Below are 57,552 nucleotides of genomic sequence, written 5' to 3'. Positions count from 1 at the left end.
CGTCAAGGTTGCGGTCTTCGCGCGCGGCGACAAGGCCGAAGCGGCGCTGGCCGCCGGGGCCGACAAGGTTGGCGCCGAAGACCTGCTGGAAGACATGCAGGCCGGTAACCTCGACTACGGCCGCGTGATCGCCACGCCCGACATGATGGGCGTCGTCGGTCGCCTCGGCAAGGTGCTGGGTCCCAAGGGCCTGATGCCGAACCCGAAGCTGGGCACCGTTACCCCGAACGTCGCCGAAGCGGTCAAGGCTGCCAAGAGCGGCCAGATCGAATTCCGCGTCGAAAAGGCCGGGATCATCCACGGCGGGATCGGCAAGATGTCGTTCTCGAACGAAGCGCTGAAGGCCAACTTCGAAGCCTTCGTCGATGCGGTGGTCAAGGCCAAGCCGGCTGGCGCCAAGGGCAAGTACGTCCGCAAGGTCGGCCTGTCCTCGTCGATGGGCCCGGGCCTCAAGATCGACCTCGCCGAAGTGCAGGGCGCCTGAGCGCTTCGCCTGGACGAACAAAAAGGCCGGGAAGGGAAACCTTCCCGGCCTTTTTTGTTGCGGTGATGCCGTGCCTCAGCCGGTCCGGTCGAACAGTTCGATTGCCTGCGGCGGCAGGCTGATCCCGGCGTTGGGGCCGTTCATCCACACCAGCTGTCCGGTCATTTCGGGAAAGCCCTCGAATTCGACCCGCACCGGATCGCCAATCTCGCGCGCACGCAGATCGGCATGAACCCGCAGTCCGCTTGACGACACATTGACCACCTTGGCCAGTTCACCCTCGACCGCCAGCTGGGTGCCCTCGGGCACGGCATCGCTGTAGCGGCGCTCGCCCCGGTGATTGACCTTGCGGCTGACCCGGCGGTCGATCCGGCCCGTCAGGCCAAGCCCGGTGGGCTTCTTGCTGCGCTGCAACGGCGACATGTCGCTGCCGGCGATCCCGGCCATGATCTGTTCGCGCCGGGTCAGCAGCGGGTCATAGCCATCGGCGGGGGTGCTGATCGTTCGCGCGGCAATGCTGCCCTGGGCCGGCAGGAAGCGCGCGGCCACCGCCGGGTGCAGCTGGGCATCGAATTCCAGCCCCGCGCGGCCGCCTTCCAGCCAGGCCAGCCGGGCCGGCTGGCTGTCGAGCCCGGGCAGCTTGACGAACAGCTGCGCATCGCGGCTGATCACCACCAGGCCATCGACGCGGCACCCCAGTGCGCTGAAATCGACCAGCCGCACCTCCATCGCCGACCGGCTGCGTTCGCGCACGGCCACGGCAATCCCCAGCTGTGCGCGGCCATGGCGGCGGCGTTCGGTGAAATTCGATTGGGGTTGAAAGCTGATAGCCACGTCACATTCTCCAACAACACTTATGCCAGACAGCGCGACCTGCTTGTGGCCCGGTCATGTCGGTGCTGTTCAGACGCGGCAAGCGTGGGCCGGGCGTTGTCCCGCGCTGGGATTAACAGGCGTGGTAAAGTTAAAGTTACTGCACCGGATTCAGCCATTTGCGGGGATTCTATTTCGAGCGATATTTCAACGCCTTGGTCAGAATGTTGTCAGAAAAGTCGCGACGGGTCCGGCGCAGGAAGCCCGGAAAACCGCTAAAAACCAGATCTGCGGCAAGTCTGTCCAGCCCCGCCGCGGGGCATTTCTGACCGGCGAATCGAATCGTGGCGATCCATCCGCCAGGCGGTAGACTGCAGCCCATGCGCAGCCTGATCCCGTTCGCCATAACCGCCGCAATCGCCGCCACAGCTGGTGCGGCGCCGCCCGCCGCCAGCGTGCAGACCCATGCCGAAATAGATGTGCCGCGCGCCAAACCGCAGCGGGTGATCGTCCAGAGCCGCGATTTCGCACCGGGGGCGCAAAGCGGCTGGCATGTCCATCCGGGGACCGAAATTGCCTATGTCACCTCGGGCGAACTGGAACTGCTGGTCAAGGGCAAGGTCACCGTGATCCGCGCGGGCGATAGCTTCACCGTGCCGCGCGGGGTGCCGCACAACGGCGTGAACCGCAGCGGCGGCTTGGCCACGGCCGTGATCACGCTGGTGGTCGATAAGGGGGCCCAGCCGCGCCAGCCGGTGCCTGAACCCAAATAGCGTCAGGCGCCGAGGTTCGCTTCGGTATAGCATTCCACCACCAGCGCCAGCGGCTGCCCGTCCGGCAGGCGCAGCAGCGCGCGGTGGGTAGAGATCGCGCCCGCCGGGCAGCCGGGATCGCCGCGCCGGGTTGAGGCGAGCGGCTCGCGCGCGAAGTTCAGCGCGGCGGCGACCCGGCCGAACGGCACGCGGCTCTCGGCCAGCTGACGGTTCATCTCGGGCGTCAGCCGTGCGGGCACGTACCAGTTGTGCGCATCCGACAGCACATGCGTGCCGCACAGCAGGCGGACGTGGCGATAGCCCAGCGGCGCCTGGGGATCGACGCCCAGCAGCACGCGCACATCGGCAGGCGGCGCTTCGTCGGCGCCGCTGACGAATTCGACCTCGATTGCCTGGCCCGGCGCCAGCCCGCGCTGGTCGCACCACAGTTGCAGCGCGGCGGTGGCGCTGGCGTGGGCCGACAGGTTCGCTTCGAAGGCGGCAATGGTCTGGTCGGTTCCGGAATGGGCGCAACCTGCCTGTGACAGCGATGCGGCGACGAGCGTCATGAAGAACTTTCCGGAACTACCTGAACGCCGCCCGGCCGGCGGCTGCTTGCCGCGCCCCATTAGCCGCCAATTGCCCGCCGCGCCAGTGCTGCTTTTGTGCACCCGCGTTCAGATCCCGCCGGGCACAGCCTCGCGGCCCAGTGCGTTGAGGCCGATGGTCAGCGCTTCGCAGACCGTTTCCAGCACCGCCGGATCGGTGGAGCGGACCACGAAATTGGCGCCCACCCGGCCTTCACGGAAGAACGGATAGCTGCCGATCGCACAGCTTTCGTTGGCGCGTTCGGTTTCGCGCAGCAGATCGGCCACCTCGCTTTCGACCGCCCAGGAACCGATCGTTGCGCTCAGCACCGGCAGCCCGCCTTCCAGCGTTCCGGTCAGCGCATCGAGCATCCCCGCAGTGATCGAGGGAACCCCGGCCATCAGGAAGACATTGCCGATCTTGATCCCGGGCGCGCCCGACATGCGGTTGGCGATCAGTTCGGCCCCGTCGGGCACGCGGGCCATGCGCAGGCGGGCTTCGTTGAGGCCGCCGCGGCTTTCGTAATAGCGTTCCAGGATCGCGCGGGCTTCGGGATGGATCACCACCCCCACGCCCAGCGCCTCGGCCACGGCATCGACGGTGATGTCATCGTGCGTCGGGCCGATCCCGCCGGTGGTGAACAGATAGTCGTTGCGGGCGCGCAGCGCGTTCACTGCCTCGACAATCGCCGCGGTATTATCGGCCACCACCCGCACCTCGGCCAGGCGGATCCCCTGGACGTTGAGCCAGGCCGCCACCTGGGCGACATTCTTGTCCTGCGTGCGGCCTGAAAGGATCTCGTCTCCGATGACGAGCAGGGCGGCTTTCCAGATGCGGGATTCGGTCATCCTGACTGCCTAGGGCAATTGTCAGCCTTCGACCAGTTCCCGCGCCCGGGTGAATTGCATCACGCCATCGTCAATCGGGGCCTGGCGCATGTCGATGCGGTCCTTGCGGTAATCCTGGTTGAGCCGCCAGGGCAGCGCCGGGGCATTGCGGGGCATCAGGTCCTTGCCGCGCGCCAGATAGCCCGATGAGAAGTCGGCGAAGATATCCTCCTGCTCAAGCTCGGCATCGGCGGGCAGCGCCGGGGTTGCGGCGACCGCGCCGATCGCGTCCATCTGCTTGATCAGCCGGGTCAGGTATTCGCCGATGATATCGACGCGCAGCGTCCAGCTGGCGTTGATATAGCCGAATACGCCGGCGAGGTTCGGCACGTTCGAGAACATGCAGTTGCGGTAATAGAACCGCTTGCCGAAATCGACCGGCTCACCATCGACCGCAATCGCGATCTTGCCGGCCACCGCCAGCTTGAGGCCGGTGGCGGTGACGATCACATCGGCATCAAGGTGCTTGCCTGACTTGAGCTTGATGCCGGTTGCATCGAAGCTGTCGATATGGTCGGTCACCACGCTGGCCTTGCCCTGCTTGATCGCATCGAAGAAATCGGCGTCGGGCACCAGGCACAGGCGCTGGTCCCACGGGTTGTAGGGTGGGACGAAATCGGTTTCGTTGAAATCCTTGCCCAGGATGTCGCGCACCCCGTTGACCAGGAATTCCTTGGACTTTTCGGGGTTCTTGCGCACGCGCTTGAACATCAGGTCCTGCAGGGTGATGTTCTTGAAGCGGGTGATCGCATAGGCCAGCTTTTCCGGCAGCACCTTGCGCAGGCCATTGGCAATCGCATCGCGGGCCGGGCGACTGACCATGTAGGTCGGGGTGCGCTGCAGCTGGGTAACGTGGGCCGCGCCCGAATGGGCCATGGCCGGAACGATCGTCACCGCGGTTGCGCCCGATCCGATCACCACCACCTGCTTGCCGGTATGATCGAAATCGCTGGGCCAGAACTGCGGGTGGATGATCGTGCCCTTGAACTTGCTGCGACCCTTGAATTCGGCGTCATAGGGATCGTCGTAATCGTAATAGCCCGAACCCAAGAACAGGAACCGGCCCAGCACGCGGCCCCGGCTGCCGTCGGCGCTTTCGGTCACCACGGTCCAGCGTGCGGTCTTGCTGTCCCAATCGGCGGACACGACCTTCTGGCCGAACCGCATCTTGTCGCGCAGGCCATATTCGTCGGTGATCGCATCGAGGTATTCAAGGATCGCCGGGCCATCGGCGATCGACTTCTCATGCTTCCACGGCGCGAACGAGAAGCCCAGCGTGTGCATGTCGCTGTCGCTGCGGATCCCGGGATAGCGGAACAGGTCCCAGGTGCCGCCCACCTGGTCACGCCGGTCGAGGATCGCGAAGCTCTTGCCCGGGCAGTCGCGGGTCATGTGCACCGCCATGCCGATCCCGGAAATCCCCGCACCGACAATGATCATGTCGAGGCATTCCTCGATTCCCGTCATCGCGTTCATCGCCGCATTCTCCCGTTGTACTGACATTGGTGTCAATTTAGCTGATCGCTTAACATCATGCGGCAGGGATTGCCAGCGTCAAGCACCTTTGCCATGCCCTGTGCATGGCGATCATTGCTGCACGCCGCTATTCGGGCGGGAAACCTTCGGAACACGCATTGGCCGTGGACGGCCAGGAAGATCCCACGCCTGGATCGGGGGAGTTCGACTGGGTTGGCCTGGCGAACCCCTCGGCCGAAGAGATGGAGCTGGTGCGGACCCAGTTCGGCCTGCACCCGCTGGCGGTCGAAGATGCGCTCAACCCCAACCAGATGCCCAAGATCGAGCTCTACGGGCAGCAGCTGTTCATCATCGCGCGCACCGCCGCGATCGAGGAGGGCGAGAATATCGCCTATGGCCAGACCGCGATCTTCCTGGGGCGCGGGTTCATCGTCACCGTAAGGATGGGGTCAACCCGCGCGCATACCCAGCTGCGCCGCCGGCTGGAAAACGACGCCGAACGCCTGTCGGAAGGTCCCGACTATGTCGCCCACGCGATTCTCGACTTCGTGGTCGATGGCTTCCAGCCGATCCTCGAGCGCTACGAGGAGAGCGTCCAGATCATGGAAGAAAGCGCGATCGACAGCTTTCCCGAACCTTCGACGATCCGCCGGATCTTCCGCCTGCGCCGCCAGTTCCGCCGCTTCATGCGGATCGTCGGGCCGATGGAGGAAGTCTGCGAGCGCCTGGCCGTTACCGATTTGCCGGTGATCGATCCGGGCGCGCGGATCTGGTTCCGCGACGTGCTCGACCATGTCCGGCGGACACTCGCGCGGATGAACGGATTGCGCGATACACTGGCCAGCATCGTCGAAACCGCCAGCCTGCTCGAACAGCACCGCCAGGGCGATATGACCCGCCAGTTGGCCTCCTGGGCCGCGATCCTGGCCGTGCCCACCGCGATAGCGGGGGTCTATGGGATGAATTTCGATTACATGCCCGAACTGCGCGAAAAGTGGGGCTATCCCGCCGTGCTGGGGCTGATCGCCGCGATCTGCGGCGGACTGTGGGTCCGCTTCAGGCGGATCGGCTGGCTGTAATCCTCCCCGGCACGGGGAGGTATCAGGGCGTGACGATGAACTGTTCCCAGCGGCCCTGGGCGCCCGGTTCGGCATAGGTGATCAGCGTCAGTTCCTTCTTGGCGAACTTCAATTTGTACACCCGATTGACGAAACCGCCCCGCAGCCGCGGCGGGCGCAGGATCTCGATCGCGGTCAGGGTGCCCAGCGGGGCGAGGCTCTGGCTGTAATCGCCCAGCGTCTCGGCGCTGAAGTAATAGCGTGCGTTGTCGGTGAATTTGGCCGGGTCGAGCTTGCCCGCGCGCAAGGCTGCCAAAGTTGCGCGGGCATCGGCCTCGCGGCCGGTCTCGCCAATGTCGGCCTGCTGGGCCTTGGGCAGCACGATTGCGGCGATCTTGTCGGTCAGGTCTTCCTGCACCCCGGCAAAGTCGCCGTTGGTCAGCACCACCACCGCCACGCGGTCATCCACCCAGACCGTGTTCTGCGACAGGAAGCCGACCGATTCCCCGCCGTGGTTGACTGCCCTGCGCCCGTTCACCGTGCGGGTGTAGACCCCCAATCCATAGCCGTTGCTGGTGCCATCGGCCAGCCGCACCGGGCGCTCCATCTCTTCCCAGTCTTCCTTGGGCAGCAGGGTCCGGTTGATCCGGGCGATGTCCCATTCGGCCAGCTCCTCGGCGGTCATCGACAGTTCGCCCGCCGCCCACAGCCAGCCGTGCGCCGCCGGCTTGGCCGGGCGCACCGGGCCCAGCGCGTTGCGGTGATAGCCCTGCGGAAAGGCCGCGCCGTTGGTATCGTCGATCGCATAGGGGCGGATCCCCAGCGGGTTGAATATCCGTTCCTCGAACTGCTTCCACAGCGGCGCGCCCCCGGCGCGTTCGGCAATGATCCCGGCGACGACGTAACCGGTGTTCGAATATTGCCAGCGGGTGCCCGGTTCATAGTCCAGCGGCTTGAAGCCCCAGCGCCGGACGATGTCCATCGGTTCAACCGGCTGTTCCATCGCCTGAAACGAATAGTCCTGCGGCCAGAAATCCTGCAGCCCAGAGGTGTGCGACAGCAACTGGCGCACCGCGATCCGTTCCCCGCCGGGCAGTTCGGGCAGCCATTTGGACACCTTGTCATCAAGGTCCAGCTTGCCGTCGTTCTCCAGCATCAGCAGCAGCGCGGCCAGGAACTGCTTCGAATTGGAGGCGATCTGATAGGGCAGTGCCGGGGTGGCTTCGGGAATTGTTTCCGAGGCCTTGCCCCAGGCCTTGGTGTAAACCAGTTCGCCATCGCGGACCACGGCGACCTGGACCGAGGGGATGCCCGTGGTCTCCAGCGCCTCGCGCGCAGCGGTGTCGATCCGCACGACCTGCTCGGTCGCCAGCGGCTGGGCCAGCGCCGCAGCGGGTTGCAGGACAAGGGCGAGGGCGGCCAGCGCCAGACTATTCCTTCTCATGGGATCGCGAGGCTAGCCGGATTGGCGCGCCGATCAACCCGTGGTTGCGGCGGGGCAGTTGTGGACAGCTTGGCGCGACCGGCGGTTTGCCATGGCGAATCCATCATCATGCTGTCATAGGGCGGTCACATTTTCCTGAGGGGGATATTGCAATGTTTGGCTGGTTTCAGCGCCTGCTGCCGCATTCGGGCGATTTCTTCGTCCTGTTCGAACGCCACGCCGTAGCGATGACCGGGGCGGCCGATGCCCTGGCCCAGTTGACCGCCGGTGAAGGGGATCGGCCCGCGCACCTGCGCACGATCCGCGACCGCGAGCATGATGCCGACGAAGTGATTCGCGAAACGCTGCACGAAGTGCGGCAGACCTTCCTGACCCCGTTCGATCGCGGCGCGATCACCTCGCTGATCGGTTCGATGGACGATACCATCGACGAAATGAACCGCACCGCCAGCGTGATCGAGCTGCTCGAAGTCGAAAAGTTCGATCCGCAGATGAAGCAGATCGGCGTGCTGATCCAGGATGCTTGCCGGCTGATTTCCGAAGCCATGCCACTGCTGCGCGATGTTGAGCGCAATGGCCGCCGCCTGCACGAGCTGACCGCCAAGATGGTCAAGCTGGAAGGCGAAGTTGATATCCTGCACGACACCGGGATGAAGACCGCGTTCCAGGCCCAGAAGGTCAAGGCCGATCCGCTGGCCTTCATCGTCAAGCGCGAGATCTACAAGCATCTTGAGCGTGTTGCCGATGCCTTCGAGGATGTCGCCAACGAGATCGACAGTCTGGTCATCGACCACGGCTGAGGCCGCTTGCATTGAAGGAGCACGGCGATGCATGAGCTTGCCTTTCCCCTGCTGGTCGGCCTGATCATCGTCGCGCTGGCTTTCGACTTTCTCAACGGGCTGCACGATGCGGCCAATTCGATCGCCACGGTGGTTTCCACCCGGCTGCTGTCACCGGTCTGGGCCGTGGCCTTTGCCGCGGTTGGCAATTTCGCTGCCTACTGGCTGGTGCCGCTGCATGTGGCCGACACCATCGGCAAGGGCATCATCAACAAGGACATGGTCACCCCCGGCGTCGTCTTCGGCGCGCTGATCGGGGCGATGTTCTGGAACGTGGTGACCTGGCTGAAGGGCATCCCTTCCAGTTCCAGTCACGCGCTGCTGGGCGGGCTGCTGGGCGCCGGGATCGCCCACGCCGGGCTGGACGCGGTTGAAAGCAAGAAGACCGTCGAAACGATCATCGCGATCTTCCTGTCGCCGATCATCGGCTTCGCGCTCGCCATGCTGATGGTGCTGATCACCTCGTGGCTGTTCAAGGGTTTCCAGCCGCGCCGGGCCGAAGGCGTGTTCAAAAGCCTGCACCTGGTTTCCAGCGCGGCCTATTCGATCAGCCATGGCGGCAACGATGCCCAGAAGACCATGGGGATCATCACCGTGCTGCTCTATTCGACCGGCAACCTTGGCGGTGAATACCATATCCCGACCTGGGTGGTGATCAGCTGCTATCTGGCGATTTCGCTGGGCACCCTTTCGGGCGGGTGGAAGATCATCAAGACCATGGGCACCAAGATCACCAAGCTCAACCACCACACCGGGTTCTGCGCCAGCACGGCAGGCTCGATCGTGGTGTTCAGCGCCAGCGCAATGGGCATTCCGGTTTCGACCACCCATGCGATCACCGGATCGGTGATCGGCACCGGCGCCGCACGCAAGGCCAGCGCGGTGCGCTGGGGCGTGGCCGGGCGGGTGATCACCGCCTGGTTCATCACCATCCCGATGAGCGCGGCGGTGGGGGCGATCTTCTATACCCTGACGCAGATGTTCTGAGGATTGTAAGTCAGCCAAGCAGGGCCGGCTGCTGAGCGGCGCCCCCTATCCGGGGCCTTGTTGACGCCATCCTGGCGGTTCGGACCGGTTGATGCGCATCTAAAGTGTACTGGGTCATCGCTGCGATCTCGGCCTGAAGTCCGGGACGCACTAGGTTCATTCCCTGGCAGTATGGGCAAGGCGGCTCAGACATGCTGCAGGGAAAGCCAAATGATTGATGTGATTGCATTCCGGACTGCACTGGCCACACTCGCTGCGGTCAGTCTGGCATCGCTGGCTGGCTGGGTGCCCTCGGCCAGGGCGCAGCAACAGGTGATCTATATCCCTCCGCCGTTCCAGTGTCCGCCGGGCGATGTGCAAATCGGACCTGCGCAATGCATCACTCCGACCCCGCCAGCCTATTCGGCCGTGGCGTTCCACCGCGATGCCAGTGATGTCTGGATAGCCGCCATGTACCCCGATGCCTATTCTGCAAAGGTGGCCGCCAAGGCCCGCTGCGACAGGGAAATGGGCGGCGGCTGTAATACAGGCTGGCAGGGAAAGGGCTATATCGGCGTGGCCAGAGGCGCGGACGGGACTGTGTTCTATGCGATCGATCGCGAAAAGGCGGCGGTCAACAAGACGCTCGCCGAACAATGCAAGATCCATGAATTGGGCTGTACGCCGATCGGCATGTTCAAATCACACGATGAGTTCCGCAAACGGCCCTACCGCGGTGACAATATTCGCGGACCGAAGGACCTGGCCTCGCTGCACAAGAAGTATGTGGCAGCAGCCTGGGTATCGGACAGTGGCTATGATGGCATGGTCTGGGTCGCTAGCGGTTATGACAGCAGCGATCAGGCCCAAAGCGTTGCGATGAATCTGTGCAGGATCAAGCGCAATGGAAACCCCGCTTGCAAGGTGGGTGCGGTCAGCGGGAACGGGTTCATTCTGTTCTACACCGATGGTGTCGAGGATGGATTTGTCATCGAACAGACCGAGGCCAGGGTGAAGCAGGCACTTGCCCAGCGCTGCAAACGCGCCAAGCGCAGCTGCACTGTCAGGGCAATGCACAATGCGCGCGAATCCGGCGCGTTCGAAGTCGGTGGCAAGTAGCGTCAAGAAGGCTCAAGCGCAGGCACTAGGCACTGATCGGCAGCGTCGGCCACAGTTCGGCGATTCCGTGCCCGTCATAGACCGCGATCTCGCCGAATTGCAGGAACAATGCTTCGCTCTGGTCCGGGCGCAGGAAGACGTGATCGTCGGGCCTCAGCTGGACCAGTTTCGATCCGGTCAGCAGTTCCTGGTTCGATGATCGTCCGAACAGCTTCGAATATTGCAGCCCCGGCGGCGAAACCGGCTTGGCCAGCCAGTGTCCGCCGTGGATGAAGAAGCCGCGCTGGGTGTTGCGGTCCCACCAATGCATCGCGCCCGACAGTGCTTCGACCCCGGGCAAGGCCTGGTCGGCGCTGGCCTTGATCACCGGGGTGGCGATGAACGATGCGGGCAGCAGGTCGGCCAGGTCGTCCAGATCGAAATCGCCCGGCTTGACGAAGGCTGATCCGACCGAAACCTCGTTGGCGGCGGTGCCCTGGCAATGGCGCCGAAAGGTCGGGCTGCCGGCAGAATTGAGCGTCAGGGTGGCGGGATCGAGCCCTGCGCCCTTCAGCACTTCGATCGCAGCGGTGTAAGCCGCCTGGGCGGCGGCGTGGGCCTTGTCGGGGCTTGGCATCTTGGGGACGTGCGGTTCATAGCCCATCAGCCCGGCCACTTCGACCTTGGCCGCCTGCGCCTGCCGCACCGTGGCGGCCAGCGCCTGCGGATCGGCAAAGCCGCCGCGATGCAGGCCAACGTCGATCTCGAAATTGACCCTCAGCGCGATCCCCCGCGCCTGCGCCGCCGCGGCATATTGGGCCAGCCGCTCGGGCGTATCGATCAGCCACTGCACCCGCGCCGCGGCCGGGCCGTCCAGTTCGGCGACGCGGACGAATTCGCTGACCGGCAAGGGCTTGCCCATCAGGTAGTCCGCTTCGGGATGCAGCGCGAACAGCTGCAGCAGCATGTCGGCGCTGAACACCATCAGCCGCTGGCTGCCCATGCCTGTCATGATCGCATCGAGCAGCCGGGGCAAGGGCAGCGACTTGGCCACAACCCGCAGCGGCAGTTTCGCTCCGTCCACCGATTTGCGCACCGCTGCCACGTTGGCCGCCAGCCGCCCGCGATCGATCACCAGCGTGGGGCGCATCAGCCCGGCCCGCTTCAGCGCCGCCGACAGGCCGGCAAAATAGGCTTCGTGCATCCCGCCCCTTTCCGCCGGCCGTGCCAGCATGGTGCCGATCCCGGCCAGCGCCAGCGCCCCGCCGCCCGCGATCATCGTACGGCGCTTCATCCGAACAGCTTCCGCACGAAGGGGTTCATCATCCGCCCTGCCGGGTCAACGCTTTTGCGCATGGCCTGGGCCTCGCTGAACATCGGGTAGAGCGCACCAAGTTCAGCCGCGCCCAGCGAATGGAGCTTGCCCCAGTGCGGCCGTCCGCCGGCTTCGCGGAATACCGGTTCGATCAGGCGGAACATCCAGTCATGCGCCTCGCGGTACCAGGCATGAACCGCGATCGAGCCGCTTTCGCGGTTGTAGAACGGGGAAAGCCAGGCATCGTCAGGGGCGATGATCCGCGCCTCGATCGGGAAGAACACGTCCTTCGCGTCGGTCTCGATCCGGCGGATCACTTCGCGCAGCACTTCGACCTGGCGCTCGATCGGCAGGTGGTATTCCATTTCCTTGAACCGGTCGGGACGCTCGTTGGAGAGCAGCTTCCAGCCTTCATCGACTGCCACTTCCGCGGGAAGGCCGTGCATCGCCTGCTGCGCGGCGCGGCGGCGCAGATCGGGGGTGAATTCGAACAGGTCGCGCAGCCGCTTGAGGTCCATCAGCGTGCTGCTGTCGGCATCGGGCCCGCGCGGTTTGACCGGATCGAAAGTCGGGTCATGGGTGATCAGCGCCGATTTGCCGGTGAACGGCAGGACCAGGAATTCGGCGTTGCGGTGCTGTTCGGCCAGCGCTGGCCATTCGCGCAGGATCCAGTCGGTATCGACCAGCTTCACCACCTTGCGCACGCGCACCAGCGGCTGGTTCTGCAGGGTAACCGCGCTCAGCACGCCAAAAGCACCCAGGCCGACGCGCGCGGCGTGGAACAGCTCGGGGCGTTGATCGCGGCTGCATTCGGCAATTTTGCCATCGGGCAGGACCAGCCGCAGCGCGGTAACCTCGCCGTGCAGCGCCTTGATCCCCTTGCCGGTGCCATGGGTGCCGGTGGACAGCGCCCCGGCCAGCGTCTGCTTGTTGATATCGGGCAGGTTGGGCATTTCCTGCCCCACCCCGGCCAGCAGTTCGCCCAGCGCGGAAAGGCGCGTGCCCGCGCGCACTGTGGCGGTATTCGCCCGGGCGTCATGGCTGACCAGCCCGGCGATCCGATCGAGCGAGAGCAGGGTGCCATCGGTCGGCACCAGCGCGGTGAACGAATGGCCCGAACCGACCGGGCGGACCGGGGCAGGGGCCTGGGGCAGCGCGGCTGCAAGCTCGGCCTCGCTGGCGGGGGCCAGCCGCCGGGCCGGGTAGGCATGCTCCAGCCCCGACCAGTTGACCCACAGCGCCCGCCCCTGCGGATCGACCGGCGGGGGCGCGGCGGGTTCGCGGCTCAGCCACCAGCGGCGCGTGCTGCACGAACCCACCCCCAGCGCCAGCGCGCCAGCGCCGCCCAGCAGCAGCTTGCGCCGTGCGATCATTGTTCGCGCCCCGCCATGAAGCGGATCAGCCGCTTGAGATCATCCGGGGTGCATTCGAAACACTGTCCGCCAGCCGGCATTTTGCCCATCCCTTGCAGCGCGCTGGCCAGCAGCGCCGCTTCGCCCTTGGTCCAGCGCGGGTCCCATTTGGTGCGGTCACCGGTCAGCGGCGCCTGCGAATCCGCGACGGTATGGCAGGCCTTGCACGAACCGGCATAGAGCTGCGCCAACTGCGGGTCGCTGGGCGCCAAGGCCGCGCTTTCGGCCGGGGTCAGCGGCTTGGGCGGCGCTTCGCCAGGCCCGCAGGCGGCCAGCAGCAGAGTGGCGATGGGCAGCAGGCGGCGCATGATTCTCCCTTCCCTCGGGGTGAAATCTAGTTATAACTATATTTCTGTCAACCGGAGATCACGCGTGGCCAGAAGGCCCACCCAGAACCGCGCCCTGGCCACCTATGAACGCCTGCTCGATACGGCGGGTGAACTGCTGGCCGAAGTGGGGGTGGAACGGATCTCGACCAATCTGGTGGCGGCGCGCGCCGGGGTCAGCCCGCCGACGCTCTATCACTACTTCGAGGACAAGTATGACCTGCTCGCCGCGCTGGGTGAGCGGTTGATGGCGGCGCAGAACGCGCTGGTCGCGCTCGATCCGGGGCAGGACGAGGCAAGCATCGCGCAGATCCTGGTCGCGCACGTCGAACTGACCCGGACCAGCCCGGGCGGGGCCTGGATCATGCGGATGCTGCGCGCGGTGCCGCAGCTGGCCGAAGTGCGGCTGGCATCGCACCGCCAGCTGGCTGCCGCGCTGGTTCGTCAGGCCTGGGTCGCCGATCCCTGGCAAGACAAAGCCGCGCTCGATCGCCGGGCGCGGCTCTGTGTTGATCTGGGCTATGCCGCGATCGAACTGGTGCTCGATGAGCCGGAGCTCGATGTCGAGGCGGTGATGGCCGATGCCGCCCGGGCGATCCGGGCGGTGCTCAACTAACCCCAGTTACGCTGGCCGCCGTTGGGCTTCTTGGCCGGCTTGCGGCGCTGCTGGCCGTTCTGCTGACCCTGACCTTCGGGACGCTTCTGGCCGGCCGGGCGGACGCCGTCGCGGTGCAGCTTGGCCGGGCGTTCGCCGCTTCCGCTGCGTTCGCGCTGGTCGCGGCGGAATTCGCCGCGCGGTTCGTTGCGGGCGGGGCGCTCGTCGCGGCGCTGGCGGTTCTCGGCCGAGTACTGGCGGGCTTCACGATCCTCACCGGCCAGCGGATCGAACTGCGGACCGCGCTGGGCGTGGGCGGCGCGCGATTGGGTGCGGTCGTCGGCAATCCGCTCGTTGCGGATGTACTGATCGCGTGACTGGCCGTCGCGGCCCTGGCCGCCGGGTACGCGCCCGCCGGTGGTGCGGGCCACCTTGGGCTTGCGACCATCGCGGCGCGCTGCGGGGCCGCCGCGACCACGCGCGTCGCGTTCGTCACGGCGCGCATCCTGTTCCATTTCGGCCGGACTGCGCCGCGCCGGGGCGGGCAGGCGGGCGGCTTCCTGGGTGAAGTTGTCGGGCAGCGGCACGGTGCCCAGCTTCACGCCGGTCAGCCGCTCGATATCGCGCAGGTAGGTCTTTTCATCGGGCGCACAGAAGCTCAGCGCCACGCCATCGGCGCCGGCGCGCGCGGTGCGGCCGATCCGGTGGACGTACTGTTCGGGCACGTTGGGCAGTTCGAAGTTGAACACGTGGCTGACGCCGGTCACGTCGATCCCGCGCGCGGCAATGTCGGTCGCCACCAGCACCGGCATGGTGCCGCGGCGGAACGCGCCCAGCGCGGCGGTGCGCTGGGCCTGGCTCTTGTTGCCGTGGATCGCGGCGGCCTGGACCCCGGCGGCGGTCAGGTGGCGCACCACCCGGTCGGCCCCGTGCTTGGTCCGGGTAAAGACCAGTGCCGAAGCGATCTCACCGCTTTCCAGCCCCTTGCGCAGGCTGATCGAAAGCAGAGCCTGCTTTTCGGACTGGTTGATGAAGCAGACATACTGTTCCACCCGCTCGGCAGTGCTTGCCTGCGGGGTCACTTCGACGCGTACCGGGTTCTTGATGAACTGCTTGCCCAGTTCGGCGATCGCCTTGGGCATGGTCGCGCTGAAGAACAGGCTCTGGCGCTTTTCGGGCAGCATGTTGGCCACCCGCTTCAGCGGAACGATGAAGCCCAGGTCCATCATCTGGTCGGCTTCGTCGAGCACGAAGATCTCGACATTGCGCAGCGTCAGCGCGCGCTGGTCGATCAGGTCGAGCAGGCGGCCAGGCGTGGCGACCAGCACGTCGCAGCCGGGCACCAGCGCGCGGGACTGCTTGCCCACGGGCACGCCGCCGAACACGCACTGGACCGACAGGTTCAGGAACTTGGCATAGCCGCGCATGTTGTCGGCAATCTGCGCCGCCAGTTCGCGGGTCGGCGAAAGCACCAGCATTCGGCAGCTGGCATTGCGGCGCGGCTGCGGATCGGCAGCAAGCCGGTGCAGCGAGGGGAGCGAGAAGGCCGCGGTCTTGCCGGTGCCGGTCTGGGCGATGCCCAGCAGGTCGCGCCCTTCCAGCAGCGCCGGAATCGCCTGGCGCTGGATCGGGGTGGGATCGGCATAGCCCTTGGCGCCCAATGCGCGCAGGATCGGCTCGGCCAGACCAAGGTCGGTGAAATAGGACATTGCAATTTCTTTCATAAAAGCCGCGCCCGCGCCGCATGAGGGCACGGGAGGGCAGGGGCATTCACGATGCAACCCTGCGTGAAAAAGGCGGCGTCAAGTCGGTCAACCGGGCGTTCGGGGCGGCCTTGCCTTGATGGCGGGCCTCACGCTGCGCCGAACTGCGTACCCGCTTCATAACGGGCAAGTCCGGTTGGATGTGGATGGTCCTATATGCTGCATTGCGGCAAAAAGCAATGAAATTGCGCATCCGGAATTTCCCGCAGATGGCCGCCGGATTTGATCTCCGCCGATTGCATTCGCCGGGTGGGTCAGTATGAGGCGTGGCGTGGGGACCTTGCGACGCATCCTTTTGGCCCATCGTGCGCTGGCAGTCGTGCTGCTGGCGATGACGCTGTGCCTCAAGCTGGTGGTCCCTGCCGGCTACATGCTGCAGGCCGAAGGCCGGGTCCTGTCAGTGACGATCTGCAGCGACGGCATGGACCGGCAAGCGACGATCGCCTTGCCGGGATCCGGCGGCGATCACCGCGAGGACAGCCAGGCCGGCAAAGCGAACGGCAGTTGCCCCTTCGCCGGGCACGGTTCGCCGCTGCTGGCCGGTGCCGATCCGGCACTGCTGGTCCTGGCGCTGGCTTTCATCCTGGCGCTGGGCTTTGCCGACCAGGCAATTCCCCGCCTGCGCAGGCTGACCCATCTGCGCCCGCCGCTGCGCGGGCCGCCGGCCGCAACCTGACTGAATAAGCCGCAGCCGCGCCAATCCGTGCGGTTGCCCTGTCAGGATGCGAACAGGCCCAATGCGGCTGGTTCGCGCGCAGTTACCGGAATCCCATTTTATGAAAACCTCGCTTACCGCCGTGGCGGTCGCCCTGCTTTGCAGTTCCCCGGCCTGGGCCGAAGCGGCTGACGCCGACGCCGCGAATACCGAATCCGGGACGGCCCAGACAATCATTGTCGTTGGCCAGAAGGACCAGCCAATCACCGTCGTACCGCGCGGGCTGGCCATTTCGCTGGATCGGGAAAACTTCGAAGCGATCAACGCGATCAATGTCGAAGACCTGATGAAATACACCCCCAACTTCTTCGTGCGCAAACGCTTTGCCGGCGATGACAACGCGGTGGTTGCCATGCGCGGCGCAAACACCGTGCAAAGCGCGCGGACCATCGTCATGGTTGACGGGTTCGTGGTCTCGAACTTCCTGGGTAACCGCTATGACTTTCCGCCCAAGTGGAACGTGGTCGGCCCGCTGGAGGTTCGCCAGTTTGATATCGTCTATGGCCCCTATTCGGCGCGCTATGGCGGCAATTCGATGGGCGGGGTGATCTCGGTCACTACGCGCGATCCCAAGGATGGCCTGTCTGCTTCCGGCACCGTGCAGACCATGGTGATGCCCTTCAGCGAATACGGGTTCGACGAAACCTTCACGGGCTACAGCATCGAAGGCGCGCTGGGTTACAAGCAGACGGACGGGCCGCTGAGCATCCGGGCGAGCTTTCGCCACTTCAGCAACACCGGCCAATCGATGAGCTATAACCTGTTGCAGAAGGCAACCGGCGCTTCGACCGCGACGGTCACCGGGGCCTTTGTCGATCCGCGCCTGATCCGGCCGGGAGGGCTTGCGGCCACGGCCGAAACGGCGGTCTTCGGTGCGGCGTCGCCGGTTGACGTGCTGCAGGACCAAGCCCGGTTGCGGATCGGCTATGATCTGGGATCTGGGTGGAAGTTCGATGCGCTGGGCGTGCTGTGGAAGACCCGGCAGGACCTGACCAACCCGCGCAGCTGGCTGGTCAACACCGCCACCGGCGCGCCAGTTTATCAGGGCAACGTCAGCTTTGGCGGGATCGTTTACAACGCCTCGGGGCTGACCATGTCGCGCACCGAACGGACCGAATACCTGGTCGGCGGCAAGCTTTCGGGGGCCTTGGGGCGCTTCGACCTGTCGCTCAACCTTTCGCGCTTCTGGATCGACCGGCAGGATGCACGCGCCTCGAATGACTATGCCACCGGTGCAGCGGCGGGGGCGGGCAAGCAGACCCTCTCGCGCCATCCCGGCTGGTACACCGCCGCGCTGGTGCTTGAAGCCCAGCTGGGCGGCCACAAGCTGGCATTGGGCGCGGATGGCAATCGCTACGAAACCGCCACCGACACCTACCGGGTCACCAACTGGAAAACCGCGGCCAATCCCACGTTCAGCAATGCCAGCTATGGCAAGACTAGCCTGTGGGGCCTGTGGATTGAAGACGCAGTGGAACTGGGCGGCAACCTGGTGCTGACCGGGGGGCTGCGCTATGACCGCTGGCACGCCTTCGAAGGTGGGCTCGCCAGCCTGGTGGCGGGCCAGCGCCGGGATGCGCCGTTTGCCAGCCGCACGGCGGCTTCGCTCAGCCCCAAGCTGAGCCTGCAGGGCAAGCTGCCGGCCGGAGTTGATTTCCAGATCAGCCTCGGCCTGGCCACGCGCTTTCCCACGGTTGGCGAACTGTTCCAGGGCAGCCAGGACACGGCCGGCAACCTGATTGCCAGCAGCTTCAATCCGTTCCTGAAGCCCGAAAAATCTTATGATGCCAACCTGCTGCTGCGGCGACAATTCGGGCCGCTGCGGACCACAGCCAGCCTGTTCTTCCAGGATGTCGATGATGCGGTTTACAGCTTTCAGGGTGTGCTGCCCGACAACACGCTGTTCAGCGGCTATCAGAATGTCGACAAGGTCCGGCAATACGGGATCGAACTGATCGTCGAGGGCAAGGACGTCCTGATCAAGGGGCTCGACTTCGATGGCAACCTGGCCTGGATGAGCGCCCGGACCCACCGCAACAGCGCCGATCCGCGCGCGGAAGGGGTGCAGTTCCCGCGCATCCCGCAATGGCGATCGAACGGCAACCTGCGCTACCGGATCGCCGATCCGCTCAAGCTGTCGCTGGGCTGGCGCTATGGCTCGCGGCCGAATTCCGATTTGCTGGGGCTGCAGCGTGGCCGAGCCTATGGCTATCAATCCGACTATTTCTTCGTCGACACGCGCCTGTCGTGGGACCTGAATAAGGCCCTGCAGCTTGGCGTAGGGGTAGATAACCTGCTTAATTTCCAGGGTTATGTTGCCCATCCGCTGCCCCAGCGCACCTTCGTCGCCGATCTCAAGCTCAAGCTCTGAAGCATCTTTGCGGAGGCTATCATGACCCAACCTTCAACCGATCTCTATCGGACAATCTGGCGCTGGCATTTCTATGCCGGGCTGTTCGTGGTGCCGATGGTGCTGCTGCTGGCGCTGACCGGGGCAATCTACCTGTTCAAACCGCAGGTCGAGGCCTGGGAGGAGCGCGCCTGGCGCGACTTGCCAACCGCCGGTGCGGTTTCGCCCGATGCCCAGGTGCGCGCGGCGCTGGCAGCCTTACCCGGCGCGCGATTCCATTCCTATCGCCTGCCCCGTGCCGAGGCCGATGCGGTGCTGGTTCACCTGGGCTTGCCCGGTGACGGGCACAAGATGCGCGACGTGTTCGTCTCACCACAGGGCAAGGTGGTCGGCATGCTCGATCCCGAATGGCGGATCATGCAGGTGGCGCACGACCTCCACGGGCAGTTACTGATCGGCAAGCCCGGCAGCTGGATCGTTGAACTGGCGGCAAGCTGGGCGATCGTGATGATCCTGACCGGCCTTTACCTGTGGTGGCCCACCGGCGGCGGACTGGCCGGGGTGGCCTGGCCGCGCTTTTCCAATGGCCGCAAGGTGCTGTGGCGCGATCTGCACGCGGTGACCGGCTTCTGGGTGTCGGGGCTGGCGATGGTTCTGTTGCTGACCGGACTGCCCTGGGCCGATGTCTGGGGCAGTGCCTTCAAGGCGGTCCGAACCGAGCTGGGCTGGATCAAGGGTGAGCAGGACTGGACCATCGGCGGCAAGCCGGTAGATGGCGGCGAACATGCCGAACATGATCATGCGGCGATGATGCAGGGGCAGGGCGCGGCCATGCCGGTGGGGGCGCATATGATGCCCGACGGCACGATCATGACCGCCGCGCCGATCACGCTCAGTCGGATCGTTGCCGAAGCCAAAGGCCAGCACCTGCCGTTCCCGGTGGTGGTCACCCCGCCAGGCGCGCCGCAGCGTTTCGGCGGCAAGGCGAAAAGCGAATGGACCGTGCGTTCGGATACGCAGAACCGCCCGCAGCGCGTGACGATCAGCTACGATCCGATGACAGGTGCCGAACGATCGCGCGAAACCTTTGCCAACAAGCACGTGATCGACCGCGTGGTTGGCTATGGCGTGGCCTGGCACGAAGGCGCGCTGCTGGGCTGGATCAACCAGTTGATCGGGGTGCTTACCGCCGCGATGCTGATGGCGCTGTCGTTGACCGCGTTCGTGATGTGGCGGCGGCGCAAACCCCAGGACCGGCTGGGCGCGCCGCCCCATGCCCGTGGCAGCGCCCGCCACCGAGGCGTGACGATCATCGTGCTGGTACTGGCCGCGCTGCTGCCGCTGCTGGCGCTCTCGCTGGTGGCCATGCTGGCGATAGAACGTCTGGTGCTGCGCCGGATCGCTCCCCTGGCCCAGTGGCTGGGGCTGGCGGCGGCGGGACGGCGCTTGCCTTCCGGTTAGAAGCGGGCGAAAGGCGGGCGGATGATCCGCCTTTCCGACCTGCAACTGCCGCTGGACCATGCCAGCGATGCGATCGAGCCGGCGATCTGCGCGCGGCTGGGGATCGCGCCGCAAGACTTGCTGCGGGTGCAGCTGGTGCGGCGCGGCAACGATGCGCGCAAGAAGGCGGCGATCAAGCTGGTCTATACCTTCGATCTGGACCTGGCGGACGAGGCCGCGGTGCTGGTCCGCCACGCCGATGACCAGCATGTGCGGCCCACGCCCGATACTGCCTATCGCTTTCCGGTGATGGCGCCTGATGGCTGGGACGGGCAGCGTCCGGTGGTGATCGGGGCAGGGCCGTGCGGGCTGCTCGCCGCGCTGATCCTGGCGCAGATGGGGCTGCGCCCGATCGTGATCGAGCGCGGCAAGGCGGTGCGCGAACGCACCAAGGACACCTGGGGGCTGTGGCGCCGGTCGGTGCTGCAACCGGAATCGAACGTCCAGTTCGGCGAGGGCGGGGCGGGAACCTTTTCCGACGGCAAGCTCTATTCGCGGATCAAGGACCCCCGGCACCTGGGCCGCAAGGTGCTGACCGAATTCGTCAAGGCCGGCGCGCCCGACGATATCCTGACCGAGGCGCACCCGCATATCGGCACCTTCCGGCTGGTCACCATGGTGATGAGCATCCGCGAGACGATCGAGAGCCTGGGCGGCGAATACCGCTTTGGCACCCGGGTTGAAGACTTCGTGATCGAGGGCGGACAGCTTCAGGGGCTGAAACTTTCGACCGGCGAAGTGCTGCCTGCGCGGCATGTGGTGCTGGCGGTGGGCCATTCGGCACGCGACACCTTCGAGGCGCTGTACAAGGCGGGCGTCCATGTCGAGGCCAAGCCGTTCGCAATCGGGGTGCGGATCGAACATCCGCAAAGCTGGATCGACAAGGCGCGCTATGGTCCCAATGCCGGCAATCCGGTGCTGGGCGCGGCGGCCTATGCGATATCGCACCAGGCCAGCAACGGACGCGCGGTCTATTCGTTCTGCATGTGCCCGGGCGGGCGCGTGGTTGCCGCGACCAGCGAGGAAGGCCGGGTCGTCACCAACGGGATGAGCCAGTATTCGCGCGCCGAATTCAACGCCAATTCGGGGCTGGTGGTTGATATCAACCCGGACCGCGATTTTCCCGGCGATCCGCTGGCCGGGGTGCGGCTGCAGCGCGCGCTGGAAGAGCAGGCCTTCGTGGCCGGCGGATCGAACTATCAGGCCCCGGGCCAGCGGGTGGGCGATTTCCTGGCCGGGCAGCCATCGACTGCGTTCGGGGTGGTTGAACCCAGCTACAAACCGGGGGTGAAGCCCACCGACCTGTGCGACGTTTTGCCGGCCTTCGTCACCGATGCGCTGCGCGAAGCCTTGCCGGTGTTTGGACGGCAGGTGCCCGGCTATGATCATCCCGATGCGGTGATGACCGGGGTGGAAACCCGCACCTCCAGCCCGGTGCGGATCCGCCGGGGGGCGGATTTCCAGTCGATCAACACCCGCGGGCTCTATCCGGCGGGCGAGGGTGCCGGTTACGCTGGCGGGATCCTCTCTGCCGCAGTGGACGGGATCAAGGTGGCCGAGGCGCTGGCGGCGGAATTGCTCGCATGATCCTCCCCGGAACGGGGAGGGGGACCAGCGAAGCTGGTGGAGGGGTACAGGCAAGTGTTCCCGAGGCCGCTGGCCCGCACCGTCAGGACCACTCGCCCGTACCCCTCCACCACCCTGCGGGTGGTCCCCCTCCCCGTGCCGGGGAGGAATACGACGCCATCGTGCTTGGCGCGGGCGCTGCCGGGCTGTTCTGCGCCGCGCAGGCCGGGCAGCGCGGGCGGCGGGTGCTGGTGCTCGATCACAATGCCGAGCCCGGCCGCAAGATCCTGATTTCGGGCGGGGGGCGGTGCAATTTCACCAACCTGCATGTGGCGCCCGATCGCTACCTGTCGGCCAATCCGCATTTCGCCAAGTCGGCACTGGCGCGTTACACCCCGCGTGATTTCCTTGGCCTGATCGAGGCGCACGGGATTGCCTGGCACGAAAAGACCCTGGGCCAGCTGTTCTGCGATGGATCGGCGCGGCAGGTGCTCGACATGCTGCTGGGCTTTTGTGAGCAGGGCAGGGTCGAGCTGCGGCTGGGCGAGCCGACCGGCGCGGTCGAACACCGCGACGGGTGCTTCCATGTGAACGGGGCTGCTGCGCCCCGGCTGGTGATCGCTACCGGCGGGCCGTCGATCCCCAAGCTGGGCGCAAGCGGTCTGGCCTATGATCTGGCCCGCCAGTTCGGCCTCAAGGTGGTTGAGCCGCGCCCGGCGCTGGTGCCGCTGACGCTGGGCGGCGAGGATGTGCTGTTCCGCGAACTGTCCGGCGTGGCCGCCCCGGTCGAGGCGCGGGTTACGAGTCCCTGGGGCAAGGCCGCCTTCCGCGAGGCCGCGCTGTTCACCCATCGCGGCCTGAGCGGCCCGGCGATCCTGCAGGTATCCAGCTACTGGAAGCGCGGCGATCCGGTGGAGATCGACTATCTGCCGGACTTGCCAGGCGGCTGGCTGCTGACCGCCAAACGCAGTCAGCCGCGCAAGCGATTGCGCGCGGTGCTGGCCGAGCATTTGCCCGACCGGCTGGCGCAGGCGCTGGCCGAGCGGCTCGAGCTGGAGGCAGAGCTGGGCAATCTGCCCGACAAGGCACTGACCGCGGCCGAACAGCGCCTGGCGCGCTGGTGCTTCATGCCCAATGGCAGCGAGGGCTTTGCCAAGGCTGAGGTGACGGCGGGCGGCATCAGCACCGCCGAACTCTCAAGCCAGACGATGGAAGCGAAGAAGGTGCCCGGCCTCCATGCCATCGGCGAAGCAGTGGACGTCACCGGCTGGCTGGGCGGATACAACTTCCAGTGGGCCTGGGCGAGCGGGCATGCGGCTGCCCAGGCCCTTTGAAGGACTGCTTCAGAGTACGAAGTAGCTGGCCGCGAGCGTCACCGCCGGATCCAGCTGGATCAGGAAATCGCCCACCCCGTCGCCGTTGACATCGCCGGTGACATAGGTGTGGCCGTTCTGCTGGTAATAGCGCAGCTGGCCCGCGACATTGGTGAAATTGCCGGTGCCGATCCAGCTGAACGCCTGATCGCCGGCCAGGCTGGCATTGGCATCAATCCCCGACAGCTGGATCCGGTCATTCTGTGACAGGGTGAAGTCGGTGATCCGGTCCGGCGCATTGACCCGGCTGTCGTTCAGTGTGTTGAACACAAAACGGTCAGCGCCGGCCCCGCCGGTCATCACGTCCGCGCCCAGTCCGCTAGTGATCGTATCATTGCCGCCGCGTCCGTCGATCGTGTCTTCGGCGGTGGTGCCGGTCAGCGTGTTGGCGCTGTTGGTGCCGGTGATGGTCGATCCGTCGGTAACATTGCCGATCGCCACGGCCAGCGCCTGGGTATCGACCAGGCTGCCGTCGCTCGACTGGACGATCACGTTGTACACGTTGTCGCCATTGCTGTCGGTCGGCGCTTCATAGTTCGGCGCGGCGACGAAGCTCAGCACGCCGGTGGTGGCATTGATCGTGAAGCGGGCCGCATCCGATCCGCCAACGATGCTGTAGGTGCGGGCGGTGCCTTCCGGATCGGTCGATGTTACGGTGGTGACCGCGGTGGTGTTTTCGTTGACCGTCACCGATGCCGTGTCGCCGCCTCCGTTCGAGGTGATGGTGGGGGCATCGTTGGCATTGGTGACCATGATCGCCAGCGCCTGGGTATCGGTCAACGTGCCATCGGAAGCCGCGACGATCACATCGTAGATATTGTCGCCGCCGGTATCGCTGGCCGCCTCGTAATTGGGCGGAGCGATGAAGCTGAGCGCCCCGGTCGCCGCGTTTATCGTGAAGCGGGCGGCATCGGCCCCGCCGACGATGCTGTAGGTGCGGGCGGTGCCTTCGGGGTCGGTCGAGGTGACAGTGGTGACACTCGTGGTGTTCTCCGCCACCGCAATCGCCGCGCTGGCGCCGCCACCGTTTGAGGTGATCGTCGGCGCTTCGTTGACGTCGCTGATCGCCACGGCCAGCGCCTGGGTATCGATCAGGCTGCCATCGCTGGCACCAATGATTACGTCGTAGATGTTGTCGCCATCGCTGTCGATCGGCGCGTCATGGTCAGGCGCGGTGATCAGGCTCAGCGCGCCGGTCAGGGCATCGATCGTGAAGCGTGCGGCATCGGCCCCGCCGACGATCGACCAGGTCAGCGCCGTGTTTTCGGGATCGCTGCCGGTCAGCGTGGTGACCGCGGTGGTGCCCTCGTCAACAACAACGAAGCTGGCCGTCGAGGTGATGGTGGGGGCTTCATTGACGTTGTTGACGGTGATCGTCAGGCCCTGCGCGGCGCTCAGTTCGCCATCGCTGACCGTGACGGTCAGTTCGTAGAGATTGTCGGCATCGGCATCGATCGGTGCCTCGTGATCGAGGTTCGCCACCAGCATGACAACGCCGGTGAACGGGTCGATCGTGAACAGCCCGGCATCGGCCCCGCTGAGCGAGTAAGTGAGCGGGCCGCCATCCGGATCGTCGCCAACGGCGCTGAAGGTGACAAACGAGGTGCCTTCGTCCACGGCAAAGTTGGCCGGCAGAGTGATCGTCGGTGTCTCGTTGACGTTCATGATCAGCGCGCCGATCATTTCGTTGACGCTCATGGTGCCATCGCTGACGGTCACCACCACATCGTAGATGTTGTCACCATTGGCATCGGCCGGGGCTTCGCGATCCTGCCCGGCGATGAAGCTGAGCGCACCGGTCAGCGCATCAATCGTGAAGAACGCCGCGTCGGCCCCGCCACTGATCGAGTATGACAGCGGCGCTCCGTCCGGATCATAGGCGATGATCTGATGAACTGCGGTCGCGCCTTCCGCGACGCCAACGATCACCGGGTTCGCAATGTCGTCAAAGAGAATGACCGGCGCCTCATCGGCGTTGCCAACCGTAACGGTAACCGCCTGGGTGGCCGAAAGCGTACCATCGCTGGCCTGGACCGTTACCTGGTAGGCATTGTCGCCGTTGCTGTCTGTAGGGGCTTCGAAGTTCGGAGCGTTGACGAAGCTCAGCATGCCAGTCACCGGATCGATTGCAAACCGGGCCGCGTCGGTCCCGCCGATGATGGAGTAGGTCACCGCATCACCATCGATATCGAGCGCTGAAATCTGGCCAGCCGCAGTGCCGTTTTCCACGGCGGTCAGGCTTGACGGTGAAGTGATGGCCACACCCTCGTTCTGATTGGTAACCGTCACCAAGACTGCCTGCGTGCTGTTGAGCGTTCCGTCGCTGACCTGAACGACCACATCGTATTGATTGTCGCCATCGGCATCGCCCGGCGCTTCGTGGTTCGGTGCCGAGATAAAGCTGAGCGCCCCGGTTCCCGCGTTGATCGTAAACAGCGCGGCATCGGCCCCGCCGACTATGCTGTAGGTGCGGGGGTTGCTTTCGGGATCGGTCGAAGTGACGTTGCCAACCAGGGTGCTGTTCTCGATCAGGGTAAAGCCGGGCGCCGACGTAAACACCGGTGCTTCGTTGACGTTCGTAACGGTGATCGCCCAACCCTGGGTGTCGATCAGACTGCCATCGCTGGCCTGGACAGTTACCTGGTAAACATTGTCATGATTGCTGTCTGATGGTGCTTCGCGATTGGGGGCGGTGATGAACGACAGTACGCCCGTGTTCGGATCGATCGTGAAGAGCGCTGCGTCGACTCCGCCGCTGATCGAATAGATGCGCGGCGTTCCCTCGGGATCGGTCGAAGTGATGGTGGTTACCGTGGCGACGTTTTCGGCAACGCTCAGAACGGCATTCGGCGATCCGCCGCCAGACGTAATGTAGGGGGTTTCGTTGACATTGCCGGCGGTGACCAGCAGCGTTTGCAGGTCGAACAGATCGCCGTCATAGGCGCGGACCGTGACTTCATAGACATTGTCGTGATTGGCATCGACCGGCATCTCGCGATCGGGCGCGAAGACGAACGAGACCACACCGGTTGTCGCGTTGATGGTGAACATGTTCATGTCGGCGCCACCGACAATCATGTAACTGAGCGAAGATGGCGATCCGTCGTCCGTGGCCAGAACCGTGGTTACCCCGGTCTGGTTCTCCAGCGCTTCGATTGCGCGGGTTGCCGCGCCAAGTTCGGGTGCGGCGTTGGGCCGGAAAACGTGCATCGAAATATCTAGCTGGTTGACAAAGTCGGTCCAGGCCACCGCGAACCCACCGTTGTCCAGGGCAACAATTGTCCGGTCGTACTGCAAGGTCGGATTCCCGACAGCAAATTCGTTGCCTTCCGGCGTTCCGTTCACGTTGAAGACGCGGGCCATTTCGGAACTGTTGTTCCAGGTGACGATGACGTTGCCATTGGCCAGCGTAGTAATCTCACCGCCCCTGCCGGCACCCACCAGATTTTCGTTGCCCACCAACGCGCCGTTTGCGTCCACAATTCGCAGATAGACGTTCGAGCCGCGGGTGTAGGAGATCGCCAGGCCGCCATTGCTCAAGGCGGTAACCGAAGTCTCGCTGGCTTGCCCGAACTGCAAGTCGCTGGTCGCCGGAGTGCCATCGGCATTGAAGATGCGGACATAGCTGCTCAGCGCGCTGCCGCTAAGGCTAAGGGTCCAGCTTGCAGCGAACCGGCCATCGTTCAATGTCACGAGATCGACGTTGTTTTCGGTATAGCTTGTGGAGGTGTTGATCAGGAAGTCCGAACCGAGCGCGGCACCATTGGCATCGAACCGCCTTGCCATGACCGCGCCGCCGCCTGAATCGCGGGTCGTATCAGTGGTCTGCCAGGCAATGACAAAGCTGCCATCGGCAAGGCCGGTAACGCTCGGCTGCTGCTGATTGAGCGAGGATAGTGAATTGACCAGGAACTCTCCGCCAACCGGTACGCCGGTTGACGAGAATATCCGCGCCTTGATTGCCGATCCTGAACCGTCCTGGGTGGTATCGGAAGTTTCCCAGGTGACGACAAAGCCGCCATTGGCCAGGCTGGCGATTTGCGGCCGGGTCTGGGCCAGTGCTGTCGCACTGTTGACTGTGAATTCCACACCCAAAGGAACCCCGGTCGCGCTGAACAGACGGATGGCGATTGCATAGCTGTTGCCGTCAGCGGTGGGCGCATTGGTCTGCCAGACCAGGGCCAGCGTGCCGTTGGCAAGCCGCGTGAAATTGGGTGTAGACTGATCGTAAGTGGTAAGCGTGTCGGCAACAAACTGTGGGCCAGTCGGCAAATAGATCATCTAGCATACTCCACTTTTGATCGATCGTCTTGATAATAGACGATACATATATGGCGGATAAGTAAAAATTTATGATTTTACTTACCAGTCGCATGTGTGGAGTATTGATTATTGCATAGGGCATTGCCTTTGTTTGCGATTGACCTAACAGCCTTGCCCGGGCGCGATCCTGTGTGATGCGGCCAAGTTTTCAGGTTGCAAGTTCGAGAACTTGCGTCAGCTCTTGGCCGCAACGATCGTGACGATTGCGCCACCTTTCGCAAGAGATGCTGATCAGTAACCTGGTGCGGCAAACAAATGCGAGGATCAGGCAACCACCCCGAACAGATCGTGCGCATCGGCATCTTCGACAAGTACATCGACGAATTGCCCCGGTGCGATACCTGCGGGTACATCGCGCAGGTACACCGCGCCGTCGATTTCGGGGGCGTCGGCCTGTGAGCGCCCCGTGGCACCGCAGTCGCCATCCTCGTCGGGCTCGCCAACCTCGTCGATGATCACCTTGATCGTCTGGCCGACCTTGGCCGAAAGTTTGGCCGCGCTGATCGCCTCGGTCTTTTCCATGATCCGGGCGTAACGCTCTTCCTTGACTGCTTCGGGCACGGCGCCGGGCAGGTCGTTGGCCTGGGCGCCGGCGACCGGTTCGAACCGGAAGGCGCCAACCCGGTCAAGCTGGGCTTCGTCCAGCCAGTCGAGCAGGTACTGGAAGTCTTCCTCGGTCTCCCCCGGAAAACCGACCACGAAGCTGCTGCGGATCGCGATATCGGGGCACACCGCGCGCCATTCGCGCAGCCGCTCCAGTACCTTGGCCTCGTTCGCCGGGCGCTTCATCGCCTTCAGCACATTGGGCGCGGCGTGCTGGAACGGGATGTCGAGATAGGGGGTCAGCAGCCCTTCGGCCATCAGCGGGATCACCGCTTCGACGTGGGGGTAGGGATAGACATAGTGCAGCCGCACCCACGGCGTTTCGCCTTCAGGCGTGCGCAACTGGCCCAGTTCGCGTGCCAGATCGGTCATGTGGGTGCGGACCTGGCGGCCGTGCCAGGCGCGTTCCTCATGCCGGACATCGACGCCGTAGGCCGAGGTGTCCTGACTGATCACCAGCAGCTCTCGGGTGCCCGCCGCGACCAGCTTTTCCGCCTCGCGCAGCACCGCGTCGATCCGCCGGCTGGCCAGTTTGCCGCGCAGTTGCGGGATGATGCAGAACGAGCAGGCGTGATTGCAGCCCTCGGAAATCTTGAGGTAGCTGTAGTGCCGCGGGGTCAGCTTGACGTCACCCTGCGGGGTCAGGTCGATGAACGGGCCCTGGCTGGGCGGGGCGGCCTCGTGCACCGCTTCGACCACGGCTTCGTACTGGTGCGCGCCGGTCACCGCCAGCACGGCGGGGAACCTGGCGCGGATCAGTTCGGCTTCGCTCCCCATGCAGCCGGTTACGATCACCCGGCCGTTTTCGGCAATCGCCTCGCCAATCGCGGCCAGGCTTTCTTCCTTGGCGCTGTCAAGGAACCCGCAGGTGTTGACCAGCACCACGTCAGCGCCTTCGTAATCGGGCGACATGGCATAGCCATCGGCGCGCAGCTTGGTGAGGATGCGTTCGCTGTCGACCAGCGCCTTGGGGCAGCCCAGGCTGACCATGCCGACGCGTTTCTGCTGGGGAATCTGGGTGGCCATCGCGCGGCCCCTTACACGCGGGCGCGGCAAAGTGCTAGGGCAAGGCCATGCGGATCGAAATCACCAAGGGGGTCAGCGAAGACCGGATCGTGCTGACCCGCGCCGATGGCAGCGTGGCTGAGACGCGCTTTCCCAAGAAGGGACCGGTGCCGCACGATGCGGTCCACTGGTTTGTCGAGCGCGAACTGCGGCTGGCCCGGGGGTTCTGGGGCACGGTCGCGGCGGGCATCCATCCCGAGGAAGTGCAGGAAATCGCCAAGGCGGCCGGCCATGCCAGCGCCAGGCGCGCCGAGGTGCCGGGCAGCGAGATCGTCGAACTGCTGCAGGCCGAACGGATCGTCGAATGCCTTGAGGCCGACCTGTGGAGCCCCGGCGGTGCGGCGAGCGATCTGCTGGCCCTGGCCGAAACCGCCTGCGGCTATTCGCATGTGCCGCTTCCGGCAGGCTTTGACGAAGCTGCGGTCGATCGGATCCGCAGCGGCCTGGGCACGTTTGCCAAAGACTGGATTGCCGCGCCGCAGGGGCACTGCGCGCGGCTGGAATGGGAGGATTGAGATGGGTCCGGTGAACTGGGTGGCGGTGGTGCTGGCGGCGGCGGTCGCGGCGTTCGTGTTGCGGCTGTTCTGGCGCGGTCCGGTCAGCTTCAGGGGCAGCTGGTTCTACCTGCTGCAGATCGTGCCGGCGGCGATGCTGGGCCATGCGCTGGCGCGGATCGGGCCTGACAAGCTGGCGCTCAAGCCGCACCTCTATGCCATGCAGTCCAGCGGCCTGGCGCTGGCGATCGTGATCCCGGCGCTGTGGATGGCGGGCGCGCGTCACGGGACCCCCAGCCGCGAAACCTGGCGCGACAGTGCGGCCTTCCTGCTCGCCTATCTGGCGATGGGCGGGGTGTTCTGGCTGCTGGGTTAGGGTTTGGGCAGGTAGCGCTTGGGATCCTGCGCCAGCTTGTTGCGGCGGATCTCGAAATGAAGCTGTGGCTCTTCGGCCAGCCCGGTTTCGCCGACCAGCCCGATGCGCTCGTTCGGCTTGACCGTATCGCCTTCCTTGACGGTGATCTTGGAGAGATAGCTGTAGGTGGTGGTCCAGCGCCCGGCGTGCCACAGGATCACGGTCAGCCCGTATTCGTCGGGCCCTTGCCCGGCGAAGATCACCTTGCCGCCGGCGGATGCCCGTACTGCGGTGCCCTCGTCGGCCAGCACGTCGATCCCCTCGTGGCCGGCGGCCTTGTCCTTGGGGGTGATGAAGGCGCGGCGGATCTTGCCCTTGACCGGCCATTTGAACGCCGGCGCGGCGGTATCGGGCAGGTCCTTGCTGGGCTCGGTGCTGATCGAGGGTGAGGGCACGGCCTGCGGCGCGGCCTTGGCGGTGGTTGCGGTGGGGATCGCCAGCTTTTGCCCGGGCTTGACCTTGGCATCGTTCTTCAGGCCATTGGCGGCGGCGATATCGGCCCAGGGCACGCCATAGTCCATCGCGATCTCGAACCCGGTCTCACCATCCTTCACGGTGTGGCTGCGGCGGCGCGGGATCACCAGCTTTTGCCCGGCCTTGAGGGCGTAGGGTTCTTTCAGGCCATTGGCCTCGATAATCAGCACGCGGGGCACTTCGGCGCGCTGGGCGATCCCGCCCAGCGTCTCGCCCGCATTGACCACGTGGACCGTTTCGGTCTTGGGATCGGGAGCCTTGTCAGCGGCCAGCAGCGGGGCGGCGGACAGCGCCGCGAGCAGCAGGGCCAGGCCGCCGGTGCGGCTCACCCTGCGAACCGTCCGGCCAGTGCCGCCAGGGACGCATCGTGGGTCAGGTCAAGTTGCAGTGGTGTCACGCTGATGTACCCGTCCTGGATCGCTTCAAGGTCGGTTGCATGGCCGGGCGTATGCTCGATCCCATGCAGGCCGAACCAGTAGTACTGGTAACCCCTGGGATCGGTTCCTTCAACCACCGATCCGCGCGCATAGTCATGAAATCCTTGGCGAACCACGCGAATTCCGTGGACATCTGCGGCCGCGACCGGCGGGAAGTTGACATTGATCACGGTGCGCGGCGCAAACGGCGCCTGCAGCAGCGGCCCCACCACTTTCGCCCCCCAGGCCTCAGCCGCCGAAAAGGGAACGCTGTCGCCCATTCCTTCCTTTTCATAGACTTGGCTCAGCGCGATCGCCGGAATTCCGGCCAGCGCACCCTCGATCGCGGCCGAAACGGTGCCCGAATAGGTCACGTCATCGCCCAGGTTTGCCCCGCGATTGACGCCGGAAAGCACTACATCGGGCTTGCCCGGCAGGACCTTCCTCAGCGCCATCATCACCGCATCGGTGGGCGTGCCGGACACCGCAAAGCGCCGCTCGCCGAACTGCCGCAGCCGGACCGGGCGCCCCAGCGTGAGCGAATGGCCCGCGCCCGACTGTTCCTCGGCCGGGGCGACCACCCAGACATCGTCGGAAAACTGCCGCGCAATCGCCTCCAGCACGTCAAGGCCGGGGGCATGGATGCCGTCGTCGTTGGTGAGGAGGATGCGCATCAGGCCGGGACCAGACGGTCGATCCCGCCCATGTAGGGCAGCAGCGCTGCCGGGATTTCTACCGAGCCGTCTTCCTGCTGGTAATTTTCCAGCACCGCCACCAGCGTGCGCCCCACGGCGAGGCCCGAACCGTTGAGCGTGTGGACGAATTCAGTGCCCTTCTGCCCCTCGGGCCGGTAGCGCGCGTTCATCCGCCGCGCCTGGAAGGCGCCGCAGTTGGAGCATGAGGAAATCTCGCGGTAGGTATCCTGCCCGGGCAGCCAGACTTCCAGATCATAGGTCTTCTGCGCGGTGAAGCCCATGTCGCCCGCGCAGAGCACGACCTTGCGGTAGGGCAGTTCCAGCGCCTGGAGGATCGATTCCGCGGCCGCCGTCATCCGCTCATGCTCGGCTGCGGAATCCTCGGGCTTGCAGATCGTCACCAGCTCAACCTTTTCGAACTGGTGCTGGCGGATATAACCACGGGTGTCCTTGCCCGCCGCACCGGCCTCGCTGCGGAAACACGGGGTAAGCGCGGTCATCCGCATCGGCAGTGCACCTTCGGTCAGGATCTGCTCGCGCACCGAATTGGTCAGCGAAACCTCGGCGGTGGGGATCAGCCAGCGCCCGTCGGTGGTCTGGAAATTGTCCTCGGCGAACTTGGGGAGCTGCCCGGTCCCGAACAGCGCTTCTTCACGCACCAGCAGCGGCGTTACATTCTCGACATAGCCGTTCTCGACCGTCTGGTGATCGAGCATGAACTGCCCCAGCGCGCGTTGCAGCCGGGCCATCTGGCCGCGCAGGAAGGTGAACCGCGCCCCTGAAATCAGCGCGCCGGTTTCGAAATCGAGGCCCAGCGCCGGACCCAGATCAGCATGCTCCTTCGGCGCAAAGTTGAACTTGCGCGGGGTGCCCCAGCGGCTGACCTCGACATTCTGGCTCTCGTCCTCGCCATCGGGAACGTCGGCGGCGGGCAGGTTGGGATAGCGCGCCAGCTCATTGTTGAGCCGCTGCGTCAGATCGCGCTCTTCCCCTTCAAGCGCGGGCAGGGTGTCCTTGAGCGCGGCCACTTCGGCCTTGAGCCGTTCGGCCTCATCCTTGTCGCCCCGGCCCATCGCCGCGCCGATCAGCTTGCTGGCATCGTTGCGGCGGCTCTGCGCCTCCTGCGTGCGGGTCGCGACCGCGCGCCGCTGGGCATCGAGGGCCAGGATCTGGGCCGAAAGCGGCTCTACCCCGCGGCGGGCCAGACCGGCGTCGAAAGCTTCGGGGTTCTCGCGGATGGACTTGATATCGTGCATGGGTAGAGGCCTATGCCGCTTCGGCCCGAACGGTGCAAGGCCGGGACAGTGGCAAGAGTTCACTTGCCGGTAACGGCCACGGGTGCATAGGCTGCGGCGATGAAACGCAGGATCGTTCTCTTGACCCTGGCCGCCATGGGCGGCGCCGCTGCGGCCTGGGCGGCAGGACAGGGCGGTGCGCAGGTCCGCGCTGCACCCGCACCGGCGGCCCCGGTGGCAACGATCCAGCCGGTCGCGCCGCCTCCGGCCGCCGCGAATGCCTATCCGTTCTACATGCCAATGCAGGGGCTGCGCCGCCCGGCGGAGCGCCTGTTCGTCAAGTGCGATGCCTCGCGCGCGGCGGGGCGCGAGGTGTGGCAGGGCCGCGATGGCGCTTCGCTGGGCGGGCGGGCCGAAGGCGGGTTCGAGATCGTCTATGAGGCGAAGGACCGGTCCGGCAACCCCTGCGTCTATCCGTTCTACCCGTGGGTGCCGCAGATCGCCGGATCGGCGCACACCGCGCAGTACATCTTGCGCTCCTCGATTCCGGGTCAGCGGGTGGCCTTCCGCAGCGGCGACCAGTGGGCGACGGTGACTCTGCGACTGCTGGGAATTGCCAACCAGCGGGTTCACTTCGAAATGTCGGACATCGAGCTCGACTTTCCGAACGCGATCCAGCCCAAGGGCGCGGTCCATCTGGAGGCATTCGAAGGCGCGCCGCCGGGACTGTTCACTGCGGTGATCCGCCGTTCGAAGATCTTCGGCGGCAAGAATGCGCTGTTCGTGCCCGGCGGGCAGACCATGCTCTATGTCGAAGACAGCGAATTTACCGGCAATGTCGGCACCAATGTCGATCAGGAACACGCGACCTACATCAACGGCATCCTGGTCTCGCACCTGCGCAATTCGGTCTGGCGGGGCCAGCGCGGCTGGGCCGATCAGGCCAGCGGGCACCAGCTGAAGGACAAGGCGTACCTTCGGATCTACGAGAACGTCACGGTGGCCAACACGCCCAACGGCGCGCCGCCATCGGCAATGCCGCCGCTCGATATCTCCTCGTTCGGCTTCACCTGGTCCAATGGCCTTAACATCAAGCGGCTGATGCCGGCCCAGGCGGTGCGCGATACGCTGGTCGATCTGCGGGCAGAGATCATGTACGGCCAGCCCGGGCTCTATCCCTGGAACCTGATGGTCGATCCGCGCTGGCGCATGCCGGCCGCGCCGCTCACCGCGCTCGATCAGGTCTATCTCTCGGTGTTCTTCAACACCTCGGTCGATAGCTACCGGACCGAACCCTACGTCTTCGCACTGCGCCCGCAGGGCACCAATTTCGAACCCGGCGGCACAGTGGTCGAAGGCGGCGATCGGACTACCCGCGCCCAGCAGCGCATGGTTTCGCTGGCGTTCAACACCAGGGGGCGCTTTGCCCGGGTCTATTCGAAGGAAGGCTGGACCTTCACCGATCCGCAATTGCCCGCCGGATCGCAGTGGGTGGCCGATCGCGACGCGTTCATCCGCCACGCGCTGGGCCTGATCGGCCGCTAGCTGGAAGGAAGTGGTGGGCGCGACAGGGATTGAACCTGTGACCCCACCCGTGTGAAGGGTGTGCTCTACCGCTGAGCTACGCGCCCACTTCCCGGTCAAAGGCCGCAAGGGCCATTCGACGAAGCGAAGCGCGCCCTTAGAGCGCTCGCCGCGAATTGACAAGCGGGCAAAGCGTCCTAGAGGCGCAATTCATGAGCGAAGAAACCAAATCCGGCGCAGACGTGCCGCCCGATCGTATTGCAATCAGCCCGCGCAGCGAGTTCTTTGACCAGGACAAGCTGATGCGCGGCATCGGCATCCGTTTCAAGGGCGTGGTGCGCACCAACATCGAGGAATATTGCATTTCCGAAGGCTGGGTGCGGGTTCAGGCCGGCAAGACCATGGATCGCCATGGCCAGCCGCTGACCATCAAGCTCAACGGTCCGGTCGAAGCCTGGTACGAAGACCTGGGCGAAGACGCGCCGGTAGCGAAGGCCTGAGTTTCCAATTCCTCTCCGTTCCTGGCGAATGCCACAAGCGGGTAAGGAATGGGCTGCTTACCAGCGCATTTTCCGGGCGATGATATCGCCGATCGGATCCTTGCCCGGTTTGGTGGGCTTGCTGGCCTTGGCCGCTTTCGAACCCTTGGGCGCTTCGGGCCAGTCGGGCAGCGACTGGCGGGTCGGCTGTTCGTTCTTCTTCGGCTTCTTGGGATAGATGAAGCCCTGCACCGGCCAGTGCGAGCCGCCCAGCGCCTGGATCGGGGCGTACCAGACGCGGACCGCGCTCCAGTCGTTGGCTTCCGACACGTCGATCACCTTGACGTTGTCCTCGATCTGGCCGCGGCGGCCGTTGATCGGGCTCCAGTTGGCATGGCGGATCAGGATCGTGCGCGAATCGAGGATCTTGCTGACCGCGGCGACATGGCCCAAGCGCGAGTTGCCATGGGGCTTCAGCGCCATGACTGCGCCGACCTTGGGCGCAAAGCCCCGTGAATAGCGGCCTTCGGCCTGGTCCCACCAGGTCCAGGCGTCGCCGCGAATCTGGATCCCGGTCAGCTGGCGGGCATAGGGCACGCACTGCAGGTAGGGCGGCAGGGATTCCGCCCCGCCGCCCGTGACTGCACTGTCATCACCGAGTACCACGCGGGCATCGAGCGGGCTTATTGCCAGCCCCAGTCCGGCACTCGCCACCAGGAGGATCCGCTTCATCATGGTGGCGGAAACTAGGGTTAGATGGTTAGGGCGAAGCTGCGCGGTTTGGTAAACGCGCCGTCAACCTTTGCCGTTCGCCTTGCAAAACGGTTCGGCCCGGCGCACATGCGCGCAAATGGCGCTTCCTCCCAAACTCCCGACGGTCATCATTATCGGTCGTCCCAATGTCGGCAAATCGACATTGTGGAACCGGCTGGTGGGCAAAAGGCTGGCGCTGGTCGATGACCAGCCCGGGGTGACGCGCGACCGCCGGTTTGGTGAAGCGCACCTCTTGGGGCTGGATTTCACCGTGGTCGATACCGCCGGGTGGGAGGACGAGGATTCCACCAGCCTGCCGGGCCGGATGCGCCAACAGACCGAGGCCTCGCTGGTCGGTGCCGATGTCGCGCTGTTCGTGATCGATTCGCGGGCCGGGGTGACCCCGCTGGACGAAGAGATCGGCCGCTATCTGCACGAAAGCTCGGTCCCGGTGGTGCTGGTGGCCAACAAGGCCGAAGGCCGGGCCGGCGATGCCGGCGTCTATGAAAGCTTCGCGCTGGGCTTTGGCGAGCCGGTGCCGTTTTCGGCCGAGCACGGCGAAGGCACCGCCGACCTGTTCGAAGCGCTGCTGCCATATCTTGAAGGCAAGCAGGACGACGAAGAATTCGAGCCGTTCGATCCCGAAGACGAGGAAGCGCTCAACAAGGCGCCGCTCAAGCTGGCGATCGTCGGGCGGCCCAATGCCGGCAAGAGCACGCTGATCAACGCCTTCCTCAAGGAAGATCGCCTGCTGACCGGGCCCGAAGCCGGGATCACCCGGGATTCGATCGCGATCGACTGGCAGTGGACCGATCCCGACAGCGGTGAGGAACGCCCGGTCCGGCTGATCGACACCGCCGGGATGCGCAAGAAGGCGCAGGTTACCGACAAGCTGGAAAAGCTGGCCGTGGCCGATGCCCGCCATGCGATCGATTTTGCCGAAGTGGTGGTCCTGCTGCTCGACGCGACACGCGGACTGGAGCATCAGGACCTCAAGATCGCCTCGATGGTGCTGGAAGAGGGCCGCGCGCTGATCATCGCGATCAACAAGTGGGACGTGGCCGGCAAGGATGCCGCCGAAGACGCTTCCAGCCTGTTCAACGGGATCAAGGGCGCGCTTGACGAAGGGTTGAGCCAGGTTCGGGGCTTGCCCGTCCTCACGGTTTCGGCGCGGACCGGCAAGGGGCTCGACACGCTGATCAAGGTTGGCTTCGAGATCCGCGCCGCCTGGTCAAAGCGGGTGCCGACCGCCTTGCTCAACCGCTGGTTCGACGAGGTGCTGGAAAAGAACCCGCCGCCCGCACCGGGCGGCAAGCGGATCAAGCTGCGTTACATCACCCAGGCCAAGACCCGCCCGCCGGGCTTTGTGCTGTTCGGGACCCGGCTTGATGACCTGCCGGCCAGTTATCAGCGCTATCTGATCAACGGCATTCGCCGCGATCTGGGCTTTGATGCGGTGCCGGTGCGGCTGACGCTGCGCAGCCCCAAGAACCCGTTCAAGCGCTGATCCTGTAGAACGAAAAAGGGGCGCAGCCTGCGCTGCGCCCCTTTTGTTGTGCCGATCGAACCAGCGATCAGAATTCGAGCCGGATCCCGGCGACGAACCCGTGGCTGGTCACATCGTTGCGATAGGTACCCTGGTAGGCAATGAACAGCCCGCCTTCGTCATCCGAAACCCAGTTGAGCCCGGCATCGACGTCGATCTCGTTCTTGCCCGCGCCGCGGCCGTTGACGATGAAGCCGGTCCCGGCAACATCAACGAACTGGGCCGAAATCGCGGTTGACGGGGCGGTGCCGATCAGGGTGCGATAGGTGCCCTTGACATAGGGGCGCCAGGTGCCGGTGTTGCGGGCAATGGTCGCCCCGGCGATCAGGTCGGTACGGTCAGCCTTGATCTTGCCAACGATCAGGTTGGCAGCCCCGGCACCGGTTTCGGTGAACCCGTTGATCGAACCGCGATTGACTTCAACCCCGGCGAAGGGACGGAACGCGATCCCGCCCGCATCGACATTGGCGCCCAGGGTGCCGCGTGCGGTCAGCAGGTGGCTCTTGGTGCTGGCCAGCGCGCTGACGCTGGCGGTGCCGACTGTGATGGCCTTGGTCGATTTGAGCGAGCCGAACTGGTAGTCAACGATCACGCTGGCAACCAGCGGACCCATCGAATACTGGCCATAGGCACCGATCTGATAGGCGCTGTCGTTGCCGTTCATCGAACCCGGCGCGTACTTCAGCGAACCGCGCGCATAGCCTGCGGCGGCGCCGATTACATAGCTGGGACCGCTGAAGTCATAACCGCCAGCCGCATTCCAGCCGGTGACCTTGGTCTTGTCGGTGCCGGTAACCGGGCCGCTCAGCGCGCCCATGCCGAAGTTGAACCACCAGCCCTTCTGCGCGTGATCGCTGTTGTGATCGAACATCCGCAGCGAAACCTGCCGCTGGAACAGGCTGGCATGATCGCGCATCGAATTGGCATAGGCCAGATAGGGCGCCGGGCTGACCGTATCGAAGAAGGTCCGGGCCTGGGCGACGGTCAGCACGTCAACCGCGCCGACCAATGCCGCGACATTGCTGGTCAGGTGGGTATCGGCATAGGGAACCATCGGCTGGAAGGCCGTGGCGATCGCCAGCTGGTTGGCGGTCGATGTCGTGCCAATCCCGGCGGCATAGGTGGTGGTGCGCTGAACCTGCAGCTGGTAGGCCTGCTGGCTGCCAGTCAGATTGACGATCCCCACCGGGACAAAGGTGATGAAGGTCAGCTGGTTGCCGGTGATCGTGCTGAAGCTGCCGGTCACGCCGGTATCGCCCACAACAATGTTGTAGAGCGAATTGGTGGGATAATAGCCGCTGCTAACCGACAGCGCGAGCGTGCCGGCCAGAGTTGCGGTGCCCGAGGTGTGCAACTGGCTGAAGGTGGTCCCGGCGATCGGGCCGGCCGAACCCGGGACACGAATGCCGATGCCCAGCTTGCCGCCGGCAGCCTGGGTGAAGTTGCCGTTCACGTCGAGCCGGCCGATCGTGGTTGCGCTGCCCAGGTTCAGGACGTTGTTGTTGGTGAAGCTGGTGCCGGCCGCAGTGAACGAGCCGACCACCGAAAGACCGTTCAGCGTCATGGTGCCGTTGTTGGTGACCACGGTGGAATCGCCGGTGTTGATCAGCCCGGTAAAGGTTCCGCCCGTCTGGTTGGTGATGTTCACCGTACCGCCGGCGGGCTGCTGGACCACATTGCCGGTAAATTTGCCCGCATTGTTGAAGTTGAAATTGCCGCTGGCCGAAACATTGCCGGCAAAGCCGAACGCGGTGTTGAGATTGGTGAAGGTGCTGACGTCAGCACCCAGGCTGGGGCCGAACACCACATTGCCGGTCACTGCGGCGGGCGCAGAGGCATTGTTGATGAAAGTGCCGCCACGTGCAAACCGGGCGACGTTGACGCCGGCGGCTGCGGTCAGGGTGCCATTGTTGGTCAGCGTCGAATAATCGCCCAGCACCACGCCTTCGGACCCGGCGGTGCCGCCGCCCTGGGTAAGCGTTGCCCCTGCGGCGTTGGTGACCGAGCTGTTGGCCCCGACGGTCAGCGCAGCACTGCCCGCCGCGCCATTGAAGGTTCCCGAGTTGGTGGTGGTCGAATTGTCGCCCACGACAACCGGACCCGTCACGGTGCCGCCGCTCTGCGCGTTGAGCGTAACGCCGCTGGCGGTGTTGACATAGGGGCCGGAAGTGCCGGTGCAGGTCACCACCAGACCGACCGCGGTGCAGGTGGCCGAAGCGGGCGAGGCTGCGGCAGCCAGGCCGATGGCCAGACCGAGCGCCAGAGGACGCGCCGCGATAGTGATCTTGCGGGATTGGAAGATGTTCGAATTCGACATGTGTGGGGGCCCTTTTTGCTCCGGCTCTGATCCGGTTGCGGGCCTTAATCGCAGATGAATAATGGCGGTGCAATCAGCCTCTGCGAAATACCAGTACCCTTTGTTCGGTCAGGCTTCGCCACAGCCATTCGAGCGGTCCCTGATGGAATCGCGCGAGCCACGGCTGGCTCCACGCCAGCATCACCGTCCAGCCCAGCAAAACGAACGGGATCTGCCCGGCATGACCGACCGTGCCGACCAGACCCAGCCCCCAGCCATAGAAGATCGCGCACATGATCAGGCTGGATAGAATATAGTTGCTGAAGGCCATCCGACCGGCAGCCTCAAGCCGGTTTCCCAGCCAGCTATCGAGCAGCCGCGGTGCGATCAGAACCAGTGCGGCCAGATAGCCCATTGCTACCAGCAGGTGCGGGATCGCCGACCAGTAGACGACGAAGGCGAACATGCTTGGTGCCGGGAAGCCAAGCTGCCAGACATACCAGACCATCAGCACGGTGATCAGTGTACCCAGCCCGATACCCCAACCGGCAAGCTGGATCAGGCGCCGCTTCGGCCAGGCGCCAGCGAAGAAGCCGGTGCGGTAGAGCACCATGCCGATCAGCATCAGCGGCACGGTTTCGCCCAGCGAATTGAGCGCGATTTCAAACGGAGAGAATGGCGCGCCGGTCAGCTTTTCGATCACCTGATCGGGCCAGCCCATGCGGTAGTTGCCAAGGTCGGTTGCCGCATTGCGGGCATATTGGGCCAGACTGTCATGGTGGGCCGTCAACTGCTTGGCGCTGGCGGTGCCGTCGCGCACCGCAGCATCGAGCGCGATGTCCGGCCAGGTTGTTGCCATGCCGACCAGATGCCACAGCACGAAGAATGCCACCGCTGCCACCGCCAGGCGGGTGTTCTCCATCTCGCGCAGGGCCAGCGCAAGCAGGCCCAGCAGGGCATAGATCAGCAGGATATCGCCCCACCACAGCAGCGCGTAATGCAGGTAGCCGAACAGCGCGAGCAGCCCCAGCCGCCGGATCTGCAACGCCTGACCATCGCGTCCCTGGGCCTCGGCGCGCTCGATGAACAGCAGCATCGAGGCGCCGAACAGCAGGGTGAACAGCGCGCGCATCTTGCCTTCGAACAGCACCAGGCTGGCGGCAAAGGCGCGTTCGTCGGCCAGGCTGCCCGCCACCGGCAGGTGCGGGGTCAGCGGCGATACCTCGGTGCCGGCGAAGCCCGGCATGTTGACCACCAGGATCCCCAGCACCGCGATCCCGCGAACCAGGTCCAGCGTACGGATCCGATCAGGCGTTTGCTGGGTCAGTTGGGTACCGCCACGCAGGTAAAGCCCGCCGCCTTCAGCTTGGTACAGGCGGCCTGGGCGGCGGCCTGGCTATAGCCGCCGGCCTGCAGCTTGGTCACCGCTCCGGACTTTACGTTCAGCCGCTGGTGCCCGGCCACTTCGGGTCGGCTCTTGATCCGCGCCCACAGGGCATCGGCATTGGCGGCGACGCCAAAGGCGCCCAGCTGGATGCGCCAGGTGCCCCCGGCGGCGACCGCCGGCGGGGCCGGTGCGGGTCGCGGCGACGGGGCTGGCGGCGGCACGATCACACCCGGAGGCGGGTTCTTGTGGACCACCACCGGACGCGGAGCCGGGGGCGGTGCCGGAGTGGCAACTGCCACGTTCGGGCCTTTGACTGGACTGACCGGGGGCGGGCTGGGCACCTGATTGCCCAGATCGACCGCAGCCAGCTGGCGGGCACGCGTCGCGTCCGCCTGGCTGGCCAGCTCGCCGGCCAGCTGCACCCCTTGCTGGCGCTGGTCATAGGGAATGTGTTCGTTCATCTGGGTCAGCGCATTGGTTGCCTGCGGCAGCCCCTGCTGCTGCGCCAGCGTGGTCAGCGCATAGGCCCGGACCCAATCCTTGGGCACAAGCTCGCCGTTGAAGTGCATGATCCCCAGCAGGTACTGCGCGCGCGGATCGCCGCGATCGGCGGCGGCGCGGATATAGGGCAGCCCGCGCGCCTTGTCGCCGCGCTGGAACAGCAGCAGGCCATAGTTGTCGGCGGCCTGTAGATGGCCAAGCGCGGCGGCCTGGCCAAACAGCTGCTCGGCCTTGATCAGGTCCTGCTTTACGCCCTTGCCCAGCTTGTAGGCCTGACCCAGATTGAACACCGCATCGGCATCACCCTTGGGGGCCTGGGCCTCCCATTCCCTGACCGCGGCAGCATAGTCACCGCGCGTCCAGGCATCGACTCCCGCCTTGGTATCGGCACTTGCCGGGGCAGAGAGAATCACTCCCGAACCAAGCATAAGCGCGGCAATCAAGCTTTTGTGCTGCATCGAAAATTTCCTGTTCGCCAGGCTGTCCGGTTAAGCCCGGCAGCGCAACCGCGCCCGCCCTGGTCCCACCGGCAGCGACCTTCATTGGTAAACTGACATAGTAAATGGAAGTTTAGCAAAGGATTTATGCACTTGGAATGAACCCGGGGCAGGCCCCCCCGCTGCCCGCGTTAACTCAAAATTAGGAACGATCTGCGATCCCCCACGGCAAGTCGAATTGGGTTAGCTGCATTTTCTTAGGGGGAATTGCTTTGCGCGTATTGGCATTGGCATCACAGAAGGGCGGATCGGGCAAGACGACCTTGTCCGGGCACCTGGCCGTGCAGGCTCAGCGCGCCGGCGCAGGGCCGGTTGTGCTGATTGACATCGATCCGCAGGGATCGCTGGCCGATTGGTGGAACGAACGCGAGGATGAATTCCCCGCTTTCGCCCAGACCACGGTTGCGCGGCTGGCTTCGGATCTTGCGGTACTGCGCCAGCAGGGCTTCCGCCTGGCTGTCATCGATACGCCGCCGGCGATCACCATGGCGATCCAGTCGGTCATCGCGGTGGCCGAACTGATTGTCGTGCCGACCCGCCCCAGCCCGCATGACCTGCGCGCCGTGGGCGCCACGGTTGACCTGTGCGAACGCGCCGGCAAGCCGCTGATCTTTGTGGTCAACGCCGCCACCCCCAAGGCCAAGATCACTTCGGAAGCCGCCGTTGCCCTTTCGCAGCATGGCACTGTTGCGCCGATCACGCTGCACCACCGCACCGATTTCGCGGCTTCGATGATCGATGGCCGCACGGTGATGGAAGTCGATCCCAACGGCCGCAGCGCTGCCGAAGTGACCGCACTGTGGAACTACATTTCCGATCGGCTGGAAAAGAACTTCCGCCGCACCGTCTTTGCTGCGCCGACCAGCGTTTCCTCGATCCAGGGCGTGCATCGCCCGGCTGGCGGCTTCGGTCGCCGCGTCGCGGGCTCGTAAGGGAGCACCGGGGCATGGCCGATCCCAAACCCTTCGCCTCGCTGAGCCCGACCCTGCTGGCGCGCAAGGGCGGCGCCAAGCCCGCGATGCGTTCGCAGGCGAGTGCGGTGATGGTCAGCCACGAGGATCTCGGCTGGAACGACATGGGGCACGATCACCCGGCGCATGAAGCCGAAGTGGTTCCCATCAACGCGGAATCGCGCGTCGAAGCGCATGTTCCCGCAGTGGTCCGCCAGCAGCGCGCAATCGCTGACAAGGTGGCCCAGGATCGCCGCTCGGCGCTGGCCGATGGCCGCCGCGCGGCTTTCACGCTGCGGGTCGATGCCGAACGCCACCTCAAGCTGCGGCTGGCCTGCACGGTAAAGGGTCGCAGCGCCCAGCAACTGGTTACCCAGGCGCTCGACGAGCTGCTCGACAGCCTGCCCGATGTCGCCGAACTGGCCGCCCACGTGGCCAAGCGTCGCAAGTAAAGTTTTGAGAGGAAGGGAGTTTTCCCCATGAATAGCAACCGCATCCGTCGTTCGGTCCTGCCAATCGGTGTTGCCGGGGCGATCGCCGTGGCCATGGCCGCAAGCGTTGGCTTCAGCACTGGCGCTGTCGCCAAGAACACGCCCGACAAGACTGCCGCCGAAGCCCAGAAGGCCTTGGTCAAGGGTGATGCGGAAAAGGCGATCGGTCTGGCCGAAGCTGTGGTTGCGGCCAATCCGCGCGAAGCGGGCTATCGTGCGCTGCTGGCCCAGGCCTATCTGCGCGCCGGCCGCTTCGATAGTGCGGTGACCACCTTCAACGATGCGATGAAGCTGGGCGACAATTCGACCAAGACCGCGCTGTCGCTGTCGCTGGCCTATATCGGTGCGGGCCGCGGCCAGGAAGCCGTGGGCATCCTCAATGACTGGCGCGATGCCATCCCGGCTTCGGACCTGGGCCTGGCCTATGCGCTGGCCGGTGAAACAGGGCGCGGTGTCGCGATCCTGACCGACGCGCTGCGCGCTGGCGACAAGTCGCCCAAGCTGCGCCAGAACCTGGCCTATGCTTTTGCGCTGGACGGGCGCTGGCGCGAAGCCCGGCTGATGGCCGCGCAGGATGTGCCGGCCGATCAGCTTGATAGCCGCCTGTCGGGCTGGGCCGCGCAGGCCAAGCCGGAAGATTCGAAGCTGCGTGTCGCCAGCCTGCTCAAGGCGCCGATGCGGGCCGATGCGGGCCAGCCCGCCGCTCTGGCGCTCAGTGCCAATGGCGATCAGGTCCAGCTGGCTGCTGAAACCGGCGCAGCACGCAATCCGGCTCCGGGCGGCGAACTGCCGGCCACCGGCGAAAATGCTGCCTCACTGGCCCAGTATCGCCCGGTCGATGCTCCCGCCGTGGCCCAGGCCGAACAGACGCCCGAGGCGTTCTCGCAGCAATTCAATTCCGGCGAAGTGGTTCAGCCGCTGCCCGCGGCGCCTGACAGCGCGCCGGTTGCCAAGGCCAAGCCGCGCCCGGTGCGCGTCGCGGCGGCGGTGGTTCCGGCCAAGCCCAAGGCGGTTGCCCATCGCCCCGGTCTGCGTCCGCGTCATGTTGCGGCCCGCGTGGCTGGCAAGGGCTCGAGCCACGCCGTCCAGCTCGGCTCGTTCGCCAGCGAGCAGGGCGCTCGCCGCGCCTGGGGTTACTACGCCAAGAAGAACCCCGAACTGCGCAATTTCAAGATGGCGATCAGCCAGGCCACGGTGAAGGGCAAGCGCTATTGGCGCGTCGCCGCTGCCGGGCTTGATGGTCGCGGTGCCGGCGGGCTGTGCTCGGCGGTGAAGAACCGTGGCGGGGTGTGCTTCGCCTATTCGGTCAGCACGTCGCGCAATGCTCCGGCCTATGCCCGGGCAAAGGTCAAGGCCGCGCCGAAGCTGGCGTTCAAGCCCAAGGCCGCGCCCGCACCGGTTGCCAAGGCCCCGGCTGGCCCGGCCAACGCCCGCAAGAAATAACCGAACATAACCCGATAACGGGATCGCAGCCCCTCCCCATCGCGGGAGGGGTTTTGTGTTTCAGCCTACCGCTGCGCCGCCCTTGAACAGCGCGATGACGCGGCCTTCCACCCCCTGCTTGTCAAACGGGGTGTTACCGGCGGCGGCGGCCATCCTGTCCGAATCGACCACCCACGGCTTGGCCGGATCGATCAGCGCCAGATCCGCCTCAAGCCCGTGTTCAAGCCGGCCGGCCTGCACCCCCAGCAACCGGGCCGGGTTGGCAGCCAGCAGATCGAAGGCGCGGGGCAGGTCGATCACGCCATCGCGGACCAGACCCAGCGTCAGCGCCAGCAGCGTTTCGGCCCCGGCCATGCCCGGTTCGGCATCGGCAAAGGGCAGGCGCTTGTCTTCCGGCCCGCGCGGATCGTGGCCCGAGGCGACCACGTCGATCGTGCCATCGGCCAAGGCCGCCAGCACCGCCTGCCGGTCAGCCTCGCTGCGCAGCGGCGGGGACAGCCGGGTGAAGGTGCGGAAATCGCTGATCGCCGTGTCCGACAGCATGAAATGTGCCGGGGTTACCCCGGCAGTCACCCTGATCCCGCGCGCCTTGGCCGCGCGGACCAGGTCAAGCCCGGCTGCGGTGGTAACCTGGCGGAAGTGGATCCGCGCGCCGGTCAGTTCAGCCAGCGCCAGATCGCGCGCGATCGCCAGGGCCTCGGCGGCCGAAGGCGCAGAGGGCAGGCCCAGCCGGGTCGCCATTTCGCCGGCGGTGGCCACCGCCGATCCGGTCATCCCGCCGTCTTCGGCATGGGTGATCACCACCAGTCCCAGCATTGCGGCATAGGACAGCAAGCGGTGCATCGTGCCCGAATCGCCGATCCAGCGGCGCCCGGTGGCGACCGCGCGGGCCCCGGCATCGCGCATCAGCGCCAGTTCGGCGATTTCGGTGCCCGCCAGATCGCGGGTCGCGGCAGCCAGCGGGTGGACCCACAGGTCGGGCTTGCCCGATTGCGCGGCAAAGCGGACCGAGCTGGGCTTGTCGAGCACGACGCCCTGATCGGGCATCAGCGCGGCGCGGGTGATCCCGCCGAAATGGAAGGCCGGCTTGTCGATCGCGAAGACCCCCAGGTCGACCAGCCCGGGCGCGATCAGCGCGCCGCGGGCTTCGATCACCAGGTCATCCGGGCCGGCGATGGCCCCGCCGATTGCAGTGATCACGCCGCCTTCGCAGCGCAGCGATCCGGGGGCAGGAGGCCTGCCGGGCAGCACCAGCTGGCCGCCGGTGATGGTCAGGGGACGCGGCGCGCTCATTGCCAGCCCTCCACACCGCGGGTCCTTCGGGTCAGTACGTCAAGGCAGGCCATCCGGATCGCCACGCCCATTTCGACCTGGGTGGTAATCGCGCTGCGCCCGGCCAGGTCGGCCACATTGCTGTCGATTTCGACCCCGCGGTTCATCGGCCCCGGGTGCATCACCAGCGCATCACCGCGGGCCCTGGCCAGCCGGTCCAGCGTCAGACCGTAGAGATGGCGGTATTCGCGCGGAGAAGGGATGAACTGGCCGCTCATCCGCTCTTGCTGGAGGCGCAGCATCATCACCACATCGGCCCCGGCCAGCGCGGCGTCGAAATCGTGGAACGGGGTCACCTTCAGCGCCTCGATATCAGCGGGCATCAGCGCCGGCGGCGCGCAGACCCGCACGTCGGCGCCCAGCGTGGTCAGGCAGTGGATGTTCGATCGCGCCACCCGGCTGTGCAGGATATCGCCGCAGATCACCACGCGCAGCCCGGCGAACTCCGCGCCTTTGGCATGGCGGATGGTCAGCGCATCGAGCAGGCCCTGGGTGGGGTGTTCATGCTGGCCGTCCCCGGCGTTGAGCACCGGGCAATCGACCTTGTCGGCAATCAGCCGCACCGCACCCGAGCTCTGGTGGCGGATCACGATCGCATCGGCGTGCATCGCGTTCAGCGTCATCGCCGTGTCGATCAGCGTCTCGCCCTTTTTCACAGAGCTTTGCGCGGCGTGCATGTTGACCACATCGGCGCCCAGCCGCTTGCCCGCAATCTCGAAGCTCAGCAGCGTGCGCGTGCTGTTTTCGAAGAAGGCGTTGATGATCGTCAGCCCGGCCAGCCGGTCAACGCGCTTGTGCGGCTGGCGGTTCAGTTCGACCCATTGCTCGGCCTCGTCGAGCAGGAACAGGATCTCCCACGGGGCCAGTCCCGCCAGCCCGGTCAGGCTGCGGTGCGGAAAGGCGGCGGAGCCTGCCGGATAGCGGCCCGTCGCGTCATGGTTCGGCGATGTCATTGAAGACGGTGCCATAGCGAGGCGATGCGCAGTCCGCAAGGCGCAGTCGGCAGTTCATCGACCGAAGACTGGTCATTCGTGAAATGCCTGCCTATGTCGCTGGCAACACTTTCCAACGGGACACCCCAATGATTTTTGCCCGCAAGGTCTGGCACCTGCTTGTCGCGATCAAGGACGGCCTGGTGCTGCTGTTCATGCTGTTGTTCTTCATGCTGCTGTTCGGGGCACTGACCAGCCGGCCCAGCGCCGGGCAGGTCCGGGACGGCGCGCTGCTGATCCGGCTGAACGGCACGGTGGTGGAAGAACCGGCGAGCGCCGATCCGCTGACCTTGCTGGCGGGTTCCGCCCAGGTGCGCGAATACCGCGCCCGCGATGTTGTCCGGGCGATCCGGCTGGCGGCCAGCGATGACCGGATCAAGGCGGTGGTGCTTGACCTGTCGAGCTTTGCCGGCGGCGGGCTGGTCAACATCGAAGAAATCGGCGCCGCGATGGACGAGGTGCGCGCGGCGAAAAAGCCGGTGCTGACCTATGGGATTGCCTATCTGGACGATGGCGTGATGCTGGCCGCGCATGCCAGCGAAGCCTGGGTCCATCCGATGGGCGGGGCCGTGGTCGCCGGGCCGGGCGGCAGCCACACCTATTTCGCCGGGCTGCTGCAACGCTTCAAGGTCAACGTCCACGTCTTCAAGGTCGGGACCTACAAGGATTTCGTCGAACCCTACCTGCTCGACAAGGCCTCGGCCCCGTCGAAGGAAGCGCGCGGCGCGCTGCTGGGCGCGATCTTCGAGGAATGGCAGGCCAATGTCGCCAAGGCCCGTCCCAAGGCCCAGCTGGGGCTGGTGACGAAGGATCCCGAAGGCTGGCTCAAGGCGTCGAACGGGGATCTGGCGCAGGCTTCGCTCAAGGCCGGACTGGTTGACCGGCTGGGTGACGATGTTGAATTCGGCAATCGGGTGAAGGAACTGGCCGGGGCTGACGGATCGACCGACAAGCCGGGCAGCTATGCCCACACCGGCATGTCAGCCCTGCTGGCGGCGCATCCGCGCGACAGCGCTGGCAAGGCGGTTGCGGTGGTGACGGTCGCTGGAAACATCGTCGATGGCAAGGCCGGCCCCGGAACCGCCGGGGGAGACCGGATCGCGGCGCTGGTCGATGAAGCCAATGCCGATGATGCCGCCGCGCTGGTGCTGCGGATCGATTCGCCGGGCGGATCGGCGCTGGCCTCGGAACAGGTGCGCAAGGCGGTTGAACGGTTCAAGGCCAAGGGCCGGCCGGTGGCCATTTCGATGGCCAATGTCGCGGCCAGTGGCGGCTACTGGATATCGACCGGCGGCCAGCGGATTTTCGCCCAGCCGGGCACGGTTACCGGCTCGATCGGGATCTTCGCGATCGTGCCCTCGTTCGAACAGACCCTGGCGCAATACGGGGTTACTTCCGACGGGGTGCGCACCACTCCGCTGAGCGGCCAGCCCGACATCACCGGCGGCTTCACGCCCGAAGCCAAGGCGATGATGCAGGGGATGATCGAATCCGGTTACCGGCAGTTCATCGGTCTGGTTGGCAAGGCGCGCGGCAAAAGCGTTGAACAGGTCGATGCCATCGCCCAGGGCCGGGCCTGGGATGGCGGCACCGCGCGCCAGATCGGCCTGGTCGATCAGTTCGGAGGGCTGGACGATGCGCTGGCCTGGGCGGCGAAGCAGGCCAAGCTCGATAGCTGGCATGCCCAGTACTATGGCAAGGACGTCGATCCCTATGCCAGCCTGCTTGAGCGGCTGGGTGGCGGCGACGAGGAGGATGCCGGCACGGGCGGCGATATGTTCGCGCAAATGGCGCTGCGTCAGCAGGCCGCACAGCGCAATGCACTGGGCGCGCTGGCCCGGCTGGGGACGGTCCAGGGGGCGCAGGCGCTGTGCCTTGATTGCCCTGCGCCGGAGGCCGGATTGCCGCGTGATGCCGACCGTAACTGGCTGGTCCGGCTGGCAGGCGTGCTGGGGATCGGCTGAACCGCGCTTTCGCCGCTTGCCCTTTGCCCAAGGGGCCACTAAGGGCCACCGCTTGATTCAGGACTCTCGCGCGTGATGCGGGCGGGATTTCTGGAACTTCGCTGGGCTGCGGGCGTGGCGGAACTGGTAGACGCGCTGGATTTAGGTTCCAGTATCGCAAGATGTGGGGGTTCGAGTCCCTTCGCCCGCACCAGTCCCGTGCCGATGTCGCGGCGAACCGGAAAGATTCAAAGAAGGCTTCTTTTGTCATGCAGATTGTCGAGACCACCAACGAGGGTTTGAAGCGCGCCTACAGCGTGAAGATCGCGGCCAAGGACATTGCCGCGCGCATTGACGGCGAAGTGGCGAAGATCGCCCCGCAAGTGCGCATGCCCGGCTTCCGCCCCGGCAAGGTGCCCGCCAACCTGGTCAAGAAGATGCACGGCCCGGCACTCCATCAGGAAGCGCTCAACACCTCGGTGCAGGAAGCGGTGCAGAAGCTGCTGGGCGATAACCAGCTGCGTCCCGCAATGCAGCCGCAGATCGCGCTGGGCGACGGGTACGAGGAAGGCAAGGATGCCGAACTGACCGTTTCGCTCGAAGTGCTGCCCACCATCCCGGCTCCCTCGGTCGATGGCCTCAAGCTCGACAAGCTGGTCGTGCCGGTCAGCGATGCCGAAGTCGATGCCCAGGTGGCCAAGATCGCCGAAGGTTCGAAGAGCTTTGAAGATGCCAAGAAGGGCAAGAAGGCCGAAAACGGCGATCAGCTGATCATCGATTTCACCGGCAAGCTCGATGGCGTCGAATTCGATGGCGGCAAGGCCGAAGACGCCGCGCTCGAACTGGGTTCGGGCCGCTTCATCCCCGGCTTCGAAGAACAGCTGGTGGGCGTGAAGGCCGGTGATGAAAAGACCATCACGGTGACTTTCCCGGCTGACTATCCGGCCGAAAACCTCAAGGGCAAGGACGCCCAGTTCGACGTGGTCGTCAAGGCCGTGAAGGTGCCGGGCGAAACCAAGATCGATGACGATTTCGCCAAGAGCCTAGGGCTGACCGACCTTGAACAGCTCAAGGGTCTGCTGCGCGGCCAGCTTGAGCAGGAAACTGCCGGCCTCACCCGCACCCAGATGAAGCGCGCGCTGCTCGACGTGCTGGCCGCCGGCCACGATTTCGACGTACCGCCCAGCATGGTTGCCGCCGAATTCCAGCAGATCTGGGCCCAGCTCCAGCAGGAAGCCCAGCAGGAAGCCGATCCGGCTGCCGCGCTGAAGGAAATCGAGGACGAAAAGGGCGAATACGAAGCGATCGCCGTGCGCCGCGTGCGCCTGGGGCTGCTCCTGTCGGAAATCGGCCAGGCCAACGGCGTCGAAGTGTCCCAGCAGGAAATGAGCATGCTGGTCAGCCAGGCGGCCCAGCAGTACCGCCCGGAAGACCGCCAGCGGTTCGTTGAATACATCCAGCAGGATCCGCTGGCCGCCGCCCAGCTGCGCGCGCCGCTTTATGAAGACAAGGTGGTCGACTTCCTGTTCGACAAGGCCGAAGTCACCGAAAAGACCGTGACCCGCGAGGAACTGCAGGCCGCGATCGAAGCCGAAGAAGCCGCTCCGGCTCCGGCCAAGAAGGCTCCGGCGAAGAAGGCTGCAGCCAAGAAGGATGAGGCTGAAGCCAAGCCGGCCAAGGAAAAGGCTCCCAAGAAGGAAGCTGCGGCCAAGGAAGAAAAGACTGAAAAGAAGGCTCCCGCCAAGAAAGCAGCAGCCAAGAAGTAAGTCTTTCTGCACAAAAAACCGAAAGGCCCTGCGAGTAATCGCGGGGCCTTTTTCTTTGGAACATAAAAACGCTTGCCAGCAGCGCGGTATTGGGAGCAGGTATCCGCTTGAATCGACTGCCTTTGCGCGATTCCATGCAGGAGCGATCCCGTGGCTGATATTACCGGCACCCCCGATCCCGATACTCTAAATGGCACCCCGGGCGACGATATGATCGCCGGGCTGGGTGGCGATGACGTGATCTATGGTCGCGGCGGGAATGATACGATCGACGGCGGTGATGGCAACGATACCATCAATGTTGAGCTGGTCGATCTGCCGCTCGCGACAGTTTCGGTTCTGGGCGGAACCGGCAATGATACATTTCGCTATGGCCGTTTTTCCATTCTTGTTGGCGGAACGTACAATCCGGTCATCGGCGCTGATACGCTCACTATAGATCTGGGCAGCGGCAACGACCGGGCCACGGTTGGTCCGATCGCAAATCTGGCGCTGAACCTGGGCGATGGCGATGACTTCGCAACGGTGGACATCGCCACGCACAACACCGCGCTGACACTTGGCGCGGGACAGGACATGGTCTTTCTCCAGCGTACAGGTGTGCCTGGCGGAACTGCACCGATCGAGATTGTTGATTTTCAGGCGGGTGCAGGCGGCGATCAGCTCCGCATTGTGTACCAGGAGGATGGGCACCTGGTTGAACTGGCCAGCGCCAATCCCTTTGCGGAGGGCATCTTCTTGCTGGTGCAGCAGGGTGCAGACACCCTGGTGCGCTGGGATGCGGACGGAAGCGGGCCCGGCAGTGACGTGACGACGCTTGCAGTACTGCGCAATGTCAGCGCGGCCAGCCTTACGCCCGCCAATCTGGGCTTCCCGCTCGCCGGCGGCATCATTGATCCGATTGCCTTGACCGGTACCTCAACAACCGATTTCCTGTTCGGGCATGGTGCGGACGATACGCTGACCGGACTTGGGGGTAACGACATCCTGTGGGGCGGTCAGGGCGATGACCACCTGCTTGGCGGCGATGGCGATGATTCCCTGGACGGCGGGGGCGGGGATGATCTGCTCGAAGGCGGCGATGGACGTGACAGCCTGGTCAGTTACGCAGGCGGCAATGACACGCTGAACGGCGGCCTGGGCAATGATATTCTGACCGTCAGCCTGGCCAACCAATCGCCAGGGACGACGGTCCTGCTTGATGGCGGCGATGGCAACGACTTTATCCAATTTATCCGGTTTCTGACCCCGGGTGTGGATTCGGTGACGATGCTGGGCGGTGCCGGCAGTGACTACATCCATGTCCGGGGCGCGCTTTCCAGCGTGATCGAAGCAGGCGATGGCAACGACACGCTCTATCTTGATCTGAACAACGGGGTCGCCACGGCCAGCCTTGGTGCAGGCAACGATCAGCTGGTCCTGACAGCCAGTGCGATTGCGAACCTGAGCGAAACCGGAATGGTCACTGTCAGCGATTTCGAGGCAGGCAACCTCGCCGAGACGATCGATATCCGGGGAATGTTCTCATTCGCGATGCCCAATTTCGCGATGTGGCTTGAAGAGGCCACCCGCAACGGACATTTCCGGATCGTTCAGGACGGCGGCGACACCCTGTTCCAGATCGACCGGGATGGCGGTGCGGACAATTTCGTGTCGTTCCTGCGCCTGACCGGCGTTACCGCAAGCGCGATCCTGACCGATCAGATCATCGTCGACTCCTCGTATGTTTTCCCTCAGCCGGGGACTCTGGGCACCAGTGCGGCTGACAGCTATGTCGGCAATTCCGCCCACAACGTGTTCTACGCCGGTGATGGTGACGACATCATCCAAGGGCTTGACGGTTCCGATGTCCTTTCGGGCGAAGCTGGCAATGACACGATCGTGGGCGGATCGGGCAACGATTTCCTGTTCGGCGGTGCTGGCACCGACCTGCTTTACGGCGGAGACGATGCCGATACCTATTGGGTCGATAATCTTGGCGACCTGGTGTTCGAATTCGGTCCCGGCGGCGGCGATCTGGTCAATTCGACCAGCAGTTTCTATCTCTATGACAACATCGAAGTCCTGAACCTGGTTTTCGGAAGTACCGCCCTGTTTGGCGTTGGCAACCAGCTCGACAATCAGATCGTCGGCAACGAAAACGACAACCTGTTGCTGGGCGGTGCAGGGGCGGATTCGGTCCATGGCGAAACCGGCAACGATGTCCTGTTCGGCGAGGATGGCAACGACGTCCTCGAAGGCGGGCTGGGCATCGACTACCTGGCTGGCGGGTCAGGCGATGACGACATTCGCGGCAGCGAAGGGGCCGATGCGCTCTACGGCGAGGCTGGGGACGATTACCTGGTCGGGGGCGAAGACTTTGCCACCGACATCCTGGTCGGCGGTGACGGCGCCGATGTGCTTAACGGGCAATCGCTGCTTGGGGACTTCGACCTGATGAACGGCGGCGCAGGCGACGATGCCTATTGGGTCGATACGCCGGCAGACCTGACCTTCGAAGCGGCGGGCGAAGGTTGGGACATGGTGATCGCCGACATCGCGGGCGCCGGCTACTATCTCTATGCCAATGTTGAGGACCTGCAGTTGGCGGGCCAGACGCCATTCGGCGTTGGCAACGAACTGGACAACCGGATCTGGGGCAATCTCGGCGACAACTGGCTGCTTGGTGGTGGCGGCAACGACACGCTGGATGGCGCGGCAGGCAACGACGTGCTGTTCGGCGAAGGCGGTTCGGACACATTCGTCTTCACTGTGGGTAGCGGGGCCGATGTCATCGGCGATTTCGTTTCCGGCACCGACCGGATCGACGTTTCGGCCTATTCCACCAGTTTTGATGTCCTGCGCAATTCGTTCCACCAGAACGGCGTCGATGGCGCGATCGATCTGGGGGGGGGCAACCTGATCGTGCTGCAGGGCGTGACGCTCAGCAACTTGACGGCGGCGGATTTCGTTTTTGCTTCAGCCCTGTCGGCCCCGGCGATCCCGGCCAAGGGCTTCGCGGTAATGGAGGCGCCCGATCGAGCCGTGGCAGACACCCTGCCCGATCACGACTCTGGCAACGGCCTGTTGGGCTGGGGGCAGGCGTATGAACACGAGGGCTGGTTGCTCTGACCTGACTGGAATCCAAAGGCCCGGCACCTGTCACCAGGTGCCGGGCCTTTTCACGTCCCGCCTGCGACCCAGGACGGAGGGAGTTCCGTTCTAGCGGACCTTGCAGGTGCTGATGCCCAGCACCGAATAGAGCGGGCACATGCCGACCAGCCCGGTCAGCAGCGGCACCACGCCGATCCAGGTCCAAGGGGTGTATTGGCCGCGGAAGGCCAGCACCAGCAGCACCACACCCAGTGCCACGCGGGCCACCCGGTCGATCGTTCCTTCGTTCTTGGTCATTGGTAAGTCCCCTTGCATCTGACAGCGCAAGGATCGCACCGGTTAGCATCCGGCGTCTGTGACATAGTCACCAAGCGGCGAAATTATTCCTCGCAGTGACCCAGCGACCGCAGCCGGGCGGGATCGCGCAGGGCGATGTGACCGCGCGTCACCTCGATCATGCCGTCGCGGGCAAGCTGGGCAAGCTGGCGGCTGACCACTTCGCGGGCCGATCCGATCTCGGTCGCCAGTGCCTCGTGCGTGGCATCGACGATCCCGTCGCTTCCGGCCAGCCGCACCAGCGCGCGGGCCAGCCGTTCGGCGACGCTCGACAGCGCGACGTCCTCGACCAGTCGCTCAAGATCAGAGAACCGCGCGGCCACGGCGCTGAACAGCTGTTCGCGGAATGGCCCCTCGCTGCCGACCCGGCGGTGGAATTCACCCGGCGGGATCACTTCGATCTCCAGGTCGCTCTCGGCGACGCCTTCGGCCGAATAGGCGTTGCCGTTGACCAGGCAGCCGAAGGTCTGCAGGCAGACTTCGCCCGGGCGAACCCGGTAGAGCACGATCTCGCGTCCGTTCTCGGCGGTCAGCGAGACCTTGATCGTGCCCTTGTGGACCACCACGAAGCCCTGGCAGGCGGCCTCGGGCTGGAACAGCACCGTTCCGCGCGGGATCGCCAGTGCGCTCATTCCCCCCACCGCTTCAGGCCGGGCGCCCTGAGCGTGACGGTGCGCGCGCGTTCATAGGCTGCGCCCAGTTCGAGCACCAGCTTGTCGGTCCACTTGCCGCCGATGAACGACAGGCCGACCGGCAGCCCCTCGACATCGCCCATCGGCACGGTCAGGTGCGGATAGCCCGCGACCGCCGCCAGCGTTCCCGCACCGACCGAGATGAAATGGTCCCCGGTAACCAGGTCGATCGGCCAGGCCGGACCTTCGGTGGGGGCGATCAGCGCCACCACCTTGTTGTCGGCCAGCAGCTTGTCGATTCCCGCAGGCCCGGCCAGCCGCAGCGAATTGGCGCGGGCCTTTTCATAGGTGGCGCGATCGACCGGCTGGTCGGCCTTGATGAAGGTTTCCTGCCCGAACCAGCGCAGTTCCTCGTTGGCGTGGTCCTTGTTGAAGCGAATCACGTCGGCCAGCGATCGCACCGGCGGGTTCCCGGGCAAGGCGGTCAGATAGGCGTTCAGATCCTCGCGCAGTTCGAAATAGAGCACCACGCCTTCATCGCGGCCCAGTTCGGGCGGCATGTCATAGGCGATCGGCACCAGCACCGCGCCGGCTGCGGTCAGATCAGACAGCGCGCGGTCAAACACCCGGTTGACCCCGGGATGGCGCCCGCTCTGCTTTTGCAGCACGCCGATCCGCACGCCTTTCAGGCTGGAGAGCGCCAGCCCGGCGGTGAAGTCGGTACGGTATTTGTCAGCCTCGGCCGTGGCCTTGTCGGCGGGATCGCTGCCGGCCATCGCGCCCAGCAGTAGCGCGGCATCGGCCACGCTGGTCGCCATCGGTCCGGCGGTGTCCTGGCTGTGACTGATCGGCACCACGTAGGTCCGGCTGACCAGCCCGACGGTGGGCTTGAACCCGACGATCCCGTTGGCGCTGGCCGGGCAGGTGATCGAGCCATCGGTTTCGGTGCCGACCGCCGCCCAGGCCATGCCCGCCGCAATCGCTGCGCCGCTGCCTGAGCTCGACCCGCAGGGGTTGCGGTCGATCGCATGCGGGTTGCGGGTCTGCCCGCCCACGCCCGACCAGCCCGACGAACTGGCGTTGGAGCGGATGTTGGCCCATTCGCTGAGGTTGGTCTTGCCCAGCACCACCCCGCCATCGGCGCGGATCCGCGCCACCAGCGGCGCATCGCGGCCGGTCATGTTGTCCTTCAGCGCCAGGCTGCCTGCGGTGGTGGGCCACTCGCGGGTTTCGACGTTGTCCTTTACCAGCACCGTGCGCCCCTTGAGCCGCCCGGTCGAGGCGAGCCGCGCGGCTTCCTGGGGGGCCTGCGGGTTGGTGACGATCACAGCGTTGAGCTGCGGTCCGCCCGGCGCATCGTCGAGCCGGGCGATCACATCGAGATAGCGCAGCGCCGCCGCCGAGGCCGCGTTGGCGGCAGCGGCGGTCTGATCGACCACCGCCGCGGGCTTGGGCTTGGGCTTGGTCTTGCGCTCCTTGGCAAGGGCTGGCTGGGCAAAGGCAAGGCTGATTGTCAAGGCAAGCAGAACGCGGCGCATCACGGGGACTCCATCGGTTTGCGCCATGCTGAACAAGCGCGGTGGGCATTGCAACCGGGGAACGGGCAGCGTTAACCCCTGCCGGTCGAGGCGAAAATTTACTTCGCCATTTACAGTATCTTAGGCGATTAACGCCACAAGGGGTTCAAGGCGCTTCCCTACGCCTTCTCCCCTCTGGCCGGGCGGCCTGCATTCTCCCCGAATCCTCCTGCAACACCGCCCGGCCAGAAACGGGCTGTGGTCGTGTCCGGGTGCAAGGCTCCGGCAACCGGTACATCTTGGCGGCTGGCCTGGCCTTGGCCGATCGCGTAAAAGCGCTGGTATGAGGCATCTTTCTGCGCGTTTCGCAGCCGGTTTCGCTGGGGTCTGCGCCATTCTCTTGCTCGCCCTGTTCATGCCCGCCCCAGCGGCGGCGCAGACCTTTATCTGTGGCGGTGGGCCTGGTCCGGGCGAACGTCAGGTCGGAACCACCGGCGGCGGCAATGGCGTCGCGCCGATGCCGGTTTGTGTGCGTGACGGGTCTGGCCCGGGCGCCGCGCCGCGAGTGCAGATGCGGGCAATCGACAATTTCTATGCTGCGGCCTGGCACCAGAATTCCAGCGATGCCTGGATCGCCGCCGGTTTTCGCAGCAAGCAGCGGGCCGAAGCTGCCGCGATGGCTGCCTGCAACCGGGTGATGGGCAGTGGCTGCAGTCTGGCCACCAGCAATGTCAACGGATCGGTTGCAATCGCGCGCGGGGTGCTGGGCGGGCTCTATGCCAGCGATGACGCGAAGAAGTCGGGCGCGCAGCGCCGGGTTCTCGATTATTGCCGCCAGAAATCGGATGAGTGCATTCTGCTGAATACGGTTACCGCCAATCCTGGTCAGGCCCCGGCCAATGCTCGGGTTGGCGATACTTCGGAGATCTTTGCGCCGCAGGGCAACCCCATGCGGCTCCACGGCGCAATCGCCTGGATCGATGGCGCGCGCCTCAACGGGCGCCCCTGGCAGCCCGATGTCTGGTTGGCCGGTG

Annotated in this window: 47 protein-coding genes and 2 tRNA genes (1 of these 49 only partly in view); 25 read left to right on the top strand and 24 right to left on the bottom strand. The window is 65.3% G+C overall.

What is annotated here, in order from left to right; translation table 11 throughout:
* Positions 1–484, top strand: the 3' portion of a protein-coding gene (rplA, locus tag IT549_RS11670; RefSeq protein ID WP_292973347.1) for a 50S ribosomal protein L1. The gene continues 218 nt to the left of window position 1, outside the view; 484 of the gene's 702 nt are visible here — the last part of the coding sequence; the start codon falls outside the window, past its left edge; the stop codon is at positions 482–484.
* A 75-nt stretch (positions 485–559) separates the two neighbouring features.
* Here rplA and IT549_RS11665 read toward each other — a convergent pair whose 3' ends face one another.
* Positions 560–1,318: a hypothetical protein gene (locus IT549_RS11665; protein WP_292973345.1), complete on the bottom strand. Its 759-nt coding sequence runs from the start codon at positions 1,316–1,318 to the stop codon at positions 560–562.
* 359 nt (positions 1,319–1,677) lie between these two features.
* On the opposite strand from IT549_RS11665, the gene IT549_RS11660 reads away from it, so the two are divergent.
* Positions 1,678–2,070, top strand: coding sequence for a cupin domain-containing protein (locus IT549_RS11660; RefSeq protein ID WP_292973343.1), 393 nt, complete (start codon positions 1,678–1,680; stop codon positions 2,068–2,070).
* Positions 2,071–2,072: 2 nt separating this feature from the next.
* Here IT549_RS11660 and IT549_RS11655 read toward each other — a convergent pair whose 3' ends face one another.
* The 3 genes from IT549_RS11655 to IT549_RS11645 form a co-directional block, all read right to left on the bottom strand.
* Positions 2,073–2,618 (bottom strand): hypothetical protein, encoded by a 546-nt coding sequence (locus IT549_RS11655; protein WP_292973341.1) that lies wholly within the window; start codon positions 2,616–2,618, stop codon positions 2,073–2,075.
* A 108-nt stretch (positions 2,619–2,726) separates the two neighbouring features.
* Positions 2,727–3,485: a competence/damage-inducible protein A gene (locus IT549_RS11650; protein ID WP_292973339.1), complete on the bottom strand. Its 759-nt coding sequence runs from the start codon at positions 3,483–3,485 to the stop codon at positions 2,727–2,729.
* Positions 3,486–3,506: 21 nt separating this feature from the next.
* Entirely contained in the window at positions 3,507–5,000 is a 1,494-nt protein-coding gene (locus IT549_RS11645) for an NAD(P)/FAD-dependent oxidoreductase (RefSeq protein WP_292973337.1), read from the bottom strand.
* A 104-nt stretch (positions 5,001–5,104) separates the two neighbouring features.
* Between IT549_RS11645 and IT549_RS11640 the strand changes: the two genes are divergently transcribed.
* The gene (locus tag IT549_RS11640; protein ID WP_292973335.1) at positions 5,105–6,079 is read left to right on the top strand and encodes a magnesium and cobalt transport protein CorA; all 975 of its coding nucleotides are present in this window, start codon (positions 5,105–5,107) and stop codon (positions 6,077–6,079) included.
* Positions 6,080–6,101: 22 nt separating this feature from the next.
* Here IT549_RS11640 and IT549_RS11635 read toward each other — a convergent pair whose 3' ends face one another.
* On the bottom strand, positions 6,102–7,502 hold the full coding sequence (locus IT549_RS11635) for a serine hydrolase domain-containing protein (protein ID WP_292973333.1): 1,401 nt from the start codon (positions 7,500–7,502) through the stop codon (positions 6,102–6,104).
* Positions 7,503–7,654: 152 nt separating this feature from the next.
* Between IT549_RS11635 and IT549_RS11630 the strand changes: the two genes are divergently transcribed.
* The 3 genes from IT549_RS11630 (at position 7,655) to IT549_RS11620 (ending at position 10,426) form a co-directional block, all read left to right on the top strand.
* Positions 7,655–8,302, top strand: a complete 648-nt coding sequence (locus tag IT549_RS11630) for a DUF47 family protein (RefSeq protein WP_292973331.1) — start codon at positions 7,655–7,657, stop codon at positions 8,300–8,302.
* A 27-nt stretch (positions 8,303–8,329) separates the two neighbouring features.
* On the top strand, positions 8,330–9,328 hold the full coding sequence (locus IT549_RS11625; RefSeq protein WP_292973329.1) for an inorganic phosphate transporter: 999 nt from the start codon (positions 8,330–8,332) through the stop codon (positions 9,326–9,328).
* Positions 9,329–9,538: 210 nt separating this feature from the next.
* A complete protein-coding gene (locus tag IT549_RS11620) occupies positions 9,539–10,426 on the top strand; it encodes a DUF4189 domain-containing protein (protein WP_292973327.1) in 888 nt (295 codons plus the stop codon).
* Positions 10,427–10,451: 25 nt separating this feature from the next.
* Here the strand turns inward: IT549_RS11620 and IT549_RS11615 are convergent, their stop codons facing one another.
* The 3 genes from IT549_RS11615 to IT549_RS11605 are packed head-to-tail and all read right to left on the bottom strand — an operon-like array spanning position 10,452 to position 13,440.
* On the bottom strand, positions 10,452–11,699 hold the full coding sequence (locus IT549_RS11615; RefSeq protein WP_292973325.1) for an alanine racemase: 1,248 nt from the start codon (positions 11,697–11,699) through the stop codon (positions 10,452–10,454).
* On the bottom strand, positions 11,696–13,093 hold the full coding sequence (locus tag IT549_RS11610; protein WP_292973323.1) for a D-arabinono-1,4-lactone oxidase: 1,398 nt from the start codon (positions 13,091–13,093) through the stop codon (positions 11,696–11,698). Before IT549_RS11610 ends, IT549_RS11615 begins: the two co-directional genes overlap by 4 nt.
* Positions 13,090–13,440, bottom strand: coding sequence for a c-type cytochrome (locus IT549_RS11605; protein ID WP_292973321.1), 351 nt, complete (start codon positions 13,438–13,440; stop codon positions 13,090–13,092). The genes IT549_RS11610 and IT549_RS11605 overlap by 4 nt, the downstream gene beginning before the upstream one ends.
* A 64-nt stretch (positions 13,441–13,504) precedes the next feature.
* On the opposite strand from IT549_RS11605, the gene IT549_RS11600 reads away from it, so the two are divergent.
* A complete protein-coding gene (locus IT549_RS11600; protein WP_292973319.1) occupies positions 13,505–14,074 on the top strand; it encodes a TetR/AcrR family transcriptional regulator in 570 nt (189 codons plus the stop codon).
* Here the strand turns inward: IT549_RS11600 and IT549_RS11595 are convergent.
* A complete protein-coding gene (locus IT549_RS11595; protein WP_292973435.1) occupies positions 14,071–15,762 on the bottom strand; it encodes a DEAD/DEAH box helicase in 1,692 nt (563 codons plus the stop codon). The genes IT549_RS11600 and IT549_RS11595 overlap by 4 nt on opposite strands.
* A gap of 349 nt (positions 15,763–16,111) precedes the next feature.
* Here IT549_RS11595 and IT549_RS11590 point away from each other — a divergent pair, with 349 nt between their 5' ends.
* From IT549_RS11590 to IT549_RS11570, 5 genes are all read left to right on the top strand, one after another.
* Positions 16,112–16,492 (top strand): DUF2946 family protein, encoded by a 381-nt coding sequence (locus IT549_RS11590; protein ID WP_292973317.1) that lies wholly within the window; start codon positions 16,112–16,114, stop codon positions 16,490–16,492.
* Positions 16,493–16,592: 100 nt separating this feature from the next.
* Positions 16,593–18,902, top strand: coding sequence for a TonB-dependent receptor (locus IT549_RS11585; protein WP_292973315.1), 2,310 nt, complete (start codon positions 16,593–16,595; stop codon positions 18,900–18,902).
* A gap of 21 nt (positions 18,903–18,923) precedes the next feature.
* The gene (locus IT549_RS11580; protein WP_292973313.1) at positions 18,924–20,342 is read left to right on the top strand and encodes a PepSY domain-containing protein; all 1,419 of its coding nucleotides are present in this window, start codon (positions 18,924–18,926) and stop codon (positions 20,340–20,342) included.
* Between the two features lie 21 nt (positions 20,343–20,363).
* Positions 20,364–21,968, top strand: coding sequence for an NAD(P)/FAD-dependent oxidoreductase (locus tag IT549_RS11575; RefSeq protein ID WP_292973311.1), 1,605 nt, complete (start codon positions 20,364–20,366; stop codon positions 21,966–21,968).
* 161 nt (positions 21,969–22,129) lie between these two features.
* Entirely contained in the window at positions 22,130–23,281 is a 1,152-nt protein-coding gene (locus IT549_RS11570) for an NAD(P)/FAD-dependent oxidoreductase (RefSeq protein ID WP_292973309.1), read from the top strand.
* Between the two features lie 9 nt (positions 23,282–23,290).
* Here the strand turns inward: IT549_RS11570 and IT549_RS11565 are convergent, their stop codons facing one another.
* Positions 23,291–27,601 (bottom strand): cadherin domain-containing protein, encoded by a 4,311-nt coding sequence (locus IT549_RS11565; protein ID WP_292973307.1) that lies wholly within the window; start codon positions 27,599–27,601, stop codon positions 23,291–23,293.
* Positions 27,602–27,907: 306 nt separating this feature from the next.
* Positions 27,908–29,272: a 30S ribosomal protein S12 methylthiotransferase RimO gene (gene rimO / locus IT549_RS11560; RefSeq protein ID WP_292973305.1), complete on the bottom strand. Its 1,365-nt coding sequence runs from the start codon at positions 29,270–29,272 to the stop codon at positions 27,908–27,910.
* A gap of 47 nt (positions 29,273–29,319) precedes the next feature.
* On the opposite strand from rimO, the gene IT549_RS11555 reads away from it, so the two are divergent.
* Together IT549_RS11555 and IT549_RS11550 are read left to right on the top strand one after the other, a co-directional pair.
* Entirely contained in the window at positions 29,320–29,826 is a 507-nt protein-coding gene (locus IT549_RS11555; RefSeq protein WP_292973303.1) for a hypothetical protein, read from the top strand.
* 1 nt (position 29,827) lies between these two features.
* Positions 29,828–30,181 (top strand): DUF1761 domain-containing protein, encoded by a 354-nt coding sequence (locus IT549_RS11550; RefSeq protein WP_292973301.1) that lies wholly within the window; start codon positions 29,828–29,830, stop codon positions 30,179–30,181.
* Here IT549_RS11550 and IT549_RS11545 read toward each other — a convergent pair.
* From IT549_RS11545 to serS, 3 genes are read right to left on the bottom strand one after another with little or no spacing between them, the layout of a single operon-like run.
* Complete coding sequence (locus IT549_RS11545; protein ID WP_292973299.1) at positions 30,178–31,023, bottom strand: M23 family metallopeptidase; 846 nt, start codon at positions 31,021–31,023, stop codon at positions 30,178–30,180. The genes IT549_RS11550 and IT549_RS11545 overlap by 4 nt on opposite strands.
* Positions 31,020–31,784 carry a 5'/3'-nucleotidase SurE gene (gene surE, locus IT549_RS11540; protein ID WP_292973297.1) on the bottom strand — a complete coding sequence of 255 codons (765 nt, stop codon included), beginning with the start codon at positions 31,782–31,784 and terminating at the stop codon, positions 31,020–31,022. The genes IT549_RS11545 and surE overlap by 4 nt, the downstream gene beginning before the upstream one ends.
* Complete coding sequence (gene serS / locus IT549_RS11535) at positions 31,784–33,061, bottom strand: serine--tRNA ligase (protein WP_292973295.1); 1,278 nt, start codon at positions 33,059–33,061, stop codon at positions 31,784–31,786. The genes surE and serS overlap by 1 nt, the downstream gene beginning before the upstream one ends.
* Positions 33,062–33,160: 99 nt before the next feature.
* Here serS and IT549_RS11530 point away from each other — a divergent pair, with 99 nt between their 5' ends.
* Complete coding sequence (locus IT549_RS11530; RefSeq protein WP_292973293.1) at positions 33,161–34,585, top strand: hypothetical protein; 1,425 nt, start codon at positions 33,161–33,163, stop codon at positions 34,583–34,585.
* Positions 34,586–34,596: 11 nt separating this feature from the next.
* On the opposite strand, the gene IT549_RS11525 is transcribed toward IT549_RS11530, so the two are convergent.
* Positions 34,597–34,671, bottom strand: a tRNA-Val gene (locus IT549_RS11525).
* A 105-nt stretch (positions 34,672–34,776) separates the two neighbouring features.
* Between IT549_RS11525 and IT549_RS11520 the strand changes: the two genes are divergently transcribed.
* A complete protein-coding gene (locus IT549_RS11520; RefSeq protein ID WP_292973291.1) occupies positions 34,777–35,064 on the top strand; it encodes a DUF3297 family protein in 288 nt (95 codons plus the stop codon).
* A gap of 57 nt (positions 35,065–35,121) precedes the next feature.
* Here the strand turns inward: IT549_RS11520 and IT549_RS11515 are convergent, their stop codons facing one another.
* Complete coding sequence (locus IT549_RS11515) at positions 35,122–35,775, bottom strand: CHAP domain-containing protein (protein ID WP_292973289.1); 654 nt, start codon at positions 35,773–35,775, stop codon at positions 35,122–35,124.
* Between the two features lie 118 nt (positions 35,776–35,893).
* On the opposite strand from IT549_RS11515, the gene der reads away from it, so the two are divergent.
* Positions 35,894–37,303 (top strand): ribosome biogenesis GTPase Der, encoded by a 1,410-nt coding sequence (gene der, locus IT549_RS11510; protein ID WP_292973287.1) that lies wholly within the window; start codon positions 35,894–35,896, stop codon positions 37,301–37,303.
* 67 nt (positions 37,304–37,370) lie between these two features.
* Here the strand turns inward: der and IT549_RS11505 are convergent, their stop codons facing one another.
* From IT549_RS11505 to IT549_RS11495, 3 genes are all read right to left on the bottom strand, one after another.
* A complete protein-coding gene (locus IT549_RS11505) occupies positions 37,371–39,659 on the bottom strand; it encodes an autotransporter outer membrane beta-barrel domain-containing protein (RefSeq protein ID WP_292973285.1) in 2,289 nt (762 codons plus the stop codon).
* 73 nt (positions 39,660–39,732) lie between these two features.
* Entirely contained in the window at positions 39,733–40,908 is a 1,176-nt protein-coding gene (locus tag IT549_RS11500) for a DUF418 domain-containing protein (RefSeq protein WP_292973283.1), read from the bottom strand.
* A 53-nt stretch (positions 40,909–40,961) separates the two neighbouring features.
* Positions 40,962–41,984 carry an SPOR domain-containing protein gene (locus IT549_RS11495; protein WP_292973281.1) on the bottom strand — a complete coding sequence of 341 codons (1,023 nt, stop codon included), beginning with the start codon at positions 41,982–41,984 and terminating at the stop codon, positions 40,962–40,964.
* Positions 41,985–42,235: 251 nt separating this feature from the next.
* Here IT549_RS11495 and IT549_RS11490 point away from each other — a divergent pair, with 251 nt between their 5' ends.
* From IT549_RS11490 to IT549_RS11480, 3 genes are read left to right on the top strand one after another with little or no spacing between them, the layout of a single operon-like run.
* Entirely contained in the window at positions 42,236–42,955 is a 720-nt protein-coding gene (locus tag IT549_RS11490) for a ParA family protein (protein ID WP_292973279.1), read from the top strand.
* Positions 42,956–42,969: 14 nt separating this feature from the next.
* Positions 42,970–43,425: a hypothetical protein gene (locus IT549_RS11485; RefSeq protein WP_292973277.1), complete on the top strand. Its 456-nt coding sequence runs from the start codon at positions 42,970–42,972 to the stop codon at positions 43,423–43,425.
* Between the two features lie 27 nt (positions 43,426–43,452).
* Positions 43,453–44,907, top strand: coding sequence for a tetratricopeptide repeat protein (locus IT549_RS11480; RefSeq protein ID WP_292973275.1), 1,455 nt, complete (start codon positions 43,453–43,455; stop codon positions 44,905–44,907).
* Positions 44,908–44,967: 60 nt separating this feature from the next.
* On the opposite strand, the gene IT549_RS11475 is transcribed toward IT549_RS11480, so the two are convergent.
* Positions 44,968–46,200 (bottom strand): dihydroorotase, encoded by a 1,233-nt coding sequence (locus tag IT549_RS11475; protein ID WP_292973273.1) that lies wholly within the window; start codon positions 46,198–46,200, stop codon positions 44,968–44,970.
* A complete protein-coding gene (locus IT549_RS11470; protein WP_292973271.1) occupies positions 46,197–47,192 on the bottom strand; it encodes an aspartate carbamoyltransferase catalytic subunit in 996 nt (331 codons plus the stop codon). Before IT549_RS11470 ends, IT549_RS11475 begins: the two co-directional genes overlap by 4 nt.
* Before the next feature lie 128 nt (positions 47,193–47,320).
* Between IT549_RS11470 and sppA the strand changes: the two genes are divergently transcribed.
* The 4 genes from sppA (at position 47,321) to IT549_RS11450 (ending at position 54,051) form a co-directional block, all read left to right on the top strand.
* Positions 47,321–49,195 (top strand): signal peptide peptidase SppA, encoded by a 1,875-nt coding sequence (gene sppA / locus IT549_RS11465; protein ID WP_292973269.1) that lies wholly within the window; start codon positions 47,321–47,323, stop codon positions 49,193–49,195.
* 108 nt (positions 49,196–49,303) lie between these two features.
* Positions 49,304–49,388: transfer RNA gene (locus IT549_RS11460), tRNA-Leu, on the top strand.
* 55 nt (positions 49,389–49,443) lie between these two features.
* Entirely contained in the window at positions 49,444–50,940 is a 1,497-nt protein-coding gene (gene tig, locus IT549_RS11455) for a trigger factor (RefSeq protein WP_292973267.1), read from the top strand.
* A gap of 150 nt (positions 50,941–51,090) precedes the next feature.
* A complete protein-coding gene (locus IT549_RS11450) occupies positions 51,091–54,051 on the top strand; it encodes a hypothetical protein (RefSeq protein WP_292973265.1) in 2,961 nt (986 codons plus the stop codon).
* A gap of 90 nt (positions 54,052–54,141) precedes the next feature.
* Here IT549_RS11450 and IT549_RS11445 read toward each other — a convergent pair whose 3' ends face one another.
* The 3 genes from IT549_RS11445 to IT549_RS11435 all read right to left on the bottom strand — a co-directional run bounded on the left by IT549_RS11445 (position 54,142) and on the right by IT549_RS11435 (position 56,539).
* Positions 54,142–54,330: a DUF2892 domain-containing protein gene (locus IT549_RS11445; RefSeq protein WP_292973263.1), complete on the bottom strand. Its 189-nt coding sequence runs from the start codon at positions 54,328–54,330 to the stop codon at positions 54,142–54,144.
* A gap of 83 nt (positions 54,331–54,413) precedes the next feature.
* Positions 54,414–55,001 carry a Crp/Fnr family transcriptional regulator gene (locus IT549_RS11440; protein WP_292973261.1) on the bottom strand — a complete coding sequence of 196 codons (588 nt, stop codon included), beginning with the start codon at positions 54,999–55,001 and terminating at the stop codon, positions 54,414–54,416.
* Entirely contained in the window at positions 54,998–56,539 is a 1,542-nt protein-coding gene (locus IT549_RS11435) for an amidase (RefSeq protein WP_292973259.1), read from the bottom strand. The genes IT549_RS11440 and IT549_RS11435 overlap by 4 nt, the downstream gene beginning before the upstream one ends.
* A gap of 394 nt (positions 56,540–56,933) precedes the next feature.
* Here IT549_RS11435 and IT549_RS11430 point away from each other — a divergent pair.
* The coding region (locus IT549_RS11430; RefSeq protein ID WP_292973257.1) for a DUF4189 domain-containing protein at positions 56,934–57,552 on the top strand (619 nt) is incomplete at its 3' end.

The organism is Novosphingobium sp., assembly GCF_020852455.1.
Taxonomy (GTDB): Bacteria; Pseudomonadota; Alphaproteobacteria; order Sphingomonadales; family Sphingomonadaceae; genus Novosphingobium.
This window is presented reverse-complemented; position numbering and strand designations above follow the sequence as displayed.

Excerpts from the sequence above, each read along its gene's own strand:
- IT549_RS11445 (WP_292973263.1), bottom strand. The coding sequence starts at position 54,330 with ATGACCAAGAACGAAGGAACGATCGACCGGGTGGCCCGCGTGGCACTG.
- IT549_RS11505 (WP_292973285.1), bottom strand. The coding sequence starts at position 39,659 with ATGTCGAATTCGAACATCTTCCAATCCCGCAAGATCACTATCGCGGCG.
- rimO (WP_292973305.1), bottom strand. The coding sequence starts at position 29,272 with ATGGCCACCCAGATTCCCCAGCAGAAACGCGTCGGCATGGTCAGCCTG.
- IT549_RS11580 (WP_292973313.1), top strand. The coding sequence starts at position 18,924 with ATGACCCAACCTTCAACCGATCTCTATCGGACAATCTGGCGCTGGCAT.
- sppA (WP_292973269.1), top strand. The coding sequence starts at position 47,321 with ATGATTTTTGCCCGCAAGGTCTGGCACCTGCTTGTCGCGATCAAGGAC.
- IT549_RS11645 (WP_292973337.1), bottom strand. The coding sequence starts at position 5,000 with ATGAACGCGATGACGGGAATCGAGGAATGCCTCGACATGATCATTGTC.
- IT549_RS11615 (WP_292973325.1), bottom strand. The coding sequence starts at position 11,699 with ATGAAGCGCCGTACGATGATCGCGGGCGGCGGGGCGCTGGCGCTGGCC.
- IT549_RS11480 (WP_292973275.1), top strand. The coding sequence starts at position 43,453 with ATGAATAGCAACCGCATCCGTCGTTCGGTCCTGCCAATCGGTGTTGCC.
- IT549_RS11555 (WP_292973303.1), top strand. The coding sequence starts at position 29,320 with ATGCGGATCGAAATCACCAAGGGGGTCAGCGAAGACCGGATCGTGCTG.
- der (WP_292973287.1), top strand. The coding sequence starts at position 35,894 with ATGGCGCTTCCTCCCAAACTCCCGACGGTCATCATTATCGGTCGTCCC.
- serS (WP_292973295.1), bottom strand. The coding sequence starts at position 33,061 with ATGCACGATATCAAGTCCATCCGCGAGAACCCCGAAGCTTTCGACGCC.
- IT549_RS11440 (WP_292973261.1), bottom strand. The coding sequence starts at position 55,001 with ATGAGCGCACTGGCGATCCCGCGCGGAACGGTGCTGTTCCAGCCCGAG.
- IT549_RS11585 (WP_292973315.1), top strand. The coding sequence starts at position 16,593 with ATGAAAACCTCGCTTACCGCCGTGGCGGTCGCCCTGCTTTGCAGTTCC.
- surE (WP_292973297.1), bottom strand. The coding sequence starts at position 31,784 with ATGCGCATCCTCCTCACCAACGACGACGGCATCCATGCCCCCGGCCTT.
- IT549_RS11660 (WP_292973343.1), top strand. The coding sequence starts at position 1,678 with ATGCGCAGCCTGATCCCGTTCGCCATAACCGCCGCAATCGCCGCCACA.
- IT549_RS11620 (WP_292973327.1), top strand. The coding sequence starts at position 9,539 with ATGATTGATGTGATTGCATTCCGGACTGCACTGGCCACACTCGCTGCG.
- IT549_RS11625 (WP_292973329.1), top strand. The coding sequence starts at position 8,330 with ATGCATGAGCTTGCCTTTCCCCTGCTGGTCGGCCTGATCATCGTCGCG.
- IT549_RS11515 (WP_292973289.1), bottom strand. The coding sequence starts at position 35,775 with ATGAAGCGGATCCTCCTGGTGGCGAGTGCCGGACTGGGGCTGGCAATA.
- IT549_RS11575 (WP_292973311.1), top strand. The coding sequence starts at position 20,364 with ATGATCCGCCTTTCCGACCTGCAACTGCCGCTGGACCATGCCAGCGAT.
- IT549_RS11475 (WP_292973273.1), bottom strand. The coding sequence starts at position 46,200 with ATGAGCGCGCCGCGTCCCCTGACCATCACCGGCGGCCAGCTGGTGCTG.
- IT549_RS11485 (WP_292973277.1), top strand. The coding sequence starts at position 42,970 with ATGGCCGATCCCAAACCCTTCGCCTCGCTGAGCCCGACCCTGCTGGCG.
- IT549_RS11470 (WP_292973271.1), bottom strand. The coding sequence starts at position 47,192 with ATGACATCGCCGAACCATGACGCGACGGGCCGCTATCCGGCAGGCTCC.
- IT549_RS11550 (WP_292973301.1), top strand. The coding sequence starts at position 29,828 with ATGGGTCCGGTGAACTGGGTGGCGGTGGTGCTGGCGGCGGCGGTCGCG.
- IT549_RS11595 (WP_292973435.1), bottom strand. The coding sequence starts at position 15,762 with ATGTCCTATTTCACCGACCTTGGTCTGGCCGAGCCGATCCTGCGCGCA.
- IT549_RS11650 (WP_292973339.1), bottom strand. The coding sequence starts at position 3,485 with ATGACCGAATCCCGCATCTGGAAAGCCGCCCTGCTCGTCATCGGAGAC.
- IT549_RS11530 (WP_292973293.1), top strand. The coding sequence starts at position 33,161 with ATGAAACGCAGGATCGTTCTCTTGACCCTGGCCGCCATGGGCGGCGCC.
- IT549_RS11495 (WP_292973281.1), bottom strand. The coding sequence starts at position 41,984 with ATGCAGCACAAAAGCTTGATTGCCGCGCTTATGCTTGGTTCGGGAGTG.
- IT549_RS11520 (WP_292973291.1), top strand. The coding sequence starts at position 34,777 with ATGAGCGAAGAAACCAAATCCGGCGCAGACGTGCCGCCCGATCGTATT.
- IT549_RS11435 (WP_292973259.1), bottom strand. The coding sequence starts at position 56,539 with ATGCGCCGCGTTCTGCTTGCCTTGACAATCAGCCTTGCCTTTGCCCAG.
- IT549_RS11565 (WP_292973307.1), bottom strand. The coding sequence starts at position 27,601 with ATGATCTATTTGCCGACTGGCCCACAGTTTGTTGCCGACACGCTTACC.
- IT549_RS11640 (WP_292973335.1), top strand. The coding sequence starts at position 5,105 with ATGGCGATCATTGCTGCACGCCGCTATTCGGGCGGGAAACCTTCGGAA.
- tig (WP_292973267.1), top strand. The coding sequence starts at position 49,444 with ATGCAGATTGTCGAGACCACCAACGAGGGTTTGAAGCGCGCCTACAGC.
- IT549_RS11630 (WP_292973331.1), top strand. The coding sequence starts at position 7,655 with ATGTTTGGCTGGTTTCAGCGCCTGCTGCCGCATTCGGGCGATTTCTTC.
- IT549_RS11635 (WP_292973333.1), bottom strand. The coding sequence starts at position 7,502 with ATGAGAAGGAATAGTCTGGCGCTGGCCGCCCTCGCCCTTGTCCTGCAA.
- IT549_RS11655 (WP_292973341.1), bottom strand. The coding sequence starts at position 2,618 with ATGACGCTCGTCGCCGCATCGCTGTCACAGGCAGGTTGCGCCCATTCC.
- IT549_RS11610 (WP_292973323.1), bottom strand. The coding sequence starts at position 13,093 with ATGATCGCACGGCGCAAGCTGCTGCTGGGCGGCGCTGGCGCGCTGGCG.
- IT549_RS11605 (WP_292973321.1), bottom strand. The coding sequence starts at position 13,440 with ATGCGCCGCCTGCTGCCCATCGCCACTCTGCTGCTGGCCGCCTGCGGG.